At 71.5% G+C, this 52,875-nt stretch carries 58 protein-coding genes (2 of these 58 cut by a window edge); 27 read left to right on the top strand and 31 right to left on the bottom strand.

Translation table 11 applies throughout. The features are described from left to right. Both JMJ56_RS01450 and cysG read left to right on the top strand, forming a co-directional pair. On the top strand, nucleotides 1-2,522 hold the 3' portion of the coding sequence (locus JMJ56_RS01450) for a nitrate reductase (protein WP_202829826.1). The gene continues 46 nt to the left of window position 1, outside the view; the window shows 2,522 of its 2,568 coding nt (coding positions 47-2,568); the start codon falls outside the window, past its left edge; the stop codon is at nucleotides 2,520-2,522. After that, nucleotides 2,522-3,835, top strand: coding sequence for a siroheme synthase CysG (gene cysG / locus JMJ56_RS01445; RefSeq protein ID WP_202829825.1), 1,314 nt, complete (start codon nucleotides 2,522-2,524; stop codon nucleotides 3,833-3,835). Before JMJ56_RS01450 ends, cysG begins: the two co-directional genes overlap by 1 nt. Here the strand turns inward: cysG and JMJ56_RS01440 are convergent. Beyond that, a complete protein-coding gene (locus tag JMJ56_RS01440; protein ID WP_202829824.1) occupies nucleotides 3,823-4,203 on the bottom strand; it encodes a winged helix-turn-helix transcriptional regulator in 381 nt (126 codons plus the stop codon). The genes cysG and JMJ56_RS01440 overlap by 13 nt on opposite strands. 103 nt (nucleotides 4,204-4,306) lie before the next feature. On the opposite strand from JMJ56_RS01440, the gene JMJ56_RS01435 reads away from it, so the two are divergent. Continuing rightward, nucleotides 4,307-4,918, top strand: coding sequence for an NAD(P)-dependent oxidoreductase (locus JMJ56_RS01435; RefSeq protein ID WP_202829823.1), 612 nt, complete (start codon nucleotides 4,307-4,309; stop codon nucleotides 4,916-4,918). A 154-nt stretch (nucleotides 4,919-5,072) separates the two neighbouring features. On the opposite strand, the gene cnbZ is transcribed toward JMJ56_RS01435, so the two are convergent. After that, nucleotides 5,073-5,822 (bottom strand): 2-amino-5-chloromuconate deaminase CnbZ, encoded by a 750-nt coding sequence (gene cnbZ / locus JMJ56_RS01430; RefSeq protein ID WP_202829822.1) that lies wholly within the window; start codon nucleotides 5,820-5,822, stop codon nucleotides 5,073-5,075. A gap of 61 nt (nucleotides 5,823-5,883) precedes the next feature. On the opposite strand from cnbZ, the gene atzD reads away from it, so the two are divergent. Beyond that, the gene (gene atzD / locus JMJ56_RS01425; protein ID WP_202829821.1) at nucleotides 5,884-6,975 is read left to right on the top strand and encodes a cyanuric acid amidohydrolase; all 1,092 of its coding nucleotides are present in this window, start codon (nucleotides 5,884-5,886) and stop codon (nucleotides 6,973-6,975) included. Here the strand turns inward: atzD and JMJ56_RS01420 are convergent. The 5 genes from JMJ56_RS01420 to JMJ56_RS01400 all read right to left on the bottom strand — a co-directional run bounded on the left by JMJ56_RS01420 (nucleotide 6,972) and on the right by JMJ56_RS01400 (nucleotide 11,630). Beyond that, nucleotides 6,972-7,982 carry a hypothetical protein gene (locus tag JMJ56_RS01420; protein WP_202829820.1) on the bottom strand — a complete coding sequence of 337 codons (1,011 nt, stop codon included), beginning with the start codon at nucleotides 7,980-7,982 and terminating at the stop codon, nucleotides 6,972-6,974. The two genes, atzD and JMJ56_RS01420, sit on opposite strands and share 4 nt — an antisense overlap. Nucleotides 7,983-8,010: 28 nt before the next feature. Next, nucleotides 8,011-8,397, bottom strand: coding sequence for a hypothetical protein (locus JMJ56_RS01415; protein WP_202829819.1), 387 nt, complete (start codon nucleotides 8,395-8,397; stop codon nucleotides 8,011-8,013). Between the two features lie 108 nt (nucleotides 8,398-8,505). Then, entirely contained in the window at nucleotides 8,506-9,378 is an 873-nt protein-coding gene (gene ypfJ, locus JMJ56_RS01410) for a KPN_02809 family neutral zinc metallopeptidase (RefSeq protein ID WP_202829818.1), read from the bottom strand. A gap of 63 nt (nucleotides 9,379-9,441) precedes the next feature. Next, nucleotides 9,442-10,665 (bottom strand): CaiB/BaiF CoA transferase family protein, encoded by a 1,224-nt coding sequence (locus JMJ56_RS01405; RefSeq protein ID WP_202829817.1) that lies wholly within the window; start codon nucleotides 10,663-10,665, stop codon nucleotides 9,442-9,444. Beyond that, on the bottom strand, nucleotides 10,662-11,630 hold the full coding sequence (locus tag JMJ56_RS01400; RefSeq protein ID WP_202829816.1) for a Bug family tripartite tricarboxylate transporter substrate binding protein: 969 nt from the start codon (nucleotides 11,628-11,630) through the stop codon (nucleotides 10,662-10,664). The genes JMJ56_RS01405 and JMJ56_RS01400 overlap by 4 nt, the downstream gene beginning before the upstream one ends. A 105-nt stretch (nucleotides 11,631-11,735) precedes the next feature. Here JMJ56_RS01400 and JMJ56_RS01395 point away from each other — a divergent pair, with 105 nt between their 5' ends. Genes JMJ56_RS01395 through JMJ56_RS01385 form a run of 3 tightly spaced genes read left to right on the top strand, consistent with a single transcriptional unit; the run spans nucleotide 11,736 to nucleotide 16,418 of the window. Next, nucleotides 11,736-13,376, top strand: coding sequence for a hydantoinase B/oxoprolinase family protein (locus tag JMJ56_RS01395; RefSeq protein WP_202829815.1), 1,641 nt, complete (start codon nucleotides 11,736-11,738; stop codon nucleotides 13,374-13,376). Nucleotide 13,377: 1 nt separating this feature from the next. Further along, nucleotides 13,378-15,462, top strand: coding sequence for a hydantoinase/oxoprolinase family protein (locus JMJ56_RS01390; RefSeq protein WP_202829814.1), 2,085 nt, complete (start codon nucleotides 13,378-13,380; stop codon nucleotides 15,460-15,462). Further along, the gene (locus tag JMJ56_RS01385; RefSeq protein ID WP_202829813.1) at nucleotides 15,462-16,418 is read left to right on the top strand and encodes a Bug family tripartite tricarboxylate transporter substrate binding protein; all 957 of its coding nucleotides are present in this window, start codon (nucleotides 15,462-15,464) and stop codon (nucleotides 16,416-16,418) included. The genes JMJ56_RS01390 and JMJ56_RS01385 overlap by 1 nt, the downstream gene beginning before the upstream one ends. Before the next feature lie 24 nt (nucleotides 16,419-16,442). Here the strand turns inward: JMJ56_RS01385 and dksA are convergent, their stop codons facing one another. Beyond that, on the bottom strand, nucleotides 16,443-16,859 hold the full coding sequence (dksA, locus tag JMJ56_RS01380) for an RNA polymerase-binding protein DksA (protein ID WP_043362853.1): 417 nt from the start codon (nucleotides 16,857-16,859) through the stop codon (nucleotides 16,443-16,445). Nucleotides 16,860-16,993: 134 nt separating this feature from the next. Then, nucleotides 16,994-17,416, bottom strand: coding sequence for a flagellar assembly protein FliX (locus tag JMJ56_RS01375; RefSeq protein WP_202829812.1), 423 nt, complete (start codon nucleotides 17,414-17,416; stop codon nucleotides 16,994-16,996). Between the two features lie 159 nt (nucleotides 17,417-17,575). On the opposite strand from JMJ56_RS01375, the gene JMJ56_RS01370 reads away from it, so the two are divergent. The 3 genes from JMJ56_RS01370 to JMJ56_RS01360 are packed head-to-tail and all read left to right on the top strand — an operon-like array spanning nucleotide 17,576 to nucleotide 19,352. Beyond that, nucleotides 17,576-18,670 (top strand): flagellar basal body P-ring protein FlgI, encoded by a 1,095-nt coding sequence (locus JMJ56_RS01370; RefSeq protein ID WP_456318778.1) that lies wholly within the window; start codon nucleotides 17,576-17,578, stop codon nucleotides 18,668-18,670. After that, nucleotides 18,670-18,954, top strand: coding sequence for a rod-binding protein (locus JMJ56_RS01365; protein WP_202829810.1), 285 nt, complete (start codon nucleotides 18,670-18,672; stop codon nucleotides 18,952-18,954). The genes JMJ56_RS01370 and JMJ56_RS01365 overlap by 1 nt, the downstream gene beginning before the upstream one ends. Further along, nucleotides 18,951-19,352 carry a hypothetical protein gene (locus JMJ56_RS01360; protein ID WP_202829809.1) on the top strand — a complete coding sequence of 134 codons (402 nt, stop codon included), beginning with the start codon at nucleotides 18,951-18,953 and terminating at the stop codon, nucleotides 19,350-19,352. The genes JMJ56_RS01365 and JMJ56_RS01360 overlap by 4 nt, the downstream gene beginning before the upstream one ends. Here JMJ56_RS01360 and JMJ56_RS01355 read toward each other — a convergent pair whose 3' ends face one another. From JMJ56_RS01355 to JMJ56_RS01335, 5 genes are all read right to left on the bottom strand, one after another. Continuing rightward, a complete protein-coding gene (locus JMJ56_RS01355; RefSeq protein ID WP_043362847.1) occupies nucleotides 19,353-19,784 on the bottom strand; it encodes a phasin family protein in 432 nt (143 codons plus the stop codon). Between the two features lie 55 nt (nucleotides 19,785-19,839). Beyond that, the gene (locus tag JMJ56_RS01350) at nucleotides 19,840-20,448 is read right to left on the bottom strand and encodes a TetR family transcriptional regulator (protein WP_236037374.1); all 609 of its coding nucleotides are present in this window, start codon (nucleotides 20,446-20,448) and stop codon (nucleotides 19,840-19,842) included. 49 nt (nucleotides 20,449-20,497) lie between these two features. Continuing rightward, complete coding sequence (proC, locus tag JMJ56_RS01345) at nucleotides 20,498-21,313, bottom strand: pyrroline-5-carboxylate reductase (protein WP_202829807.1); 816 nt, start codon at nucleotides 21,311-21,313, stop codon at nucleotides 20,498-20,500. 37 nt (nucleotides 21,314-21,350) lie between these two features. Beyond that, nucleotides 21,351-21,854: a type III secretion system chaperone family protein gene (locus JMJ56_RS01340; RefSeq protein WP_202829806.1), complete on the bottom strand. Its 504-nt coding sequence runs from the start codon at nucleotides 21,852-21,854 to the stop codon at nucleotides 21,351-21,353. Between the two features lie 154 nt (nucleotides 21,855-22,008). Then, nucleotides 22,009-22,407, bottom strand: coding sequence for an accessory factor UbiK family protein (locus tag JMJ56_RS01335; RefSeq protein ID WP_202829805.1), 399 nt, complete (start codon nucleotides 22,405-22,407; stop codon nucleotides 22,009-22,011). 95 nt (nucleotides 22,408-22,502) lie between these two features. Here JMJ56_RS01335 and rfaD point away from each other — a divergent pair, with 95 nt between their 5' ends. The 5 genes from rfaD to JMJ56_RS01310 are packed head-to-tail and all read left to right on the top strand — an operon-like array spanning nucleotide 22,503 to nucleotide 27,039. Next, nucleotides 22,503-23,483, top strand: coding sequence for an ADP-glyceromanno-heptose 6-epimerase (gene rfaD, locus JMJ56_RS01330; RefSeq protein ID WP_202829804.1), 981 nt, complete (start codon nucleotides 22,503-22,505; stop codon nucleotides 23,481-23,483). After that, nucleotides 23,483-24,289 (top strand): prolipoprotein diacylglyceryl transferase, encoded by an 807-nt coding sequence (gene lgt, locus JMJ56_RS01325; RefSeq protein WP_202830832.1) that lies wholly within the window; start codon nucleotides 23,483-23,485, stop codon nucleotides 24,287-24,289. The genes rfaD and lgt overlap by 1 nt, the downstream gene beginning before the upstream one ends. Before the next feature lie 26 nt (nucleotides 24,290-24,315). Further along, the gene (locus JMJ56_RS01320; protein ID WP_202829803.1) at nucleotides 24,316-25,284 is read left to right on the top strand and encodes a class I SAM-dependent methyltransferase; all 969 of its coding nucleotides are present in this window, start codon (nucleotides 24,316-24,318) and stop codon (nucleotides 25,282-25,284) included. Beyond that, a complete protein-coding gene (gene pgeF, locus JMJ56_RS01315) occupies nucleotides 25,281-26,066 on the top strand; it encodes a peptidoglycan editing factor PgeF (protein WP_202829802.1) in 786 nt (261 codons plus the stop codon). Before JMJ56_RS01320 ends, pgeF begins: the two co-directional genes overlap by 4 nt. 58 nt (nucleotides 26,067-26,124) lie before the next feature. After that, the gene (locus JMJ56_RS01310) at nucleotides 26,125-27,039 is read left to right on the top strand and encodes a hypothetical protein (RefSeq protein WP_202829801.1); all 915 of its coding nucleotides are present in this window, start codon (nucleotides 26,125-26,127) and stop codon (nucleotides 27,037-27,039) included. A gap of 3 nt (nucleotides 27,040-27,042) precedes the next feature. Here the strand turns inward: JMJ56_RS01310 and JMJ56_RS01305 are convergent, their stop codons facing one another. Then, entirely contained in the window at nucleotides 27,043-27,714 is a 672-nt protein-coding gene (locus JMJ56_RS01305) for a flagellar hook assembly protein FlgD (RefSeq protein ID WP_202829800.1), read from the bottom strand. Nucleotides 27,715-27,727: 13 nt separating this feature from the next. Further along, nucleotides 27,728-29,260: a flagellar hook-length control protein FliK gene (locus JMJ56_RS01300; RefSeq protein WP_202829799.1), complete on the bottom strand. Its 1,533-nt coding sequence runs from the start codon at nucleotides 29,258-29,260 to the stop codon at nucleotides 27,728-27,730. Between the two features lie 226 nt (nucleotides 29,261-29,486). On the opposite strand from JMJ56_RS01300, the gene flgE reads away from it, so the two are divergent. The 4 genes from flgE to JMJ56_RS01280 all read left to right on the top strand — a co-directional run bounded on the left by flgE (nucleotide 29,487) and on the right by JMJ56_RS01280 (nucleotide 33,968). Next, a complete protein-coding gene (gene flgE, locus JMJ56_RS01295) occupies nucleotides 29,487-30,788 on the top strand; it encodes a flagellar hook protein FlgE (protein WP_202829798.1) in 1,302 nt (433 codons plus the stop codon). Between the two features lie 16 nt (nucleotides 30,789-30,804). Beyond that, complete coding sequence (locus tag JMJ56_RS01290; RefSeq protein WP_202829797.1) at nucleotides 30,805-32,331, top strand: flagellar hook-associated protein FlgK; 1,527 nt, start codon at nucleotides 30,805-30,807, stop codon at nucleotides 32,329-32,331. Between the two features lie 13 nt (nucleotides 32,332-32,344). Next, nucleotides 32,345-33,412, top strand: coding sequence for a flagellin (locus tag JMJ56_RS01285; RefSeq protein WP_202829796.1), 1,068 nt, complete (start codon nucleotides 32,345-32,347; stop codon nucleotides 33,410-33,412). 85 nt (nucleotides 33,413-33,497) lie between these two features. Further along, on the top strand, nucleotides 33,498-33,968 hold the full coding sequence (locus JMJ56_RS01280) for a flagellar biosynthesis repressor FlbT (protein WP_202829795.1): 471 nt from the start codon (nucleotides 33,498-33,500) through the stop codon (nucleotides 33,966-33,968). Here JMJ56_RS01280 and JMJ56_RS01275 read toward each other — a convergent pair. Then, nucleotides 33,965-34,282, bottom strand: a complete 318-nt coding sequence (locus tag JMJ56_RS01275; protein ID WP_202829794.1) for a hypothetical protein — start codon at nucleotides 34,280-34,282, stop codon at nucleotides 33,965-33,967. The genes JMJ56_RS01280 and JMJ56_RS01275 overlap by 4 nt on opposite strands. Nucleotides 34,283-34,398: 116 nt before the next feature. Here JMJ56_RS01275 and JMJ56_RS01270 point away from each other — a divergent pair, with 116 nt between their 5' ends. Then, complete coding sequence (locus JMJ56_RS01270) at nucleotides 34,399-35,448, top strand: AbrB family transcriptional regulator (protein WP_202829793.1); 1,050 nt, start codon at nucleotides 34,399-34,401, stop codon at nucleotides 35,446-35,448. Nucleotide 35,449: 1 nt separating this feature from the next. Here JMJ56_RS01270 and JMJ56_RS01265 read toward each other — a convergent pair whose 3' ends face one another. After that, nucleotides 35,450-36,100: a tyrosine-protein phosphatase gene (locus tag JMJ56_RS01265; RefSeq protein ID WP_202829792.1), complete on the bottom strand. Its 651-nt coding sequence runs from the start codon at nucleotides 36,098-36,100 to the stop codon at nucleotides 35,450-35,452. Between JMJ56_RS01265 and JMJ56_RS01260 the strand changes: the two genes are divergently transcribed. Beyond that, nucleotides 36,099-36,410, top strand: a complete 312-nt coding sequence (locus JMJ56_RS01260; protein ID WP_236037373.1) for a hypothetical protein — start codon at nucleotides 36,099-36,101, stop codon at nucleotides 36,408-36,410. The genes JMJ56_RS01265 and JMJ56_RS01260 overlap by 2 nt on opposite strands. 34 nt (nucleotides 36,411-36,444) lie before the next feature. Here JMJ56_RS01260 and JMJ56_RS01255 read toward each other — a convergent pair whose 3' ends face one another. Next, nucleotides 36,445-37,422, bottom strand: a complete 978-nt coding sequence (locus JMJ56_RS01255) for a Bug family tripartite tricarboxylate transporter substrate binding protein (protein WP_202829791.1) — start codon at nucleotides 37,420-37,422, stop codon at nucleotides 36,445-36,447. Nucleotides 37,423-37,493: 71 nt separating this feature from the next. Here JMJ56_RS01255 and JMJ56_RS01250 point away from each other — a divergent pair, with 71 nt between their 5' ends. Beyond that, on the top strand, nucleotides 37,494-39,023 hold the full coding sequence (locus tag JMJ56_RS01250) for a cation:proton antiporter (protein ID WP_202829790.1): 1,530 nt from the start codon (nucleotides 37,494-37,496) through the stop codon (nucleotides 39,021-39,023). Nucleotides 39,024-39,028: 5 nt separating this feature from the next. Here JMJ56_RS01250 and JMJ56_RS01245 read toward each other — a convergent pair whose 3' ends face one another. Then, nucleotides 39,029-40,009 carry an NADPH:quinone reductase gene (locus JMJ56_RS01245; RefSeq protein ID WP_202829789.1) on the bottom strand — a complete coding sequence of 327 codons (981 nt, stop codon included), beginning with the start codon at nucleotides 40,007-40,009 and terminating at the stop codon, nucleotides 39,029-39,031. Between the two features lie 64 nt (nucleotides 40,010-40,073). Further along, nucleotides 40,074-40,964, bottom strand: a complete 891-nt coding sequence (gene hemF / locus JMJ56_RS01240) for an oxygen-dependent coproporphyrinogen oxidase (protein WP_202830830.1) — start codon at nucleotides 40,962-40,964, stop codon at nucleotides 40,074-40,076. Nucleotides 40,965-41,196: 232 nt separating this feature from the next. Here hemF and petA point away from each other — a divergent pair, with 232 nt between their 5' ends. From petA to JMJ56_RS01225, 3 genes are read left to right on the top strand one after another with little or no spacing between them, the layout of a single operon-like run. Beyond that, nucleotides 41,197-41,745: a ubiquinol-cytochrome c reductase iron-sulfur subunit gene (gene petA, locus JMJ56_RS01235; RefSeq protein WP_202829788.1), complete on the top strand. Its 549-nt coding sequence runs from the start codon at nucleotides 41,197-41,199 to the stop codon at nucleotides 41,743-41,745. Between the two features lie 11 nt (nucleotides 41,746-41,756). Next, nucleotides 41,757-43,028, top strand: a complete 1,272-nt coding sequence (locus tag JMJ56_RS01230) for a cytochrome b (protein ID WP_202829787.1) — start codon at nucleotides 41,757-41,759, stop codon at nucleotides 43,026-43,028. 1 nt (nucleotide 43,029) lies between these two features. Further along, a complete protein-coding gene (locus JMJ56_RS01225) occupies nucleotides 43,030-43,803 on the top strand; it encodes a cytochrome c1 (protein ID WP_202829786.1) in 774 nt (257 codons plus the stop codon). Between the two features lie 117 nt (nucleotides 43,804-43,920). Here the strand turns inward: JMJ56_RS01225 and JMJ56_RS34715 are convergent, their stop codons facing one another. After that, complete coding sequence (locus JMJ56_RS34715) at nucleotides 43,921-44,055, bottom strand: hypothetical protein (protein WP_268884923.1); 135 nt, start codon at nucleotides 44,053-44,055, stop codon at nucleotides 43,921-43,923. Between the two features lie 123 nt (nucleotides 44,056-44,178). On the opposite strand from JMJ56_RS34715, the gene JMJ56_RS01220 reads away from it, so the two are divergent. Next, a complete protein-coding gene (locus JMJ56_RS01220) occupies nucleotides 44,179-45,066 on the top strand; it encodes an S-methyl-5'-thioadenosine phosphorylase (protein ID WP_202829785.1) in 888 nt (295 codons plus the stop codon). Between the two features lie 208 nt (nucleotides 45,067-45,274). Then, nucleotides 45,275-46,009, top strand: coding sequence for a Crp/Fnr family transcriptional regulator (locus tag JMJ56_RS01215; RefSeq protein WP_202829784.1), 735 nt, complete (start codon nucleotides 45,275-45,277; stop codon nucleotides 46,007-46,009). Between the two features lie 4 nt (nucleotides 46,010-46,013). On the opposite strand, the gene JMJ56_RS01210 is transcribed toward JMJ56_RS01215, so the two are convergent. The 9 genes in view from JMJ56_RS01210 to ccoN are tightly spaced (at most 14 nt apart) and all read right to left on the bottom strand, a layout consistent with a single transcriptional unit that may run on beyond the window. Beyond that, nucleotides 46,014-46,196 (bottom strand): hypothetical protein, encoded by a 183-nt coding sequence (locus JMJ56_RS01210; RefSeq protein WP_202829783.1) that lies wholly within the window; start codon nucleotides 46,194-46,196, stop codon nucleotides 46,014-46,016. Beyond that, on the bottom strand, nucleotides 46,193-46,357 hold the full coding sequence (gene ccoS, locus JMJ56_RS01205) for a cbb3-type cytochrome oxidase assembly protein CcoS (RefSeq protein WP_202829782.1): 165 nt from the start codon (nucleotides 46,355-46,357) through the stop codon (nucleotides 46,193-46,195). The genes JMJ56_RS01210 and ccoS overlap by 4 nt, the downstream gene beginning before the upstream one ends. Next, nucleotides 46,345-48,681 carry a heavy metal translocating P-type ATPase gene (locus JMJ56_RS01200; protein WP_202829781.1) on the bottom strand — a complete coding sequence of 779 codons (2,337 nt, stop codon included), beginning with the start codon at nucleotides 48,679-48,681 and terminating at the stop codon, nucleotides 46,345-46,347. The genes ccoS and JMJ56_RS01200 overlap by 13 nt, the downstream gene beginning before the upstream one ends. Then, nucleotides 48,678-49,151, bottom strand: a complete 474-nt coding sequence (locus JMJ56_RS01195) for a FixH family protein (protein ID WP_202829780.1) — start codon at nucleotides 49,149-49,151, stop codon at nucleotides 48,678-48,680. The genes JMJ56_RS01200 and JMJ56_RS01195 overlap by 4 nt, the downstream gene beginning before the upstream one ends. Further along, nucleotides 49,148-50,599, bottom strand: coding sequence for a cytochrome c oxidase accessory protein CcoG (gene ccoG / locus JMJ56_RS01190; RefSeq protein WP_202829779.1), 1,452 nt, complete (start codon nucleotides 50,597-50,599; stop codon nucleotides 49,148-49,150). The genes JMJ56_RS01195 and ccoG overlap by 4 nt, the downstream gene beginning before the upstream one ends. A 10-nt stretch (nucleotides 50,600-50,609) precedes the next feature. Then, entirely contained in the window at nucleotides 50,610-51,464 is an 855-nt protein-coding gene (gene ccoP / locus JMJ56_RS01185; protein ID WP_202829778.1) for a cytochrome-c oxidase, cbb3-type subunit III, read from the bottom strand. A gap of 11 nt (nucleotides 51,465-51,475) precedes the next feature. Next, nucleotides 51,476-51,631, bottom strand: coding sequence for a cbb3-type cytochrome oxidase subunit 3 (locus tag JMJ56_RS01180; RefSeq protein WP_202829777.1), 156 nt, complete (start codon nucleotides 51,629-51,631; stop codon nucleotides 51,476-51,478). Between the two features lie 10 nt (nucleotides 51,632-51,641). After that, nucleotides 51,642-52,370, bottom strand: coding sequence for a cytochrome-c oxidase, cbb3-type subunit II (gene ccoO / locus JMJ56_RS01175; protein WP_202829776.1), 729 nt, complete (start codon nucleotides 52,368-52,370; stop codon nucleotides 51,642-51,644). 14 nt (nucleotides 52,371-52,384) lie between these two features. Next, nucleotides 52,385-52,875, bottom strand: the 3' portion of a protein-coding gene (gene ccoN / locus JMJ56_RS01170) for a cytochrome-c oxidase, cbb3-type subunit I (protein WP_202829775.1). The gene runs 967 nt beyond the window's last position; only the last 491 of its 1,458 coding nucleotides appear in the window; its start codon lies off the right edge, out of view — the gene reads right to left on this strand; its stop codon occupies nucleotides 52,385-52,387.

The following is a 52,875-nucleotide window of genomic DNA, read 5'->3' as shown; positions in this document are numbered from 1 at the left end:
GCGTCCTCGCCAGCGCGGATGGAACCGTGCGCGGTGACCCCGAGCACCCCGCCAATCGTGGCCGTCTCTGCAGCAAGGGCACCGCCCTCGGCGAGACGCTCGACCAGCCCGGCCGCCTCCTCCATCCCGAGGTGGACGGCAAGCGAGCGAGCTGGGACACCGCCCTCGACGCCGTGGCAGAAGGCTTTCGAAAGGCGCTCGCCGACCACGGCCCGCAAGGCACCGCCCTCTACGTCAGCGGCCAGCTCCTGACCGAGGACTACTACGCCGCCAACAAGCTGGCGAAAGGCTTCCTCGGCACCGGCAACATCGACAGCAACTCCCGTCTCTGCATGGCCAGCGCCGTCGCCGGCCACCGCCGCGCCTTCGGCGAGGACCTCGTCCCCGGCCTCTACGAGGACCTCGAACTCGCCGACCTCGTGGTGCTCGTCGGCAGCAACCTCGCCTGGTGCCATCCGATCCTGTTCCAGCGCCTCCAGGCCGCCCGCGCCGCACGCCCGGCCATGCGCCTCGTCGTCATCGATCCGCGCCGCACCGCCTCCTGCGAGGGCGCCGACCTCCACCTTCCCATCGCCCCCGGCCGCGACGTCGCCCTCTTCAACACCCTGCTCCGCCACCTCCACGCGCAAGGCTTCCGCAGCGACGCCCCCGGCCTCGACGCCACGCTCGCCGCCGCCGATGGCGAAACCGGCCTCGACCCGGCACTCCTCGCCACCTTCCTCGATTGGTTCGCCGCGACGCCCCGTGCCGTCACCCTCTTCAGCCAGGGCGCCAACCAGTCCTCGGCCGGGACGGACAAGGCCAATGCCATCATCAACTGCCATCTTCTCGCGGGCCGCATCGGCCAGCCCGGCGCCGGCCCCTTCAGCATCACCGGCCAGCCGAATGCCATGGGCGGCCGCGAGGTGGGCGCGCTGGCCACCACGCTTGCCGGCCATCTCGACTGGGACAGGCCTGGCGAGGCCACGGCGCTGCGTGACTACTGGGACGCACCCAACCTCGCCGCCGGCCCCGGCCTCAAGGCCGTCGACCTGTTCCGCGCCGCGGGCGAGGGCCGCATCGGCGCCCTCTGGGTGATGGCGACCAACCCCGCGATCTCCCTCCCCGATGCCGGCCGGGTGCGCGAGGCGCTGCGCCGCACCCCCTGCCTCGTCGCCTCCGACTGCACGCGGGAGAGCGACACACTGGACCTCGCCCGCATCCGCCTCCCCGCGCTCGGCTGGGGCGAGAAGGACGGCACGGTGACCAACAGCGAGCGCGTCATCAGCCGCCAGCGCGCCTTCCGCCCCGCCCCCGGCGAGGCCCGCCCGGACTGGTGGGCCATCGCCCAGGTCGCAGCCCGCCTCGGCTGGTCCGGGCCCTTCGCCTGGACCGGGCCCGCCGCCATCTTCCGCGAGCATGCGGCGCTGACCGGCCTCGCCCGCCCCGCCCCCCGCGCCTTCGACCTCTCCGGCCTCTCGGACCTCACCGACGCCGAATACGCCGCCCTCCCCCCCGTCCGCTGGCCCGTCCCCCGTCGCGGCACGGAGGGCGGCCGCCTCACCCCCACCGCCCGCTTCACCCCCACCCCCTACCGCCCCCCGGCGAACCCCACCGGCGCCGCCTATCCCCTCGCCCTGCTGACCGGCCGCCTTCGCGACCAGTGGCACACCATGACCCGCACCGGCCCGGTCCCCCGCCTCATGGCCCATAGCCCCGAGCCGACTGCCGCCATTCACCCGGCAGACGCCCCCGACCTGGCGGATGGCAGCCTCGCCCGCATCGAGAGCCCCTGGGGCGAGGCCACCCTCCGCCTCCGCCACGAGCCGGGGATGGCCCGCGGTACCGTCTTCGTGCCGATGCACTGGACCGCCCGCTTCGCCCCCGCCGCCCGCATCAATGCCTCGGTCAACCCGGCGGTGGACCCGGTCAGCGGCCAGCCCGAGCTGAAGCACACCCCCATCCGCCTCGCCCCCGCGCCGATGGAATGGCACGGCTTCCTCCTGGCCCGCCGCAGCCTCGGCACCGGTCTCGCCGACTGGACCGCCCTCATCCCGGCTGGCCCCGATCTCTGGCACCACGAAATGGCCGGCACCGAGCCTCCCGCCGAGGCCTTCGCCCGCCTCCGCGCCCTGGTCGAGGAACCCGCTGCGGCCTGGGTTCTGCTGGAGGATCCCGCCACCAGCCTCCACCGCGCCGCCCTGCTCCGCGAAGGGCGACTGCTCGCCTGCCTCTTCCTCGCCCCAGACCCCGCCGCCCTGCCGCCGCGCGGATGGCTCCTCTCCCTCTTTCCCGAACCCGCCATCGGCAGCGCCGCCCGCCGCGCCCTGCTCGCCGGTGCCCCGGCTGATGGCTCCGCCCCCTCGCCAACCATCTGCATCTGCCACGGCGTCGCCGCATCCGTGATCTGCGCAAGCATCGCCCGCGGTGCTAACACGCTCGCCTTGGTCGGCGAGGCAACGCGGGCCGGCACGGGCTGCGGCTCCTGCCGGCCGGAGATCGCCGCCCTGCTTGCGAAGACCCCGGTGCCGGAACCCGCCTGATGCAGCATTTTCCCGTCTTCCTCGACCTCCAGGCCCGGCCGGTGCTGGTCCTCGGCAGCGGCGAGGTGGCGGAGCGCAAGGCGGAGCCGCTCCGCGCCGCCGGCGCCGAGATCCGCTTCGCCACGCAGTTCGAGGAGCACCTGCTGGATGGCTGCCCCCTCGCCATCGGCGCCGACGCGCCGGAGGCCGAGCTGCAGGCGCTGGCCGCCGCCTGCCGCGCACGGGGGATCCCGGTGAACGTGGTCGACCGCCCCGCGCTCTGCACCGCACTGATGCCGGCGATCATCGACCGCGCGCCTGTCACCATCGCCGTCTCGACCGGCGGCGCCGCGCCCGTCCTCGCCCGCATGGTCCGCCAGCGGATCGAGGCCATTCTCCCCCCCACCCTCGGCCGCATCGCCGCCATGGCCGACCGTTTCAAATCCGCAGTCCGCGCCCGCCTGCCCGACCTTTCCGCCCGCCGCCGCTTCCTCGAGACGGCGCTCGCCGGCCCTCCCGCCGAGCTGGCGCTGGCCGGCCGCGAGGCCGAGGCCGATGCCGCCTTCACCGCCGCCCTCGAACAGGCCGAGGCCCGCCCCCGCGGCATCGTCCATCTGGTCGGCGCCGGCCCCGGCGCGGCGGATCTGCTGACATTGCGGGCGCTGCGTCTGCTCGGCGAGGCCGATGTCATCGTCCATGACCGCCTCGGCACCGAGGCCGTGCTGGAGATGGCCCGCCGCGATGCCGAGCGCATCTTCGTCGGCAAGGCGCGGGCCAACCACTGCATGAAGCAGGAGGACATCAACGCCCTGCTGGTGCGCCTCGCCCGCGAGGGCCGCCGCGTGGTCCGCCTCAAGGGCGGCGACCCGCTGATCTTCGGCCGCGGCGGCGAGGAGGCGGAAGCGCTCGCCGAGGCCGGCATTCCATGCGAGGTCGTGCCCGGCGTGACCGCCGCACTCGCCTGCGCCGCCGGTGCCGGCATTCCGCTGACCCATCGCGACGCAGCCCGCGCCGTCACCTTCGTCACCGGCCACCGGCGCGACGGCGGGGTCGATGTGCGGGGACTGGTGCAGCCGGGCCAGACCCTGGCGATCTACATGGGCATCAGCACCCTCGCGCCGTTGCGCGATGCCCTCGTCGCCGAGGGCATGGCGCCCACGATGCCCGCCGCTGTGATCGAGCGCGGCGGCACGCCGCAGCAGCGCGTCCTCCGCGGCACGCTGGAGAGCATCGCCGCCGATGCGCCGGGATGGGTCACGGGTGGCCCCGCCCTGCTGCTGGTCGGCGAGGCCGTTGCCCGCGGCGCGGCCGGGGGCTGGCTTCAGGCCGCCTGATCGCGCCCCGGGTCCCGGGCGTCATAGGCGCGCTGCGCTGCCGCCACCTCGCCGAACCGCGCCTCTGCCCAGTCGATCAACGGCCGCAGCGCTGCCGCCAGCGTCCGCCCGAGCGGCGTCAGCGCATATTCCACCGTCACCGGCACGGTGGCGAAGGCGGTGCGCGTCACCAGCCCGTCCCGCTCCAGGCCGCGGAGCGTCTGGGCCAGCATCTTCTGCGACAGCCCCTCCACCTCCCGCCGCAGCCTGTTGAAGCGCCGGGGCCCGGCCTCCAGCAGCCCGAGCACCAGCACGGTCCATTTGTCGGCAATCCGGTCGAGCACCTGCCGGGTCGGGCAGTCCGCCGAATAGGGGTTGGGCAGCAGCATCGGGGTTTCTCCCTGGTAACCAGCGCACCGCAAGGTGCCTTCTTGCGACCAGAATTACTCTAGGCCACCTGGTTCCCATCCGAGACCTACGGAGAAAATCAGGATGAAGATCGCCCTCCTCGGCGCCACCGGCCGCGCCGGCTCCCGCCTCCTTGCCGAGTTGCTGCGGCGCGGCCATGCCGTCGCCGGCATTGCCCGCCACCCGGAGGGGCTGGCCGCCGCCCCAGGCCTTACCCCCGCGCGCGGCGATGCGGCTGACGAAGCGGGCCTCGCCGCCCTCCTGGCCGGCCATGACGCAGTGATCAACGCCCTGCCCTTCGCCGGCACCGACCCGCACCGGCTGATCCGCGCGGTGAAGGGGGCAGGCATGCCGCGCTACCTCGTCGTGGGCGGCGCCGGCAGTCTGGAGGTCGCCCCCGGCCAGCTGCTGATCGACGCGCCCGGCTTCCCCGCCGAATACCGGCCCGAGGCCAGCGCCGGACGTGCCTTCCTCGACATCCTGCGTGGCGAACAGGCGCTCGACTGGACCTTCCTCTCACCCGCCGCGATCTTCGAGCCGGGCGAGCGCACCGGCTGCTTCCGCCTCGGCGCCGACCAGCTGCTGACGGATACCGAGGGCAACAGCCGCATCTCCATGGAGGACTACGCCATCGCCCTGGTGGACGAGCTGGAACGCCCGGCCCATTCCCGCCGCCGCTTCACCGTTGCCAACTGAGCTTGCATGACGGATACGGCCCGGGTATAGGATTTAAAGCCCAATCCCAGGCCGCATCCGCTGCTCACCAGATCTCCTTAAACCCATAAAATCCTCAAATCCCAGCGGTCATTCCCGCGAAGTGGGGGCCTTGCCCGCACGCTGGTTGAAGATCTCAAACCACACGCTCCAACGGCAGCCCGCGGCAATCCATCTCGTATTCAAGGTCGACCACCGGCGGCCGGCAGTGCTGCCAGGTGACGCCATGCCGCGCCGCCCCCCGCCGCACCAAGGCGTCGCCAAGGAAGGGGTGGATGTCATGCACCGTATAGACCTGCACCCCCGTGGTGCCCCGCCACCCCGCATCGAGCGCCGCCATCCGCCGCTCCATCTCGCCCAGCACATAGTCGGCCTTGGCGCGGAGGCCCGCCGGCGATAGGTCCCGGTAGGCGATGGTGCTTTCCGCATAGGTCGCCTTGCCCTCCACGCTCTCCCCGCTGCCTGCGACGACGAAGCTTGGCCCCGCCGCCGCATCCGGCAGCGCAAAGGTGAAGGCATGGAAGGCCGGCTCCGTGGGCGGTGCGATCTCCGGGCAGACATTGCTCCGCGCGACGGGATTGTGCCCCTCGGTCAGCACGCCCCATTCGCCGAGCACCGTCGCATAGCCCTCGTTGAAGCTGCGGAAGCCGGCATCCGTGAAGGGCGCGGGCGAGCGCAACTCGCAGGCGCAGAAGGCCGTGAGCGGCAGCCCGGCCTGACCAAGATAGTCCGCGATCCGCGCGAAGCCTGCCGTCAGCGGCACCGGCTCGGCGAAGCGCACCCGCTCCAGCCGCCAGCCTAGCAGCGCCGCGACGCCGCCCGAATACTGGAACACCGCGGGGATGAAGCGGTAGCCGCGCCCGGCGAGCGTGATGGTGCTGTACATGCGGGAATCTCCTTCGCACCGCTATGGTGCCACTGAAACCATCTTCCGGAAGCCCCCGCCGATGCCGACACCCCGCCGCGCTGCCCTCCACCGCGTTCCCATGCGCCACCCGGGCGACACCGCGGCGATCGAGCACCTCATCACCACGGGCAGGCTCGACCCCTCGGGCATCGTGGCGATCCTCGGCAAGACCGAGGGGAACGGCTGCGTCAACGACTTCACCCGCGCATACGCCGTGCAGTCGCTGACGCTGATGCTCGCGCGCCATATGGGCGTCGAAGCCGCCGCCCGGGTCGCACTCGTCATGTCCGGCGGTACCGAGGGCGGGCTCTCCCCTCATTTCCTCGTCTTCACGGTGGAGGCGGGCGATGCGCCCAACCCGGCCGGCGCGCTCGCCATCGGCACCGGCTTCACCCGCGACTTCGCCCCCGAGGAGATCGGCCGCCCCGCCCAGGCCGAGGCCGTCGCCACCGCCGTCCACCAAGCCATGGAGGCGGCTGCCATCACGGAGGTGCACTACGTCCAGGTGAAGTGCCCGTTGCTGACGACGGAGCGCATCGCCACCGCCGGCGCGTCCGTGGCGACGGAGGACACCTATGCCTCGATGGGACTCTCGCGCGGCGCCTCCGCCCTCGGCGTGGCGCTGGCCCTCGGCGAGGTGGACGCCGTCCTGCCGGAGGATATCGGCCGGAACTGGAAGCGATTTTCCGCCGTCGCCAGCGCCTCGGCCGGCGTCGAGCTGGAGCGCTGCGAGGTAATTGTCCTCGGCAACAGCACGGCGTGGTCGGGCGATCTCGCCATCGCCCATGCGGTCATGCAGGATGCGATCGACCTGCCCGCCGTGCACCGCGCCATGCGCCTGGCCGGCCTGCCGGCCGAAGACGGCCAGCTCGCCCCCGCCGCCGCGGAGCGCCTCGTCGCGGTGCTGGCAAAGGCGGAGCCCTCATCCACCGGCCGCATCCGCGGCCAGCGCCATATCATGTGGGACGACAGCGACATCAACGCCACGCGTCATGCGCGGGCGCTGGTCGGCGGCGTCATCGCCGGGGCCGTTGGCCGCACCGACATCTTTGTCAGCGGCGGCGCTGAACATCAGGGCCCGGATGGTGGCGGGCCCGTCGCGGTCATCGCGCGACGGGCCCTGCCGGTTTAAATGGCCCGATCGGGATTCCGGTTCGGGTTGGTCTCGTTCTCGGGGTGGGCGCCGCTCACATTGGTACCCGCCACCTTGTCGATGCCGCGCGACACCTGGGTGCCGGGCGGGTTGCCCGGCGTGCCGTCCGGCGCGCTGCTGCCCAGGCCCGTCCCACGCCCGGTCTCATTCTCGGGGTGCGCACCGCTGACATTGGTGCCCGCCACCTGGTCGAGGCCGCGCGAGGCCTGCGTGCCCGGCGGGTTGCCTGGCGTGCCGTCCGGGGCGCCGACCGCGGCATCCGTCCGCGTGCCCAGCCCGGTGCGGGTGCCCATCTGCCCCGCAGCCGTGGTGGTGCCGATGCCGGCTGCGGTGCCAAGGCCGCCCGCGGGGCTTGCCATGCCCGGCGTCGCCGCGGCACGGGAAGGCACCGCAGTGTCCGCCGCGCCCGTCGCCGCGTCGCCACGCACCCAGCCGCCCTCGTCCCAGCGGCCGGTGCCCACGTCAAGCTCCTGCGCATTGTGACGCGAGAGGATGGCGTCGACCTCATGCGCACGGCTTTCCTCGGCACGCACGGTGACGAGGTTGCTGCCGCGCCGCACGCCTTCGGCATAGGCCTCAGCATGCTCTTCGCCGAGCCCCGCCTGGGTCAGCGCGCCGAGCAAGCCGCCCGCCGCGGCACCCACGCCGGCGCCGGTCAGCGCCGCCACGAGCCAGCCGGCCGCGACGATAGGCCCGAGCCCCGGGATCGCCAGCGCGCCGATTCCGGCGAGCAGACCGGCGCCGCCGCCGACCAGCGTGCCGAGCGTCGCGCCCGTGCCCGCGCCGGTCCCGGTGCCGGTGTTGCCCACACCGTTGTCGGCGACGTCGGTGGTGCTGGTGGTCGGCGTCGTGGTCGCGCTGTCCTCGGCGCCGCGCGCGACGAGGCTGATGTCGTCATGCTGGAAGCCGGCCGCCTCCAGGTCGCGGACAGCCGCGGCCGCGTCGGAATAATTGTCGAAAAGACGCGCGATGGTGCGTGTTGCCATGGTGGAATCTCCTACCGTGTCGGGTGGTTCAGCGGGTCGTCACATTGCCCTGGAAGTCGAGCGAGACGGAAACCTGCTGGCCGTTCCGCGTCGCCCGGCCGCGCCAAATGCCCTGGTCGTCCTTCTGCAGGTTGTCCACGCCGCTGAAGCCGGCGGCCTCGATGCGGCTGCGCGCCTGGCCTTCGGTGAAGCTGTTGGCGCCCGCGGCCGGGTTGGTCGCGGTGCGCGTGCCGTTGTCCGTGGTGACGGCGGGCGGCGTGCTCTCGGTACGCGCGCTCGGCGCATTGGCGCCAGTTGCACTCGGCGCAGTGGCGCCAGGGGCAGTGGCGCCAGTGCGGTCGGGCGCGGTCTGGGCGAGGGCCGGCAGGGCGGCGATGGCGCCCAGCAATGCCAGGCTAAGGCTCGTCTTGCGCATGTCTTGTTTTCCCGTGTCGTGGCCATGGCCCGCTTGTAGCGAGCCATTGCGGTGCTAACGGGAAGCGGGGCATTGCGTTCGTTGCGATTGCCGTTCGAGCGGCCAGGATCAGGGCTGTCCCGCAAACGTGTCGCAGGCCTGCGGGTCGCCCGCCTCCAGCCCGCGGCGGAACCACTGCACGCGCTGCGCGGAACTGCCATGGGTGAAGCTCTCCGGCACCACCACGCCGCGCGAGCGCCGTTGCAGCCTGTCGTCGCCAACCGCCGCCGCGGCATTCAACCCTTCCTCGATATCGCCCTGCTCAAGGACACGGCGCGTCTGCTGCGTGCGGTTGGCCCAGACGCCGGAGAAGCAATCCGCCTGCAACTCCACGCGCACCTGCAACGCATTCGACTCCGCCTCACCCATCCCGCGCCGCTCCGCCTCGACGCGGCGCAGCACGCCGATCTGGTTCTGCACGTGGTGCCCGACTTCATGCGCGATGACATAGGCGCGGGCGAAGTCGCCCGGCGCGCCGAGCCGCCGCTCCATCTCGCGGAAGAAGGCAGTGTCGAGATAAACTTTCTGGTCGAGCGGGCAGTAGAAGGGGCCCGTCGCCGTCTGCGCCGTGCCACAGCCGCTCTGCGTCGTGCCGCTGAACAGCACGAGGTTCGGCGGCTGATAGGTGTTGCCGCCGCGGCGGAAGGCCTCCGTCCAGACATCCTCCGTCGTCGCCAGCACCTGCGCGACGAAGCGGCGCTGCCCGTCATCCGCTGCATCCGGCGAGCCGCCGCCCTCCTGCCGCGCGACTGGCGCATCCGGCTGCCCACCGCCGCCACCCGAGAGGATCACCGAGGGGTCGACGCCGAAGAACAGCGCCACCAGCACCAGCGCGATGGTGCCGAGCCCGCCGCCGGCCACGCCGATCGGAAGGCCTCCGCGGCCGCCGCTCCCGCGCCGGTCCTCGATATTCCCGCTTTCCCTCTCGTCGCCGAGCCGCATGACCAGGGCCTCCCGCTTCGCCGGCACAACAGCCAGGGAGGCGGATGGTTCCGGATGCGGGTGTTACCCCTCGCGCAACACGCCCGCGTCCCGCAGCCGGGCGACCTCATCCTCGCCGAGCACCGGGCCGAGCACGGCGTGGTTATGCTCGCCGAGGCGCGGCGCCGGCCGGGCGAGGATGCCGGGCGTCGCCGAGAGCCGCGGCACCATGCCATGCATCGGCAGCCAGCCCTCCGGCATCTCCTCGTCGGGCACGGCGATCACCGCCTCGCGCTCGATCACGTAAGGGTCTCCAACCAGCATCTCCGCATCCATGATCGGGCCGATCGTGACGCCCGCCGCGTCGAAATGCGCGAGCGCCTCGGCGAGGCTCCGCTCCGCGATATAGGCCCCGATGATGGCATCCAGCGCCTCGCCGTGCCGCACCCGGTCGGCATTGGTGCGGAAGCGCGGATCCTCGATCAAATCCGGTCGGCCGATGTTGCGGAACAGCTTCTCCGTCATCCCCTGGGTCGAGGCGGAGAGGCAGACCCAGCCGCCATCGCGCGTCTGGTAGGCATTGCGCGGCACGGCATTGGTGCTGCGGCTGCCGGTGCGCGGCTTCAACTGCTGCGTGAGCTGCCAGTTGGCGTGCTGCGGCTCCATCATCACATGGATCGGGTCGAAGAGCGTCAGGTCGATCACCTGCCCCTGCCCGGTCGCCTCCGCATGGCGCAGCGCGATCATCGCCGTTGCCGCGCCATAGAGCCCTGCATAGCCGTCGGCCATGTACATCGGCGGCAGCACCGGCTCCCGATCGGCGAAGCCGTTGACCGCGGCGAAGCCGGCATAGCCCTCGACCAGCGTGCCGAAGCCCGGCTTGTGCCGGTATGGCCCATCCTGCCCCCAGCCACTGATGCGCACGATGACGAGGCGCGGGTTGATCGCCAGCAGCACCTCCGGCGCGAGGCCCATCGCTTCCAGCACTCCGGGGCGGAAGCTCTCCACCAGCATCGCCGCCTCCGCTGCCATGCGCTTCACCACCTCAATGGCACGCGGATCGCGCAGCGCCAGGCAGACCGAGAGCTTGTTGCGGCTCAGCGTCTTCCAGGTGGTGGAAACGCCGCGGATGCGCCAGGCGCGCAGCGTGTCGCCCTCCGGCGGCTCGAGCTTCACCACCTCGGCACCGTGGTCGGCCAGCACCTTGGTCAGCACATTCCCGGCGACGAGGCGCGACAGGTCGAGCACCCGCAGCCCGTGCAGCGCACCCGTCGCGTTGGGATCGAATTCGTGGCGATGCGGCGTCATTCGGCGCGGATCTCCGCGATGCGTGCCACCTCGCGCCAGCGGGCGAGATCGGCATGCAGGATGGCAGGGAATTCCTCCGGCCCGACCGGCGAGGGCGTCGCCCCCTCCGCGGCATAGATGCGGGCGAGGTTAGCATCGCCGAGCGCCGCATTCACCGCCGCATGGATTGCGGCGCGCGTATCGGCCGGCAGGCCGCGCGGCGCCAGCAGCCCCCACCAAATGGCGGCCTCGTAGTCGATGCCGGCCTCGCGCACGGTCGGCACCGGCGGCGCTTCCGGCGGCAACCCGCCGCCCGGTGCCGTCGCGGCGATGACGCGGACGCGCCCATCGCGGATGGCGGCATTCGCGCTGGCGACCGTCGTGATCATCACCGGAATCGTCCCCGCCACGAGGTCCGTCACCGCCGGCGCGGTGCCGCGATAGGGGACATGGTTCATGCGGATGCCGGCGCGCTGGCAGAAATACTCGGAGATGAAGTGGTTGATCCCGCCGGCGCCGGAGGTGGCGTAGTCGAGGCCGCCGGGTTTAGCCTTCGCCAGCGCGACCAGCTCCTTCACGTCGCGCACCGGAACCTCCGGGTTGACCATGATGAAGAAGGGCGCGCGCGCCAGCAGCGCCACCGCGTCGAAGCTCGCCTCCGCATCCCAGCCGGGTTTCTGCAGGATGGCGCTGGTCGGGAAGGAGGAGGAGGTGACCATCAGCGTATAGCCATCGGCCGGCGCCTGCGCGACCTGGCCGGCGCCGATCGCCCCGCCCGCGCCGCCGCGGTTCTCGACGACGAAGGGCTGGCCGAGCCGCGCCTGCAACCGATCCGCCAGGGGTCGCGCGACGACATCGTTGGAGCCGCCTGGCGGGAAAGGCACCACCACCCGCACCGGCCGGCTTGGCCAAGTCGGCTGCGCCCGCGCGAACGATGGGGCCGCGAGCAGGCCGGCCAGCAGGGGACGCCGGGCAATGGGGCGCATGAATTTCCTCCGGGCCGCAAGCCTCTCCGGCATGGCGGGCGCTGTCAATCTTGCGGGGTGCTGCCCGCGCCGCATAGGCTCCCCAGAACCGCAGGGGATGCAGGCATGGCCGAGGACGAAGGCTTCGATCCGATCACCCTCGAGATCCTCTGGAGCCGGCTGATCTCCATCGCCGACGAGGCCGCGGCGGCGCTGCTGCGCACCGCCTTCTCCACCATCGTCCGCGAATCCAATGACTTCGCCTGCGTGCTGATGGACCGCAACGGCGACAGCATCAGCGAGAATACCGGCGGCATCGCCAGCTTCTCCTGCATCCTGCCGAAGACGGTGAAGCATTTCCTGCAACGCTTCCCGGCCGAGGACTGGCGGCCGGGCGATTGCGTCGTCACCAATGATCCCTGGCTGGCGACCGGCCACCTGCCGGACATCACCGCCGTCACGCCGATCTTCCACCGCGGCGCGCTGGTCGGCTTCGCCGGTTCCATCGCCCATAGCCCGGATGTCGGCGGCAGCCTCTGGTCGGCCGATTGCCGCGAGGTCTTCGAGGAAGGCGTCCGCATCCCGCCGATGCGCCTGCTGCGCGAGGGGGTGCGGAACGAGGCGCTGCTGGAGCTCTTCCTCGCCAATGTCCGCGTGCCGAAGCAGGTGCTCGGCGACCTCGAGGCGCAGATCACCGCGAACGAGGTCTGCGCCGCCCGCCTCGCCGAGTTCCTCGAGGATGCGAAGCTCGACGACCTGCAATCCCTCGGCCGCGCGCTGCATGCCCGCGCCGACCGCGCCATGCGGCAGGCCATCGCCACGCTGCCCGACGGCAGCTGGTCCGCCAGCATCGAGGCCGACGGCTTCGACGAGCATGTGACGACCATCGCCTGCACCGTGACGGTCGAGGGCGAGCGCATGGTGATCGACTTCGCCGGCAGCAGCCCGCAGGTCGATCGCGGCATCAATTGCGTGATGAACTACACCCATGCCTATGCCGTCTATCCCGTGAAATGCGCGCTCGACCCCTTCACCCCGCGCAACGAGGGCAGCTACCGCGCCATCGAGGTGCGGGCGCCGGAGGGCAGCATCCTCAACCCGCGCTTCCCGGCGCCGGTCAGCGCGCGGCAGCTCACCGGCCACCTGCTGGCGGGCGCCATCTACAAGGCGATGAGCGACGTCATCCCGCGCCAGGTCATCGCCGAATGCGGCGGGGCGCCGACCATGCGGGCGCTGTTCTCCGGCCTCGACCGGGCGGGGGACCGGTTCAGCCAGGTGCTCTTCGCCTCGGGCGGCATGGGCGCCTGCCCGCACCGCGACGGGCTGCCGACCACCGCCTTCCCCACCAATGCCGGTGCCGGCAGCATCGAGGCCTTCGAGAGCGTCGCCCCGCTCGTCGTCTGGGCCAAGCAGCTCCGCCCCGACAGCGGCGGGCCCGGCCAGTTCCGCGGCGGGCTCGGGCAGGAGGCGGTGATCGAGGTGCGCTCGCCCGGGCCGCTCCGCCTCTCGCTGCTCTCCGACCGGCGCGACCATCCGGCCGGCGGGTTGCTCGGCGGCGCGCCCGGCGCGGCGGCTGAGATCGTGATGAGCGACGGCACGCGGCCGCATCCAAAATCCCGCACCACCATCGTCCCCGGCACGCGCCTCGTCATGCGCTACGCCGGCGGCGGCGGCTACGGCCCGCCCGCCGAGCGCGATCCGGCCGCGCTCGCCGCCGACCTGCGCGACGGCTACGTCACCGACCCCAAACCCTATAGGGGGCGCTGAGATGGCCCGGCTCGGCGTCGATGTCGGCGGCACCTTCACCGATCTCGTCCTGCATGACCCGCAGCGCGACGCGGTCCATACCGGCAAGCTGCTGACCACGCCGGACGACCCGTCGCGCGCCATCGTCGAGGGCACGCAGCGCATCCTGCGCGAAGCCGGGCTCGCCCCGCGCGACCTCACCAGCATCGTCCACGGCACGACGCTGGTGACGAACACCGTCATCGAGCGCACCGGCGCCCGGGTCGGGCTGCTGGCCACGGCGGGCTTCCGCGATGCCATCGAGATCGGGCGGGAGATCCGCTATGACCTCTACGATCTCTTCCTTGAGGCGCCGCCGACGCTGGTCCCGCGCCACCTCCGCCGCGAGATCCCCGGCCGGCTCGATGCCGAGGGGACGGAGCTGCTGCCGCTCGACGAGATCGCCGTGGCCCGCGAGGTCACCGACCTGGTCGAGGGCGGGCGGATCGAGGCGCTGGCCATCGGCTTCCTGCACAGCTACCGCGACGCCCGGCACGAGCGCCGCGCCGGCGAGATCGTCCGCAAGCTCTATCCGCGCCTGGCGCTCACCCTCTCCGCCGAGGTCGCGCCCGAAATCCGCGAGTACGAGCGGACGTCCACCGCCTGCGCCAATGCCTATGTCCAGCCGCGCATGCGCCGCTACCTCGACAAGCTGGAAGCGGACCTCACGGGCATCGGCTTCGGCGGGCGCCTCTATGTGATGCTCTCCGGCGGCGGCATCGCGGCGGTGCGCGAGGCGAAGGAATTCCCCATCCGCCTGATCGAGAGCGGCCCCGCCGCCGGCGCCATGGCCGCCGCCTTCCTCGCACGCCTCGCGGGGCTGGACCGCGTCGTCAGCTACGACATGGGCGGCACCACGGCGAAGATGTGCCTCGTCGAGGATGGCGCGCCGGACCATAAATTCGACTTCGAGGCAGGCCGCGTGCGCCGCTTCGTCAAGGGCAGCGGCCTGCCGCTGAAGGTCTCGGTCGTCGACATGATTGAGATCGGCGCCGGCGGCGGCTCCATCGCCCGGATCGAGCAGGGCTCCGGGCTGATGAAGGTCGGCCCGCGCAGCGCCGGCGCCGTGCCGGGGCCCGTCTGCTACGGCCGTGGCGGCACCGAGCCCTGCGTGACCGATGCCGACCTGCTGCTCGGACGGCTCGACCCAGGCTATTTCCTCGGCGGCGAGATGGCGCTCGACCCGGACCGCGTGCGTCGCGCCTTCGCCGAGGGCGTGGCCGAGGCGCTTCGCCTGCCGCCGGTCGAGGCGGCGCTCGGCGTGCAGCGCATCGTCGACGAGACCATGGCGGCGGCGACGCGCATGCACCTCGCCGAGAAGGGGCGTGATCCGCGCGGCTATACGCTGATCGCCTTCGGCGGCGCGGGGCCGGTGCATGCCTGGAACCTGGCGCGGCTGCTGAAAATTGGGCGGGTGCTGGTGCCGCTTGGCGCCGGCGTCGCCTCGGCGCTCGGCTTCCTCGTCGCCCCGCCCGCGACCGACATGGTGCGCAGCCATGTCGGCCGGCTGGAGCGGCTCGACTGGTCCGTGGTGAACGGGCTCATCGCGGAGATGGCCGAGGAGGGCCGCGCCCTTCTCGCCGAGGCGGGGGCGGACCCGGCCGCCATCGCCCTCACTCCGACCGCCGATATGCGCCATGTCGGCCAGGGCTTCGAGATTGCCGTGCCGCTGCCGGTGATCTCGCTCGGCGAGGCTGACCTGCCCGCCATCCGCCGCGCCTTCTTCGACAGCTACCGCACCCGCTTCGGCCGGGTGGTGGAGGACCAGCCGATCGAGGCGCTGTCCTGGCGCCTGGCCTGCGCCGCGCCTGGACAGGACATCCGCATCCGCGCCCCGGAAGGTGCTGCGCAGGCAGACGACCGGCCGGTGCCGCGCGGCGAGCGGCCCGTCACCTTCGAGGGCCACGGCGCCCTGCCCTGCCCGGTCTATGACCGCTACGCCCTCCGCCCCGGCATGGGTTTCGCCGGGCCGGCCTTGGTGGAGGAGCGGGAATCCACCTGCGTCATCGGCCCGGGGACGCGCGTCTCGGTCGATGCGCAGCTCAACCTGCTGCTGGAGCTCGGCTGATGCGCCGCCGGACGCTGCTCGCGGGCCTCGCGCTGCCGGCTGTTGCCCGGGCGCAGGGCGCCTATCCCGACCGGCTGGTGACCATCGTCAATCCCTGGCCGGCAGGCGGCTCCTCCGACGGCGTGGCGCGCATCCTGGCGCAGCGGATGGCGATGGATCTCGGCCAGCCCTTCGTCGTCGAGAACCGGCCGGGCGCGACGGGGACGCTCGGCCACAACTACGTCGCCCGCGCCCGGCCGGACGGGGCGACGCTTCTGGTCGGCACCAACAGCACCTATGCCATCGCGCCGCATCTGTCGGCGCTGCCCTACGACAATGCGGCAGCCTTCACCGGCATCTCGCTGCTCGCCAGCAGCCCGCAGATCCTCTGCCTGCACCCTGCCGTCCCGGCGCGAAACCTTGGGGAGTTCCTCGCTCTGGCGCGGGCGAGGCCGGGCGGGTTCAGCTTCGGCACCTCCGGCATCGGCGGCACCAGCCATCTGGCGACCGAGATGCTGATGGCGATGGCCGACATCTCCATGCTGCACGTCCCCTATCGCGGCGGCGGGCCGGCAGCGCAGGCGCTGCTGGCGGGGGAGACGCAGGTGACCTTCATCGACCTCATCACTGCCCTGCCCTTCCTGGCGAGCGGGCAGGCACGGCCGATCGGCACCTCGACGGCTCGGCGTGCGGCGCTGGCGCCGGAGGTGCCGACGATCGCCGAAGCGGGCCTGCCGGGTTTCGAGAGTTCGACGGATTTCGCCATGCTTGCCCCAGCCGGAACGCCGGAGCCCATCATCCGGGTGCTCGCCTCGGCCAGCGCGGCGGCACTGCGGGCGCCGGAGGTGGCGGCGAGGCTGGAAGCCGCGGGCATCGCCATTCTCGCCGAAGGGCCAGCGGAATGGCCGGGCTATTTCAGCCGGGAGGTCGCCAAATGGGGTGGCATCATCCAGGCACGCAACATCCGCGCGCCATGAATTCCGGCCCCTTGGGCGCCCGCCTCAATCGTCGCGGTGGACCCGCTCCATGCGCTCGTGGCGCTCCTGCGCCTCGATGGAGAGCGTCGCGATCGGCCGGGCCTCAAGGCGGCGGAGGCCGATCGGCTCCCCGGTCTCCTCGCAATAGCCGTAGGTGCCGTTCTCTATCCGCTCCAGCGCCTGGTCGATCTTGGAGATCAGCTTGCGGGCGCGATCACGCGTGCGGAGTTCAAGGGCACGATCGGTCTCGACGCTGGCCCGGTCGGTGAGGTCGGCCTCCGAGATGCCGCCAGCTGAGAGGCTCGCCAGCGTATCCCCCGCCTCTCGCAACAGGTCGAGCCGCCAGCGCCGCAGCTTCTGGCGGAAATACTCCTGTTGCCGTGAACTCATGAACTCTTCGTCGTCCGTGGGACGGTAATCGGGCGGGAGGGTGATCAGCATTGTCTGGACGGCCCCATTCCGCTTGGGGACCCAGGCACGCCGCCCCGGCCCCTTGACGCGGCCGGACCATACAGGCGGGTCCAGGCGAAAGCCAAGGGGTTGCGATACCGCAAATTGCTGGCAGAACGCGGTTTTCACGCAAAGGCCATAGCGTCATCCAGGCTGCGGCGCAGCAATTCCACCTGGGCGCGCAGAACGACACCTTGCACCACCTCCCGCAACGCTGGGTCGGCGCCCTCCTCACCCGACTCCACCAACCGCCGCAGCCGAGCGGGGTCGGCCCGGCTACCGCCGAGCATATCGCATTGCAGCGCAGTCAGTTCCGCAAGGATGTCGCTGGCCCGGCGCTGTGCCGCCTCGTCGCGCTCCGCCGCGCCGCCGTATTCCTGCAAGGTGAGCAGGCCAAGCCCGGCCGGTGCGATGCCGCCCGTCGCCGCTGCCTCCCGCGCCGCCTCGCTTTCCCCCGCTTCGATACGGAAGCCGCCCGCCCCGCTGCGGGCCCTGCCGCGTGCCGGTGTGGCCTGGCCGATGCCGCCGAGCCTGCCGATCCCGTGCATTCCGAACCTCCTTTTGCCCATTGCCCGGCAAGGCCGAGCCCCTGCCCGGCAAGCCTTGCCGGCCTCACCCCCGCAGCGCCTGGCATGGCTGTTGCGATGCCGGGGGCGGTGTGACCGACAAGGTGCAGCGTGGCCAAAAAAGCTTTCGCAACGGCGAAGATCGTGTGTGCCGCACTGGCGCTGGCCTTTCTCCTGGCCGGGCCGGCCGCGGCGCAATCCGTCCGCATCAAGGACATCGCCGATGTCGAGGGGGTGCGGGACAACCAGCTCGTCGGCTACGGCCTCGTCGTCGGCCTCCCGGGCACGGGCGACCGGCTGCGGACGGCCATCTTCACCCGGCAATCCCTGATCGGCATGCTGGAGCGGCTCGGCGTCAACACGCGGGACAACGAGGCACGGCTCGACACCCGCAACGTCGCCGCGGTGATGGTGACGGCCAACCTGCCGGCCTTCGCCCGGCCGGGCAGCCGGATCGACATCTCCGTCTCGGCGCTCGGCGACGCAACCAACCTCCAGGGCGGCACGCTGGTGGTGACGCCGCTGCTCGGTGCCGATGGCGAGGTCTATGCGGTGGCGCAGGGCGCCGTCGCCACCGGCGCGGTCGCGGCGCGCGGGGCGGCCAGCAGCATCCAGCGCGGCGTCCCGACCAGTGCGCGCATCGCTTCCGGCGCCATCGTGGAGCGGGAGATTCCTTACAGCCTCGCAGGGCGGCCGAACATCCGCCTCTCGCTGCGCAACCCAGACATGACGACGGCCCGGCGCATCGCCGCCGCCATCAACCAGTCCACCGGCAGCACCTCGGCGGTCGCGACAGACCCGCGCACCGTGGCGCTGGCCATGGTCGGGCGGGACCCGGTCGGCTTCCTCGCCCAGATCGAGCAGCTTCGCGTCGAGCCGGACCAGGTCGCGCGGGTCGTCATCGAGGAAGCTTCGGGCACCATCGTCATGGGGGCGAATGTGCGGGTCTCGACGGTCGCCATCGCCCAGGGGAACCTCACCATACGCATCACCGAGACGCCGCAGGTGGCGCAGCCCAACCCCCTCGCCGGGGGCGAGACGGTGGTGGTGCCGCGCACGAATATCGAGGTGGACGACCAGGCGCAGCGCCGCGTCGGGCTGCTGTCGGGCGGTGTCTCGCTGCAGGAGCTGGTGCGGGGGCTGAACGCGCTCGGCGTCGGGCCGCGCGACCTGATCTCCATCCTGCAGTCGGTGAAGGCGGCCGGCGCCCTCCAGGCCGAGATGGAGCTGCGCTGATGAACCCCGTCTCGTTGCAGTTGGCGCCACCGGCGCTCCGCCGCGCTGCCCAGGCCTTCGAGGCGCAGGCGCTCGGGCAAATGCTGCAGTCGATCTTCGCCACCTTGCCAAAGGGCCGCTTCGGCGGCGGCGCGGCGGAGGCGCAATGGCAGCCCATGCTCGTCGACGAGATGGCCAAGGCCTGCAGCCGCTCTGGCCATGGGCTCGGCCTCGGCGATGCGGTGCTGAGGGAAATGCTGCGCTGGCAGGCCGCCGGCGCCCGGACGGAGGATCAATCCCAATGATGGATGCCCTGCTCACCGCCGGCCAGCGCCTGGCCGAGGCGCTGCGCGCCGAGAACGAGGCATTGGCGGCACTCGACCTGCCACGCGCAGCCGGCCTCGCCACCGCCAAGATGCAGGCGGCTGATGCCTTCGCTGCCGCCTTCGCCACCACCCGCAAGCTCGGCGTGCGGGCAGAGGGCGTGCAACGCATCAGCGCCTCCGACCTCACCGCCCGGCTGCAACAGCTCGGCGACGAGAACCGGCGGCTGCTGGAACGCGCCATCGCCATCCAGTCCCGGGTGATCGAGACCATCGCCGGGGCGGCGCTGCCGCGCAGCGGCTCCGGCGCCTATGGGGCGGCAGGGCGGCTGGCGACGGCGCGGCAGGCGCCCGCCATCGCCATGGCCACCAGAGCCTGATCAGCCCTTCTTGGCGACCAGCGTCTTCACCTCGTCCATCGCCTCGGTGAAGCGCGTGTTGAGCAGGGCCAGTGCCTCGGTGTTCGACTTCTGGATGAGGTCGGCCACCTCGCGCATGTTGCCGACGGCCTTCTCATAGGCGCTCTTCAGCAACTCGGTCTGGCGGGCGGCCTTGGCCTGGGGGCTCTCCTGGCTGGAGATGGCCTTCACAGCCTCGGTCATCTCCGACATGGCGGACTGAAGGATCTCCATATGCCGCCGGGCCACCGCCTGGGCACCCTCGAGCGCGATGCGGTTTGCGGCGGAGAGCGCCTCGAGGTTGCGGCGCTGCGCGGCGGCGAGCGCTTCCATGTCCGGCATGCCGGGCAGACGGAACTCCGTCAGCATGCGCATGATATCGGTTTCCGGCTTGAAGCCCATCGGGTCTGCCATGCGGTCCTCCTCCATCTTTTTGTGCCTGGAAGCCTAGGCCCGGCCCCAAGGCCGGTCAAAGCATCGAGGCATCCGGCCCGGCCGTCGTGTCACCGGGCTCCAGCCGCAACGCGCGAGCGACCTGTTCGGCTCGATCGAGCGCGCGGTCGAGCGCCGCCATGGTGGCGCCGAGATCGGCCGTGTCGTCCCGCACCCAGGCGCGGAGCGTCGCCAGCCAGACCGCGGTCAGCCCCTGCGCCCGGGCAAGGCCGGCGATCCCGCCCGAGCCGAGCCCCGCCGCCTCCAGCATCCAGGCCATTGAGCCCGGCAGGGCGGCAAGCAGGGCGAGCGCCAGCAGCGGGTCCGTTTTCAGATCCTCGATGAAGCGGAGGATGCCGGCGCGATGCGGCTGAAGCGTGTCAATCCGCCGCATGATGACGTCGAAGACCCGGTCGCGTGCGGTGTTGTCGTCCGGCGCCTCCGGCACGACGCCTTCCAGCACCGCCTGATCTACCAGCCTTCCATGCAGCAGCAGGAGGTGGTGCGGCGTCGGGCAGCGGCGCCTGATCTCGGCCGGGGCGACGCCGGAGGCGGCGGCGACCCGCCGCATCGACAGCCCCGCCCAGCCATGCGCGGCGACCACCTGCCAGAGGCCGGCGACCAGCCGGGCCTCGATGTCCTGCATCTCGCTCATGAGGCTGAGTGTGGGGATGGAGCGCTGCTTCGGATAGGGGTCAACCGGCCAGCTCCCGTGAACGCTCCGTGGCGGCGGCGATGGCGCGGGACATCAGCGCTGGCCAGGCCTCGTCCGCCATAAGCACGGCGAGCGCCCGCTCGGTGGTGCCCTTGGGGCTGGTGACGTTGCGGCGGAGCTGCGCGCTGTCCTCGGCGCTTGCCGCCAGCAGGGCGCCGGAGCCGGCGACGGTGGCGCGCGCCATCCGTCGGGCCAGATCGGGCGGCAGGCCCTGCTCAATAGCAGCGGCCTCCATCAGCTCGGCCAGGAGGAAGACATAGGCCGGGCCGCCGCCCGAGACGGCGGTGACCGGATCGATCAGCCCCTCCTCCTCCACCCAGGCGGTCTCGCCGATGGCGGAAAGCAGCCGGTCGGCCAGCGCCCGCTGCCTCGCATCGACGCCGGGGCTGGGGAAGGCGACGGTGAAGCCACGACGCACCGCCGCCGGGGTGTTCGGCATGGCGCGGACGATGCACACCGCCTCGCCGAGCAGGCCCCGCATGCCGGCGGTGCTGCGCCCGGCCATGATGGAGATGAACAGCGTCTCCGGCCCGGCGAGCGGAGCAAAGGCCGGCAGGGTCGCCGCCGCCTCCTGCGGCTTGATCGCCAGCACAACGGCACCGGGGCGGAAGCCGGCAGGGATGGCGGCAGGGCTGTCCACCACCTGCACCCGCCCGGCGAAGGGCGCGGCGGCGGGTGCGTGCGGCTCCACCACCACGGCGTCGGTGAGGCCACGCTCCAGCCAGCCGGCCAGCATGGCCCCACCCATCTTCCCGCAGCCGACCAGCAGCAGCGGGGGCAGCGCTTCGGCGCTCATGGCATCCCTCCCCCAGGCGAATCCGGGGGAGAGGCTGTCAGGCCTCGCCGACGCAGTCCAGCATGGCGGCCTGGAGCGCCTCGGCCGGGCTCTTGCCGCCCCAGAGGACGAACTGGAAGGCCGGGAAGAAGCGCTCGCACTCCGTCAGTGCGATGTCGACCATGTCCTCCAGGCTCTCGGCGCTCGCGCCCGGGGCGCCACGCAGCAGGACGGAATGGCGGAAGACCGGCACCCCCTCCTCGGACTCGATGCCGAAATGCCCGATCCAGAGTTTCTCATTGGCCAGCGCCAGCAGCTCGAAGAGCTTGCCGCGGGCTTCCGGCGGCACCTTCATGTCGAAGGCGCAGGAGAAGCCCATGGCGCTGATCTCGGACGACCAGGAGAAATAGAGGCCGTAATCACACCACTTGCCCGGCGCCTCGGCCGCCATCTCGCCATCCGAACGGCGCTCGAAGGCCCATTCGTTGGCGGCGACGATCTGTTCGAGGACATCGAGGGGGTTGGTCGCATGCTCGCGCTCGAGGGCCAGCAAGCCTGACATCGCGCACCTCCTCACTGGTCTGCGGCATTCCCGCCCACCCGACATCTTGGGTGAATCGGCTGGGCGGGACCACCAGGGCTAGGATACCCAGGCGCCAAACGCGGCTGCAAGCCCGACGGTTGCGCAGGCGTTGCGAGACCAGTTCGAAATGGCGTCAGCCGCCGCCGATAGGGGGCGGATTCTTCATCGTACCGCTGATCGGCGGCGGCTCGCCCGGCGCGCTGGGCGGGGTTTCGGTATTGGGCATCGCCTCGGGCGAGGCGGTGCCGCCGGCAGGCGCCGCGGCCTCGCCGAGCCGAGCCTCGAGGGCGGCTACGCGGGCCTCCAGCGCCTCCTGCGCCTCGCGGGCGCGGCGGGCGAGTTCCATCGCCGCATCCAGTTCCTCGCGCTTCACGAGCTCCAGCCGCTGGACCATCTGGTCCACCTGGCTGCGCACCGCAGCCTCCACCTCGCCCCGCACGCCGGCCAGCGCCGAGAAGGCGCCGCCCGCCACCCCGGCGAGGTCGTCGAACAAGCCGCCGCGTTTCCGGCCGCCGCTACCCGTATCGTCCATGGATCTGTTCCCCTTCACAGCCCGCGTCGCCGCGGCCTATACCCCCCGCCGCCCGGTGCCGCCATGCGGTGCGCCGGCCATTGGGGATCGCGGAGATGTATCTCGTCACCGGCGGGGCCGGTTTCATCGGCTCCAACCTCGTCGCCGCGCTCTGTGACCGCGGCGCGGAGGTAATGGTGGTTGACCGGCTGCGGTCCGGCGAGAAATGGCGGAACCTGGCGAAGCACCCGATCGCCGGAATCCTGCCGCCGGAGGAGCTGGAGCGCTTCCTGGCCTCGGCGCTGCCGCTCAAGGCCGTGCTGCATCTCGGCGCCATCAGCGCGACGACGGCCACCGATGGCGACCTCGTGGCGGCGACCAACCTCACCCTCTCCCTCCGGCTCTGGGAGCTTTGCGCCGAGCGGGGCATTCCCTTCATCTACGCTTCCTCCGCCGCGACCTATGGCGATGGCTCGCTCGGCTTCGAGGACGATGCCTCACCCGAGGCCCTGGCGCGGCTTCGCCCACTCAACCTCTATGGCTGGTCGAAGCTGGCCTTCGACCGGCGCGTGGCCGACCTGCTGCGCCGCAGCCGTCCGGCGCCGCCGCAATGGGCGGGGCTGCGCTTCTTCAACGTCTATGGGCCGAACGAGGCGCATAAGGGGCGGATGGCGAGCGTCCTCTTCCACAAGTTCCAGCAAGTGATCGGGGGCGAGGCGGCGACGCTGTTCCGCTCCGACCGCGAGGGCATCGCCGATGGCGAGCAGCAACGGGACTTCGTCCATGTCGATGACTGCGTCGCGGTGATGCTCTGGCTGCTGGACAATCCGGGTGTCTCGGGCCTCTTCAACCTCGGCTCCGGCCGGGCGCGGAGCTTCCGCGCGCTGATCGAAGCGATGTTCGCGGCCCTCGGGCGCGCGCCGGATATCCGCTACATCGACATGCCGGCGGACCTGCGCGGCAAGTACCAGTATTTCACCGAGGCGCCGCTGGACCGGCTGCGCGCCGCGGGCTTCAACGCGCAGATGACGCCGCTCGAGGAAGGGGTTCGCCGCACCGTGCAGGATTTCCTCACCCAGCCGGACCCGTATCGGTGATGCTCTTCGCCATCCCCTTCCCGATCATCGACCCGGTCCTGGTGCAGGTCGGGCCGCTCGCCATCCGTTGGTACGCGCTGGCCTATATCGCCGGCATCCTCGGCGGCTGGTGGCTGGCGCGGCGGCTGGTGGCGCTGAAGCCCGAGGTGGCGACGCGGCAGCAGATCGACGACTTCGTCACTTGGACGACGCTTGGCATCATCATCGGCGGGCGGCTCGGCTACGTGCTGTTCTACCGGCCGGGACATTACCTTTCGAACCCGCTCGACATCCTCAAGGTCTGGGAAGGAGGGATGAGCTTCCATGGCGGGGCGCTCGGGGTGATCGTCGCCATCGTCCTGTTCTGCCGGCAGGAGCGGCTCGACATGCTGGGCTTCGCCGACCGGGTGACGGCGGTGGTGCCGATCGGGATCTGCCTTGGCCGGTTGGCGAATTTCATCAATGCCGAGCTCTGGGGGCGGGTGACGGACGTGCCCTGGGCCATGGTCTTCCCGACCGGCGGGCCGGAGCCGCGGCATCCCAGCCAGCTCTACCAGGCGGGGATGGAGGGCGTGCTGCTCTTCATCCTGCTGCAGGTGCTGGTGCACCAACCGGCGATCCGGGCGCGGCGCGGCTTCGTCGCCGGGGCCTTCCTCGCCGGCTATGGCGTGGCGCGCTTCATCGGCGAGTTCTTCCGCCAGCCGGATGCCTTCCTCGGCTTCCTCTTCGCCGGGGCGACGATGGGGCAGTTGCTGTCGGTGCCGATGATCCTGGTCGGCGCCTGGCTGATGCTGCGGGCGAAGCCGCGGCAGGAGGCGGTGGCCTGAGCGCGCCGGAGCGCCTCGACCGGTTCATGGGGCGGGCCGCTTCGGCCTATTACGCCGGGCGCGACCCCTTCGGCCGCGCCGGCGACTTCACCACGGCGCCGGAGATCTCGCAGGCCTTCGGCGAATGCCTCGGCCTCTGGGCGGCCGTTACCTGGCAGATGATGGGCGCGCCCGCACCGGTCCGGCTGGTGGAACTCGGCCCCGGGCGCGGGACGCTGATGGCGGATGCGCTGCGGGCGGTGGCGGAGGTGATGCCCGCCTTCCGGTCGGCGGCAGAGGTCCACCTCGTCGAGACATCGCCGGCGCTGCGGGCGGCCCAGGCGGCGCGGCTGCCGGGCGCGGCCTGGCACGAGCGGGCGGAGGCGGTGCCGGCGGGGCCGGCCATCCTCATCGCCAACGAGTTCTTCGATGCCCTGCCGATCCGGCAATTTGTCCGGCGCGAGGGGACCTGGCACGAGCGCTTCGTCGCCGATGGCGGCTTCGTCGAGCAGCCGGCCGAGGCGGCCCCTGCCCTGCCCGAGGCGGCGCCGGACGGCGCCATCCATGAGGTTTCCGAGGCCGGCCTCGCCATCGCCCGCCACCTCGCCGTGCGGCTGCAGGCCCAGGGGGGCGCGGCCCTGATCCTCGATTACGGCCCGGCCGGGCCGGGCTTCGGCGACAGCCTCCAGGCCATGGCGGCGCACGGCCGGGCCGATCCGCTGGCCGAGCCGGGCAGCGTCGACATCACCGCCCATGTCCGCTTTCCCGCCCTTGGCGCAGCGGCACGGGAGGCAGGCGCCGCCACGCATGGGCCGCTGCCGATGGGGCTCTTCCTCCAGCGGCTCGGGCTGATGAGCCGGGCGGCGATCCTGGCGCGGTCCAACCCGCACCAAGCCGGGCTGATCCTCTCCGGGGCAGAGCGGCTGGTGGCGCCGGAGGGGATGGGGCGGCTGTTCAAGGCGCTCTGCCTGTGTCATCCGGGGCTCGCCATTCCTCCGGGCTTCGAGCCAGCATGAGTTCCGCCGAATTCCTCACCACCCCCGCGCTCGCCGCGGCGACCGGGCTGCGCCACGGCTTCTTCACCCGCCGCGGCGGCGTGTCGGAGGGGCCCTGGGCGGCGCTCAACTGCTCGCTCTCGGGCCAGGACGACCCGGCGCGGGTGCGGGAGAACCGTCGCCTCGCCGCCGACGCGCTGGGCCTGCCGGCCAGCGCCCTGCACGGGCTGACGCAGGTCCATGGCATCGCCGTCGCCGAGGTCGATGGGCGGGGCTGGCGCGAGGGCGAGGGGCCGCGCGCCGATGCCGTGGTGACGCGGCGGCCGGGCGTCCTGCTCGGCGTCGTTACCGCGGATTGCGCGCCGGTGCTCTTCGCCGAGCCGGCAGCGGGCGTCATAGGCGCCGCCCATGCCGGCTGGCGCGGGGCGGTGGGTGGGGTGATCGAGGCGACGATCGGCGCCATGGAAGGGCTCGGCGCCACGCGGTCCCGGATGCTGGCCGCGGTCGGCCCCTGCATCGGCCAGGCGAGCTACGAGGTCGGACCCGACCTTCGGGAGGCCGTGCTGGCCCGAGACCCGGAGGATGCGCGGCACTTCGCCCCCGGCCGGCGGGAGGATCGCTGGCAATTCGACCTCGCTGGCTACTGCGCCGCCCGGCTCAGGTCGGCGGGCGTCGCGGTGGTGGAGACGGCCGGCACCGACACGCTGGCGAACGAACAAGCATTCTTCAGCCATCGCCGGCGCACCCTGGCGGGGGGCGGGCCGATCGGGCACCAGCTCTCGGCCATCGGCACCGCGGTCTGAGCCATGCCGTACATGGTCCAGTTCTTCGTCCTCACGCTGCTTACCATCATGGTGGCCTGTGCGCTTCTCTAGGCTGCTGCTCATCCTCCCGGTGCTGCTGGGCGCCTGCGGCGACCTGCCGCAGCCCTTCCGCGGCCGGCCTGGGGCGGAGGCGCAGCGGCTGGCCGTGCCGCTCGCCATCCGCCTCGCCGTGCCGCCGCCGACCGATGCGTTGCTGAACGACGCTGGGGCGAAGGGCCTGGCCAACAAGATGGCCGAAGCGCTGCAGGCGCAGGACATCCCGGCCGTCGCCACGCCGGCGCCGCTGCCGCTCGACTGGCGCGTCGACATCACCGCCGAGCGCCAGGGCCAGGCGGTGCTGCCGAGCTTCCGATTGATCGATGCCGATGGGAAGGTCCAGGCGGCGAGCCGGGGTACGGTCGTGCCGCTCACCCGCTGGGCCGAACCGACGCCGGAGCTTTTCAGCGAGGTTTCGGCGCAGGCGGTGCCCGAACTGGCCCGGCTGCTGCTGCAGGTGGAGGCGGCGCGGAAATCGACCGACCCGCAATCCATCGCCGCCGGGCCGCCGCGCATCCGCTTTGCGGGCGTGAAGGGCGCGACGGGCGACGGCAACCAGGCGCTCACCGGCCGGATGCGCGAATTCCTCGGCAATGAGGGTTTCGTCGTGCAGGACGTGGCGGATGGGGCAGCCTATGCGCTGGAGGGCGATGTCGTCATCGTCCAAGGTGCCTCGCCGGCACAGCAGCGCGTCGAGATCCAGTGGATCGTCAGCCGGCGTGACGGTGAGGAGCTCGGCCGCGTCGTGCAGCTCAATGAGGTGCCAACCGGGCGGCTGCGCGGCCTCTGGGGCGACATCGCCTATGCCGCGGCGGAGCAGGCGGCGCCGGGCGTCCGCACCGTCGTCGCCAATGCGATGAGCACGCCGCCGAGCACCGCGGTAGAGCCGGTTGCGGCGGCGCCACCGCCCCGCTGAGGGCTACGGGTTGGCGATGCCGCGCATCGCGTCGAAGCCGACCGAAACCGCGCCGAGCTGGAGCTGGACGTCGCCGCCCGAAGGGCGACGCGCCGCCGTCGCGGTGCCGACCACCGTCGCCGCGACGGTCTGCGCGGCGCCCTGCGCATCGAGCCCGGCGACGGCGAAGCCATAGGCGCCGTCCGGCAGGCGCTGGCCGGCCTTGGTCCTGCCGTCCCATCGCCAGTCCTGCGCCGCGCTGCCGAGCTTCACCGTGTCCTCGCGCAGGATGCGGCCGGCGGAATCCAGCACGCGGATCACCGCCTGCTGCACCGGGCCGGCGGTCGGCAGGCGGAGGGTCGCGCTGCCGTCTTGTAGGCTGAGCCGGTCGCTCTCTACCTCCACCCGCTCGCCGATCAGCGGCGCCGCGGCGGTGAGCTGAGCGCCCTGTTGCAAGCCGATGAGCCTGGTCAGGTTGGCGTTCATGGCGATCTGCTGCTCGACGCCGGCGAAGGAGACGAGCTGGTTCGTCATCTCGTTGGTGTCCATCGCCTTGGTCGGGTCCTGATTCTGCAGTTGCGTCGTCAGCAGGGTGAGGAAGGTGTTGAAGTCGCCGGCAAGGCCGGTCTTCGCCTTGCCGCCGGCAGCGGCGGCGCTTCCGCCCGCGCCGGTGGTGCCCTGGATGGTGCCGCTCATCGGTTCTGCTCCGTCAGACTGCGATATCGAGAAGGGAGAGGGTGTTGAGCGTGGTCTGGACCGGGCCGGCCGCTGCGAGCGACGCATGCCCTCCCCCCTTGGTGGCTCCCTGGCCATGTCCTTGCCCGCCGCCCTGCTGCTGCGGGCGCTGTTCCTGCGGCGCGCCGCCCTGCCCGCTGGACAGGCCGAACTGCATCCCTCCGCTGGCCACGACGACGCCCGCCTGGGCGAGGGTGCGGTCGAGTTCCCGCGCGTCGCGTTGCAGCAGGGCCAGGGTTTCCGGCCGTTCGGCGAGAACCCGGACCGAGGCGGCTTCGCCATCTGCCCCACGCTCGATGCGAATCTCGACCCGGCCGAGGCTCTCCGGCTCCAGCGCCACGGTGAGCCGCGGCGCCCGGTCCTGGCCGAGGGCAAGGGCGATCGTCACTTGCGCGACCTGGTGCGCCGGCGGCGGCGGAGGGGCAGCAGGCGCGGTGCCGGCCGACGCGACCGAGGCGGTGCCGTCGGCGGATGCGAAGGCCGTGGATGCTGGATTCAGCCCGGATGGCACCGCCTGGAGCGGGTCTGGCGGAGCGGGTTGCGTCCTCGCCGGCTCGACGACCCGATGCGGCGTGGCGAGGATGGCGGCCGGCTCCAGCCCGATCCGCTCGGGCTGCGGCGCGGGCTGGTCCGGGGCGGCGGGGACCTGCTCCTGGGCCGCGGCCTGGCCGATGGCGGCGGCGACGGCCATCGGTCGGTCGCGCGGGGGCGACGGCTTCGCCCGGTCCGGCGAAGCGGCCTGGAGTGGTTGCAGGAGTGGCGGCTGCGCGGGCTGCGAATCGGCTGGCAAGGCAGGGTTCGCCTGCGCGGCAACTCCGGCGAATGGCGCCGCAGCCGGTTGAGCGGCGGCGAGCCGGGGGCCGGGCGCGGGGCCGGACTGCGGCACCGGGCGCGACAGCGCCCCGGGCTCCGGCTGGGGGGCGCCAGGCATCCCGCCACTGAAGCGTTCGGCCGCCTCGAGCTGCCCCGGATGGTCCCCGTCTGGGGCAGCCGGCGGTGGAGCCTCGCGCATGGTGCCGGTGGCGATGACGGGCCGCCCCGCGCTAGCCATCGCGGTGACGCCGGCCGTGGCTGCGCTTGCCCCAGGTAAGGAAGCCGAGGCCGTAGGCCCGGTCATCGCCGGCACGGGCGGCGGGACGGGCAGCGGCATGGCGCCTGCGATCAGCGCCGGCGGCATGTACGCCAGGTCGGGCACCCTCGCATCCTCCGCGTCGCCGGACTCTTCCCATTTCTCGGGATTGGTGCCGGCCGCGGTACCTGATTGTGCGGCGTCCGGCAGGCCGGGTGCCGCGGGCGGCGCCAGAGAAGGCGTGACGACCGGGACCACCACTGGCGGGAGACCGGCCGGCGCCAGCGCCGCAGGCATGATGGGCTCAGCGACGTCCTGGCCTGCGCGCAGCAGCAGTGCGGCGAAATCGCCGCTACCCGGTGCCGGCGGCTTGCCGGCAGCGTCAGCGGGAGGGGCAGGCGTCGCCGTCGGTGACGGCGGGAGGGCAGTGAGATCCATGGCGGTCCGGTCCAGCGGCGCCTCCTCGGTGCGAAGGCCGGGCCAATCCCCAGGCCCGCCGCGGCGGCAAGCTCCGCCGCCTGCCCGGCAAAGACTGCCCAGTGGGCGGCAGGACCGGCTGCTTCGCTCCTCCCCAGCGCTGGCACGCCACCTGCGAAGCCCGACGCGACGAAGGCCGGGCCGCGCTCACCGCGCGGAGCGGCCCCTGGATGACGGAGGCCCGACCATGTCCCTCTTCGGCTCGCTTACCGCCGCCATCAGCGGCCTCACCTCGCAGAGCCGTTCGCTCGGCAACATCTCGGACAACATCGCGAACAGCCAGACCGTCGGCTACAAGCGCGTCGATACCAACTTCGTCTCCTACATCACCTCCTCGAGCCAGACGAACAACCTGCCCGGGGCGACGATCGCCATGCCCTCCTACACCAACACGGTGCAGGGCACGATCGAGCAGTCCGAGAATCCGCTCGCCATGGCAATCGGCGGCCAGGGCTTATTCAGCGTGGCGCAGGCCAAGGGTACGGTGAACGGCCAGCCGGTCTTCGACGAGCGGCAATTCTTCAGCCGCGCCGGCGACTTCGCCCGGGATTCAGATGGCTATCTGACGAACGGCTCAGGCTACTACCTGAAGGGCTGGCCGGTGGATGCCGGTGGCAACCCGGACCGCACGACGATCGAGCCGATACGGGTGAACCAGCAGGTCTTCAATCCCATCGCCACCAAGCAGATCGACCTCGCGGCGAATCTGCCCGCCACCATGCCCGGCTCGGCCGTCACCACCCAGGCGCAGCTCTACGACACGCTCGGCAGGCTCCATACGGTGAACTTGATGTTCAGCCCGGGGACCAGCACCAACCATTGGACGCTCGAGGTCGTCGTGCCGGACGACACCGTCCCGACGACACGCACCGTGGAGTTGAATTTCGGTGCAGGCGCCTCGCCGGCCGTGGCGGATGGCACCATCGGCACCTTCGGCGCCGCCAGCGCCATGAGCGTGCCGCTGACCAATGCCGTGGGCGATCCCGCCGCTGTGAGCTTCAGCGTCGACTTCGGCCAGGGGCCGCAGGACGTCTCCCTTTCGCTCGGGCAGTTCGGCAAGGCCGTGGGGCTGACCCAGTATGCCGGCTCGGAATTCGCGCTGCGCAACCTGACGCAGGACGGCGTGCCGCTCGGCGCCTTCTCCTCCCTTAGCATGCGCACCAACGGCGACGTGGCGGTGAACTACGACAACGGGCAGAGCCGCGTCATCGCCCGCGTCCCCCTCGTCGCCTTCAACGACCCGGACAGACTGCAACGCCTCGACGGCCAGGCCTTCATGCGCACGCCGGAATCGGGCGAGGCGCGGGTGACGGATGCCGCCTCCAACGGCGTCGGCAAGCTCGTGATCGGATCGATCGAACGCTCGAATGTCGACATCGCCAGCGAGTTCAGCAAGCTGATCGTCGCGCAGCGCGCCTACACGGCCAACACCAAGGTCGTCAGCGCGGCGGACGAGCTTCTGCAGGACACCATCAACATGCGGCGCTGAGGCAGGGGGCTGAGCGATGAGTCTCGACCTCGCCCTCGGCATTGCCCGCAGCGGTCTCGCCGCTGTCCAGCGCAGCCTGGCGCAGGCCTCGCAGAACGTCGCCAATGCCGAAACGCCGGGCTATGTGCGGAAGAAGGTCGAGCAGCGCTCGCTCGTCGTCGCCGAGATGCCGGCCGGGCTGCGCAGCGGCGATACGCAGCGTGCGGTCGACCTCGCCCTGCTCGGCCGGCTCGACCGGAGCCGCGGCGCCACCGCCGCCGCCACGTTGCGTGAGGAGCTGCTGACCGGCATCGAGCAGGCGCATGGCGCGACCGCCGACCGGGCGACGCTCGGCGATGCGGTGGCGGTGCTGTCCACCGCCTTCACCGCCCTGCAGGCGGCGCCCGCCGATGCCGGGCAGCAGCGGGCGGCGCTGGCCGCGGCGGGCGCCGTCGCCCGCCGGCTCAACGACGTCTCGGCGGCGATCGGCGCGGCACGGCAGCAGGCGCAGGACGGCATCGTCACCGAGGTCGCCACGGCCAATGCGGCGCTGAAGCAGATCGCCACCCTCACCGTGCTGATCAAATCCGGCACCGGCGGCGATCAGGCCGGGCTCGAGGACCAGCGAGACCAGGCGATCGCCGCCCTCTCGGAGAGCATGGAGATTCAGGCGGTCCGCAAGCCGGATGGCGACCTGCTGCTCATCGCCCGCGGCGGGCTGGTGCTGCCGCTCGACCCGGCGCGGGACCTGCTGGCGACGGCGCCGGCCTCGGTCGCGCCGGACGCCTTCCATGGCGCCGGCGGCACCTTGCCAGGGATCACGCTGAACGGCGTCGACGTCACCGGGCAGATCGCCGGCGGCCGGCTCGGCGAATACGTGGCGATGCGCGACCGCACCCTGCCGCGCTACCAAGCGGAGACGGACCTTGTCGCCGCCAACCTCGCCAGCCGCTTCGACCGGCAGGGGCTGACGCTCTTCACCGATGCGGATGGCAGCACGGTCCCCGATCCGGCCCTGCCCTATGCCGGCAGCGCGCAGGCGGGCTTCGCCGGGCGCATCCAGCTCGGCAGCGCGGTCTCGGCCGACCCGAGCCTGCTGCGCGACGGCACCCATGCGGTGACGCCGAGCGCCGGCGGGCCGGACGGCTTCATCCCCAACCTGCCGGGCGGGCCGGCCGGCTTCGCCACCATGATCGAGCGGGTGCTGAGCTACAGCCTCGGCGCCGAGGCCTCGAAGGGCAATCCCTGGCCGCCGATCGCCAGCGCCGGACTCGGGCCGGACGGCACGCTGGCCTCGCCCTTCATGCCCGCGGCGCGGATCGCCGATTATGCCAGCGCCGTCACCGCCGCGCAGCTCGGCGACCGTGCCGCGGCGACCGAGGCGAAGGCCCAGGCGGCCGGACTGCAGAATGCGCTCAACGACCGCTTCACCGCCACCTCCGGCGTCGATGTCGATGCCGAGATGGCGGGGATGGTGACCCTGCAGAACGCCTACGCGGCCAATGCCAAGGTGATCAGCACCTTGCAGGCCATGTGGGATTCGCTGCTCGGCGCCATGCGCTGAAAGAGAGGGACTGATGCCGGGGATCGACATCATCGGGCGGCTCGACACCGACACGGCGGTGCTGCGCGCCCGGCTGCTGACGCTGACGCGGCAGCAGGCGACCGGGCTGAAGAGCGAGCGGCCCGCCGATCTCGGGGCGCAGCTGCCGCGGGCGCTCTCGCTGCGGGCGGAGATCGCGCGGCGCGACACCTATGGCACGCTGATCGGCCAGGCGCTCTCGCGCACCGAGGCGACTCAGCAGGCGCTTGGCCGGCTCGCCGACATTGCCCGGAAATTCGGCTCCGTCATCGCGGTGAAGCTGGATGCGAACAATCCCGACGTGCTGCCGCTCTATGCCAGCCAGGCACGGCAGGCGCTGGTGGAGGTGGGCCAGCTGCTGAATGCGCAGCAGGGCGGCGAATACCTCTTCGGCGGCAGCGACTTCGCCAATCCGCCGGTGCCGGACCCGGACGGGTTGCCGACCGGCGGCATGGCGGCAGGGATCGCCACGGCCATCGGCATGCTCGGCGGCGGCAATGCGGCGGCGGTGGCGGCGGCGACCAGGGCGGCGGCGCTTGACGACACCGCCGGCGTCACCCCCTTCTCCGCCTTCATCGCCGACCCATCGCGCGGCGGCGGCGAGCCGCGACGGAGCGTGGTCTCGGCCGACGGCACGACGACGCCAGTCGGCCTCTTCGCCAACCGCAACGCGGCCGCGACTTCGGCAGGGGAGACCACCGGATCCTGGGCGCGGGACCTGCTGCGAGGGCTGGCAAGCATCGCCGCCCTCACCCCGGCACAGGTCGCCTCGCAGGATGATTTCAAGGCGCTGGCGGATACCATCCGCCACGGCCTGCAGAGCGCCTCCAACGCGCTTGCCGACGAGCAGGGCGCGCTCGGCCAGACCGAGGAGCAGCTCGCCGACATGCAGACCCGCCATGGCCAGATGCACGACCAGCTGAAGGCGCAGCTCGCCAACATCGAGGAGGTGGACATGGGCGATGTCCTCAGCCGGATGCAGGCGACCAAGACCGCGCTCGAGGCCAGCTACAACGCGATCGGCACGATCGCCTCCCTCAGCCTCGTGAGCTATCTGCGGTGAAGGGCGTGCCGGGTTTCAGTCCGCGTTAAGCGACGCATGCGACGATCCGCCAACTCTCCGCAACGCGGAGCCGAAAGGAACAAGAATGTCCACGCTGGTGCTCGAACTGCGGCAGGGCGACATGATGGTCGTCAATGGCGCCCCGATCCGCTTCCGCAACCGCACGCGGATCGAGCTGGCGGCCAAGGCGCGCTTCCTCTTCGGCAAGCAGATCATGCCGCCGGAAGCCGCGACGACGCCGGCCCGCCGCATCTACTTCGCCCTGCAGACGGCCTATATCGGCACCGATGAGGAGCGTGCGGGCGGCCTGCAGGCGGCGCGCACGCTGATCGGCGATTTCCAGCAGGCGACGACCTCGGCCCTGGCGCGGGAGATGCTGCGCCAGGCGCTGGGCTTCGCCGAAGCGGACGATTGCTACCAGGCGCTGAAGCTGGCGCGACGAGTGATGCGGCACGAGGAGGAGGTTCTCGGCATCGCACCGCTCGCCACCACGCGGCCGCCCGCCCAACCCGGCCAGTCCGAAGGGCGGACGACGCTGACGCTGAACGCCGGCTAGACCGGTTCCGCCGGGGGCGGCGTGGGCCGCGGTGACGGCTGGGCGGCGCCGTGCTGTTCCGTGCCGCCGCGGCGCTGGGCGGAGCGGTAGGCATCCAGCTCCCGCTGCGTCGGCAGGGTGGCGGCGATGGCGCCGGAGCGGTCGCGGAATTCCATCACCACGATGCCGAGCGAGGGGTCGATCCGCATGCTCGGATTGGGCTGCGCGGTCGGCCGCGGGTCAGGCGACGTGGCCGCTGCGGCCGCCGCCGGGCGGACATGGGAGGAGTCCGGGCCTCGGCTGGCGATCGGGGGAATGGCGCTCGGCGGGATCATGGCGGCTGACAGGCGAGATAATGCGACGGCGGTGAATCCCGGGTTAAGATTGTCTCAAAAAGACGACGCCCCCCTGCGGTTTGACCTCCGCCTGGGCGTGGGTGAACCTCACTGCCTTGGCATATCCCCCCTCCCCGCTCCGCACCCAGCTCGTCACCGCCGCCGGTGCGGCGCTCGGGGGTGGGGCGATGGACCTGCTGCATGTGCCGCTTGCCTGGATGATTGGGGCGATGACGGCGACCGCGGCGCTGGCCTGGAGCCGGCCGGTCGCGATGCCGGGCTGGGCACGGCCCGCGGGTCTCGTCTTTCTCGGCCTCGGGCTCGGCATCACCTTCTCCGGCCCGGTGCTGGCGGCGGTGATGGGCGCCTTGCCGGTGATGCTGCTTGGCGGGGTGCTCGCCATCCTCTCCGGCCTCGTCGTCGCGCAACTTTTTACTCGCCTGGCAGGGACGGACCGGCAGACCGGCTTCTTCTGCGCGGTGCCGGGCGGCGTCATCGTCATGGCGGTGCTGGCGCAGGAGGCGAAGGCCTCCGTCCCGACCGTGACGCTGGCGCAAACCATGCGCGTGCTGGTCGTCGTGCTGACCTTCCCGCCGCTGCTCGGCTGGCTGGCGCCGCATGGCGACTTCAGCGACTTCACCGCCAGCCATGCCGAGACCTGGTGGCCGGGCCTGCTGGGGATGGCGGCGGCGGGGCTGGTGCTGGCCTGGCCGCTGCAGCGGATCGGCATGGCCAATCCGTGGATGCTCGGGCCCTGCGCGCTCGGCATCGGCCTTGCGGCAAGCGGGCATCTGCCCTCCGGCGTGCCGGTGCCGCTGATCGACGCGGCACAGGTGGCGATGGGCGCCTCGCTCGGGACGCGGCTGACGCGGAGTTTCCTCATGGCCTCGCGCCGGCTGGCAATCGCGTCGGTGATCTCGGCCGCTGTCCTGTCGCTGCTGCTGACCCTGCTCGCGGTCGGGATCGGGGCGGCGGCCGGCCTGCCATTCGCGGCGATGATCCTCGGCATGGCGCCGGGCGGCATGCCGGAGATGGCGCTGACGGCCAAGGCGCTGGAGCTCGGCGTGCCGCTGGTGCTCGGCTTCCACCTGACGCGGACAGTGCTCTGCAACCTGCTCGTCGGGCGCATCCATCGGCTGGCGATGCGGTTCGGGTTGCTGGGCTGACCTACTCGCGTCGGAGGATGCCGTCCACCAGCCGGTCGGCCCAGGCGCGTGACTGGAAGGCTTCCCGCAGCGCTGCCTCGGAATAGTCGTCGCGCAGCCAGTCGAGGAAGGGCTTGCCCTCCCGCGCATGGGCCGCGGCATAGGCCAGGAAAAAGGCGTCGAGAATGCCGGTGCGGCTCTGCCGGACATGGCCATGCCGGAGGGAGAGCTGCGCCAGCGCCTCCGCCGGCGTTCGCCCCTGCAGCAGCAGCCAGAGCCCGGCAGCGAGGCCGGTGCGGTCGGCGCCCGACTTGCAGTGCATCAGAGCCGGCTCCTCCATAGCGTGGAAGATCTCGGCCAGGCGGAGGATGCGGTCCTTGTGCGGGGCCCCGCGGCTCTCGAAGGGCGCGTCGATATGGGTGAGGCCGAATTCCGCCGCTGCCGCCCGGCCGAGGCGGTCGGAGCCGCAGCCGGTCCGCTCGCCGCGCAGGTTGATCACCGTGCGCAGGCCGAAGCGGCGCTTGGCGGCGCCGAGTTGCCAGGGCAGCGGGTGGTTGGAGCGGTAGAGCCGCCCGGCCTCCACCACCCCCCAATTCCGCCAACCCAGGCGCAGCAAGGCATGGTCCACGAACAGGCTGTTGAGCCAGAGCGGGGCGGTGCTGGAAGCAGGCATGGCGGGGGTATGCGGCGCAGCGCGACGGATTACCAGGGGCGGGCAGCGGAACGCGGCGCGCCAGGGCGGCGTTGAAGGCCACCACACGCTGAAAATGGGGGACGCCATGTCATCCAAGGCCCATTTGCCGCCGGTTCCGCCGGCCAATCGCAGCCCGCATGGCCCGGGGGCCCAGAGCCCCGAGGGCGATATGGGCGCCCAGCAAGCCGAGGCCACGAAGTCCAGCCGCGACCGCAACCTCGGCGAACAGGGTCGCCAGGGCGACATCAAGCAGAACACGACGAACCAGGGCTACCAGCAGGACCGGTAGCCCCGGCGGGCGTCCGCCTGGCGGGCGCCGCGCCTCAGTCCATCCGGGCGCCGGAGATGCGGACCATCTCCTTGAGCATCGGCCGCTGGCTGGCGGCGTGCTTCACCGCATCCTCAGGCGTGCTCCAGACGCAGCGGGCGCCCGTCTGTTCGAAGCGCCTCTGCATGGCGGGGTCTTCTGCCACCTCCTTCATCGCCGCGTTCACCCGGTCGATGATCGGCCGCGGCATCCCCGCTGGGCCGACCCAGGCGCACCAGGAGGTGACGGTGAAGTCGGGGATGCCGGCCTCAGCCATGGTCGGGATGTCGGGCAGGGAGGGCCAGCGCTGCGGGCTGGTCACGGCGAAGGCCTTCATCCGGCCTTCCTGGATCACCGGGATATAGCTGGCCAGATTATCGATGGCGAAGGTCAGGTCACCCGCCAGCATGGCAGGGATGATCTGCGCCGCGCCGCGGAAGGGGACATGCTGGCCGTCGATCTTCTGCCGGTCGCAGAACATGCTGCCGCAGAGATGCGCCGTGGTCCCGACGCCCGGGCTGCCGAAGGAGACGCCGTTCGGCCGTGCGCGGGCCCATTCGACGAATTCACGGGCATTGTTCGCTGGGCAGAATTGCGCAGGGGCCACCAGCACGTTCGGCAGCTCCCAATGCATGGAGATGACGGAGAAATCCCGCTCCGGGTCGAAGGGCAGCCGGGCATAGAGGAACTGCGCGATGGACAGGTTGGCGATGGTCGCCGGGCCCTGCGTGTAGCCATCCGGGGCTGATTTCGCGATCGCGTCCATGCCGATATTCCCGCCCGCCCCGGGGCGGTTCTCCAGCACGTAATTCTGGCCGAGCTTCTGGCCGAGCTGCTCGCAGACTAGGCGGGCCAGCACATCGGTCGAGCCGCCAGGCGGCCAGGGGATGACGGCGCGGATCGGCCGGTTCGGCCAGTCACCGAGGGACTGGGCCAGGGCGGGGGCGGCGAGAAGGCCCGGTGCGCCCGCGAGCAGGGCGCGGCGGCGGATCATGGTGGTTCTCTCCCGGATTCGGTTTCGCCGGGGCAAGATGACCGCAGAGCCCTCGCCGGGAAAGGTGCCGCATGCTGATCTTCGAGACGGTCATCCTCCTGTTGCTGGCCGGCGCGTTGCTGGCGACGCTGGCGAAGCGGCTCCGCGCCCCCTATCCGGCGCTGCTGGCGCTGGCCGGCACTGGCGGCGCGCTGGTGCCGGGGCTGCCGCAGGTCACCCTCGATCCGGAGCTGGCGCTGGCCCTCTTCGTCGCGCCGACGTTGCTCGATGCCGCCTACGATGCCTCGCCACGCGACCTGAAGGCGAATTGGCGACCGGTCGGCGGGCTGGTGCTGGTCTGCGTGCTCTGCACCGCCTTCGCCGTCGCCTGGGTAGCGCGGTTGATCGAGCCGGGTCTGCCCTGGGCCGCGGCGATCGCGCTCGGGGCCATCGTGGCGCCGCCGGATGCCTCGGCTGCGGCGGCGGTGCTGCGGCAGCTGCGGCCGCCGCACCGGGTGCTGGTTATCCTCGAGGGTGAGAGCCTGCTGAACGACGCGACGGCGCTGCTGCTGTTCCGCGTCGCGGTCGGCGCCGCCATGGGCGGGGCGGTGAGCGGCTGGCAGGTGGTGCCGCTGCTGCTGCTGACCTGCGGCGGCGGAGCCCTGTTCGGCATCGCCGCCGCCTGGGTCTGGATCAGGCTGTCGACGAACCGGGAGGATCTGGCAGTCGCCGTGCTGGTGCAGTTCCTCGGCACCTTCGCGGTCTGGCTTCTGGCAGAGCGGCTCGGCCTCTCGGCCATCATCACCATGGTGGCCTATGCGATGACGATCGCCCGGCTGGTGCCATCACGGATAGGGGGCAAAGAGCGCATCGCCAGCTATGCGGTCTGGGAGGTGGCGGTCTTCGTCCTCAACCTGCTGGCCTTCATCCTGATCGGATTGCAGCTGCGTGGCATCCTCGACCGGTTGGGCGGGTGGCAGTGGCGCGATGTCGGCTTCGCCGCGGCGGCCTGCGCCGTCGTCATCCTCATGCGTTTCGCCTGGGTGATGGGCTATGTCGTCGTCGCCCGCCTGGGCAGGCGAACCGAGCGATCGCCGACCATAGCGGGCGGCATCGTCATATCCTGGTGCGGCATGCGCGGGATCGTCACCCTGGCCGCGGCGCTGGCCCTGCCGGAGGACTTCCCCTACCGCGACCTGATCCTGCTGACCGCCTTCACGGTGACGCTGGTGACCCTCGTCCTGCAGGGCATGAGCCTCGGCTGGCTGCTGAAGCGGCTCGGCCTGCCGGATGACGGCGGGGTGGAGCGGGAGGTGGCGCTGGCCCGGCAGGCGACGGCGCGGGCGGCGCTCGAGGTGCTGCACGCCGCCCCGCCGGGCCGGGCGGCGGAGGTGCTGCAGCGGGAATATCTCGCCCGGCTAAGCCCGGCTGAAGGCGGCGGCGAGGATCTCGCCGGGTTGCAGCGCCAGGCGGTGGCGGCGCAGCGGCGGGTGCTGGCCGCGCTCCGCTCCTACGGGACGATCGGCGACGACGCCTTCCATGTGATCGAGGAGGAGATCGACCTCCTCGACCTCACCGCCGACCCGCGCATCCGCGACCTGAAGGCCCGGCCGGAGGGCTGACCGGCTCAGCAATCCAGTACGAGGTTGCCGATATAGGCGCCCTTCTCGACCGCATCCTGCGCCGCGGCGCAGTCGGCGAGCGGGGCATGGGCGGCGACCGCGTGCCGGATCAGGCCGCGCTCCAGCCAGGGCGCCAAAGCGCCGAGGGCGGTGGCCCGCTGGGCAGGGGTCAGCTCGTAGACGATGAAGAACCGCAGCGCGATGCCCTTCATGATGGCGGCGCCGAAATTGACCGCGGCCTCGGCGCCGTTCGCGCCGTAGACGGCACAGACCCCGCCTGGGGCCATGAGGCGCGGCAGCAACGGGGCATTGCCGGTCGCGTCGACCTCCACCACCCGGTCCACCCCCTGGCCGCCGGTCAGCGCCAGGACTCGGTCGGCGACATCCTCGCTGCGGTAATTCACCGCATGGTCGGCGCCGGCGGCCATGGCATGGGCCGCCTTCGCCTCGCCGCTGACGGTGGCGATGACCTGGGCGGCGCCAAGGAGCCGGGCGAACTGGATGGCGTAATGCCCGACCGAGCCGGCCCCGCCGCTGACCAGCACCCGCTGGCCGGTGACCCCGCCATCGGTCAGGACGGCGTGAAGGGCGGTCAGCGCCGGGATGCCGAGACAGGCGCCCTCGGCGAAGCCGGTGTGCTCGGGCAGGGGCACCGCCTGTTCCGAAGGCAGGGCGATGTACTCCGCCGCGGTGCCGAAGGGCCGCCTCCACTGGCCGTTCCAGACCCAGACCCGCTGGCCGATGCGCTGGCGCGGCACCCCCTCCCCCACCGCCTCGACATGGCCGGCGCCGTCGCTGTGGGGGATGACGCGGGGGAAAGCCATCGGCCGGCCGCGGCCGCTGCGGCTTTTCCAGTCGGAGGGGTTGACGCCGGAGGTGGCGAGGCGGACCAGCACCTCGCCCGGCCCCGGGCTCGGCGTCGGCAACTCGCCATAGGTCAGGACTTCGCCGGCCGGACCTTGCCGGTCGTACCAGACTGCGCGCATCGGGCGTCTCCTCGGAATTCCGCCCCAGCCTGGACCAGGGCGGCGGGAGGCGGCAATGCGCCTGTCAGGGCCATTTCGCTTCCGGCGGCAGGGACATGAGGATCGCCTCCACATTCCCGCCGGTCTTCAGACCGAATAGCGTGCCGCGGTCGTGGAGCAGGTTGAATTCCACGTAGCGGCCGCGGCGGATGAGCTGGTGCTCGCGCTCGGCCGGCGTCCAGGGCTCGCGCATCCGGTGGCGGATGATGGCCGGGTAGCTCTCGAGGAAGGCGAGGCCGACATCCTTGACGAACTCGAAGTCCCGGTCCGCCCCGTGGCCAGGAGTCCGGTCGCCAAGCCAGTCGAAGAAGATGCCGCCGAGCCCGCGCGCCTCGCCCCGGTGGGGAAGCCAGAAATACTCGTCGCACCAAGCCTTGAAGCGCGGGTAGTAACCGGGATCGTGGCGGTCGCAGGCGGATCTGTAGGCGGCGTGGAAGCGGGCTGCGTCCTCCCCCGATTCGGGGGCGTCGAGCGCCATCGGGGTGAGGTCGCCCCCGCCGCCGAACCAGGCGCGGGAGGTCGAGAGGAAGCGGGTGTTCATATGCGCCGCCGGCACGCGCGGGCTGCGCATGTGGGCGACGAGGGAGATGCCGGTGGCAAAGAAGCGCGGATCCTCCTCCGCGCCCGGGATCTGCTTGCGGAATTCCGGGGAGAATTCGCCATGGACGCTCGAGCAGTTGACCCCGACCTTCTCGAAGACCCGGCCTTTCATCACCGCCATGACCCCGCCGCCGCCGCCCTCCCGCGTCCAGGCGGTGTGCTCGAAGCGGCCGGGGGGCAGGCCGGCATGGGGGCCGGTGTCGCATTCCCGCTCGATCGATTCGAAGTTGGCGCAGATCCGGTCGCGCAGGCTCTCGAACCAAAGGCGGGCTGGCTCGGCTAGGCGGTGCGCGGCGGGGTCCTGGCCGGGGGGCATGGTCTCGGTCACCGATTTCCTCTCCTTGGCGCCGGCGGGGCGAAACAATAGCCGGATGATTGCCCGCCCGGCGGATTGCCACCCTGCATAGCGTACCTTTATATGCGGCGCAGCGCGTCAGGAGGCACGATCCATGCTTGGCAGATCCTGTCCGACCCGGCCGCAGCAATCGCATTCGGCCCTCCCCTCCCGCCCCGGGAGCAGGCGAGGGCCGCGACAGGGACGATGAGGCATGGCCGATAGCATGGCGCAACCGGCGCCGCAGGATGGCGAAACCCGCCGGGATTTCCTGCAACTCGTGGCGGGTTCCTTCGCGGCGGTCGGCGTCGGCGCGATCGCTTGGCCATTCATCAGCTCGATGAACCCAGCACGCGACACGCTGGCGGTCTCCACCACCGACATCGACCTGAAGCCGATCGCCGCAGGCTCCGCCATCACGGTGGTCTGGCGCGGCAAGCCTGTCTTCGTGCGCAACCGCACGGAGGAGGAGGTCAAGGCGGCCCGCAACGTGCCGCTCTCCGAGTTGCAAGATCCGCAGCCGGACCAGACGCGGGTCAAAAAGGACCAGTGGCTGGTCGTGATCGGCATCTGCACCCATCTGGGGTGCATCCCGCTCGGCCAGAAACCCACCGACCAGCGCGGTCCCTTCGGTGGCTGGTTCTGCCCGTGCCACGGCAGCGCCTACGACACCTCGGGCCGCATCCGGCAGGGGCCGGCGCCGAGCAACCTGGCTGTCCCGAATTACGCCTTCACCTCCGATACGCAGATCCGGATCGGCTGAGGAGCCCACCCATGGCCACTGGCCTTCACAAGAGCGATTTCCAGAACCCGGTCATCCGCTGGGTCGATGCCCGCCTGCCCGTCTTCACCATGATGCAGAAGGAGTATGGGACGTTCCCCACGCCCCGTAACTTCAACTACTTCTGGAATTTCGGCGCGCTGGCCATGGTCAACCTCGTGATCATGATCGCCACCGGCATCTTCCTGGCGATGAACTACACGGCGCATACCGGCATGGCCTTCGACAGCGTCGAACGCATCATGCGGGACGTGAACTATGGCTGGCTGCTGCGCTACGCGCATGCCAACGGCGCGTCGATGTTCTTCATCGTCGTCTATATCCACATCTTCCGCGGACTCTACTACGGTTCCTACAAGGCGCCGCGCGAGCTGCTGTGGATGATCGGCGTGGTCATCTTCCTGCTGATGATGGCGACAGCCTTCATGGGCTACGTGCTGCCCTGGGGCCAGATGTCCTTCTGGGGCGCGACCGTCATCACCAACCTGTTCAGCGCCTTCCCGCTGGTCGGCGAGAGCATCGTGACCTGGCTCTGGGGCGGCTTCAGCGTCGACAACCCGACGCTCAACCGCTTCTTCAGCCTGCACTACCTGATGCCCTTCGTGATCTTCGGCGTCGTCTTCCTGCACGTCGCTGCGCTGCACATCACCGGCTCGAACAACCCGCTCGGGATCGACCCGAAGGGGCCGCAGGACACGGTGCCTTTCCACCCGTACTACACGGCGAAGGACAGCGTCGGCTTGGTCGTCTACTTCATCGTCTTCGCGGCGCTGGTGTTCTTCTTTCCGAACCTGCTGGGCCATGCGGACAATTACATCCCGGCGAACCCGCTGGTGACGCCGCCGCATATCGTGCCGGAATGGTACTTCCTGCCCTTCTACGCGATCCTGCGCGCGGTGCCGGACAAGCTCGGCGGCGTGTTGCTGATGTTCGGCTCCATCGCCATCCTCTTCGTGCTGCCCTGGCTCGACACCTCGCCGGTGCGCTCCATGCGGTTCCGTCCGCTGGCGCGGCCCTTTTTCGCGGTGTGGTGCCTCTGCTTCATCGTGCTGCTCTATGTCGGTGGCAAGCCGCCGGAGGAGCCCTTCGTCACCATCGCCCGGGTCGCCACAGCCTACTACTTCCTGTACTTCCTGGTGATCCTGCCGCTGCTCGGGCGGCTGGAGCGGCCGTTGCCGCTGCCGGAAAGCATCGCCCGCCCGGTGCTGCGCGGCGGTGGGCCATTGCCCGCCGGCGCCATGAGCAAGCCGATGGAGAAGGCCTGACATGCCCGCTTTCCGTAGCCTCCGGGCGCTGTTCCTCGGCCTTGGGTTGATGGCGGGGGCAACGCCTGCCCTCGCCGCCAGCGAAGCCATCAGCTTGCCGGATACCCGTTTCTCCTTCGACGGGCTGTTCGGGCATTTCGACCGCGCTTCGGCGCAGCGTGGCTTCCAGGTCTACAAGGAAGTCTGCTCGGGCTGCCACTCGATGCACCTGCTCGCCTACCGCAACCTGCGGCAGCTCGGTCTTTCCGAGGCCGAGGTGGCGGGCATCGCGGCGACGGTGCAGATGATGGACGGGCCGAACGACGAGGGCCAGATGGTGGAGCGGCCCGGCCGCGCCTCCGACCGGTTCAAGAGCCCCTTCCCTAACGAGCAGGCGGCACGGGCTGCCAATAACGGCGCCTATCCGCCCGACCTCTCGGTCATCACCAAGGCCCGCGAAGGCGGGGCGGACTACATCCATGCCCTGCTAATGGGCTATGGCGACCCACCGGCCGGCATGCAGATCGCCGATGGCATGCATTACAACAAGTATTTCGCCGGCCATCAGATCGCCATGCCGGCGCCGATCAGCTCGGATGGGCAGGTCGAGTATCATGACGGCACGCGGGCGACGGTCGACCAGATGGTGACCGACGTGACGCAGTTCCTGACCTGGGCAGCCGAGCCGGAGCTCGAGGAACGGAAGGCGATGGGGGTGAAGATCATCCTCTTCCTCACCATCCTCGGCGGCCTCGCCTACGCGGTGAAGCGCAAGGTCTGGGCCGACGTGCATTGACCCCCACGGCGCCGCTCGGCGGTGCCGCAGGAGCCCGGCTGCCGCCCGAGGATCGGGACTTCGGCAGGCACGGGTTGTAAACAAGGACAGGGCCGCCCTCGGGCGGCCCTTCGCAATTCATCGGACCGGCGTGGCGGGCAGGTCGGGTGGCGGCAGGGCGGTGCCGCGCTCGACGCGGTTGTTTTCCATCGGCGGCCTTGTGGGGCCGCAGGCGCCGAGCAGCAGGAGCAGGCAGGCAAGGCGGATGGGCATCGGGCGACTCCGGTCGGCGTTTTGCGGCACAGCATGGCCCGCCGCATACGGCCCGGCCACCGCCCGTGGTTGATCCCGCGGCGAGGCTGGCCCAAAAGCCGCTCATCTTACGGAGATTCACCCATGCCCGACATGATCGAACCCGTCATCGGCCTCATCGGCGGCTCCGGCCTCTACGACATCGACGGGCTGGAGGAGCGCGAGTGGCGCCGGGTGGAGACGCCTTGGGGCGACCCTTCGGACGAGCTGCTCTTCGGGCGGCTGGCCGGCGTGCGCTGCGTCTTCCTCCCCCGGCACGGGCGTGGCCACCCGACGCCGCCCTCGGCGCTGAACTACCGGGCCAATATCGATGCGCTGAAACGCTCCGGCGTCACCGAGATCTTGTCCCTCTCGGCCGTTGGCTCGCTGCGCGAGGATCTTCCGCCCGGGCATTTCGTCATCGTCGACCAGTTCATCGACCGTACCTTCGCCCGCGAGAAGAGCTTCTTCGGCCCCGGCTGCGTGGCGCATGTCTCGGTGGCGCATCCGGTCTGCCCGCGCCTCGGCGATGCGCTGGAGGGAGCGGCACGCGGCCTTGGCCTGCCGGTGACGCGGGGCGGGACCTATCTCGTCATGGAGGGCCCGCAGTTCAGCACCAAGGCGGAGAGCGAGCTCTACCGGTCCTGGGGATGCAGCGTCATCGGCATGACCAACATGCCGGAGGCGAAACTCGCCCGCGAGGCGGAGCTCTGCTACGCGACCGTTGCCATGGTCACGGATTTCGACTGCTGGCACCCGGACCATGACCATGTGACGGTCGATCAGGTCGTGAAGGTACTGTTCGCCAATGCCGATAAGGCGCGGGCGCTGGTCAAGGCGGTGGTGCCGGAGCTCGGCGCGCCACGGGGCCCCTGCCCCGCCGGCTGCGACCGGGCGCTCGATCACGCGCTGATCACCGCGCCCGAGCGGCGGGATCCTGCCATGTTGGCGAAGCTGGATGCGGTGGCCGGCCGGGTGCTGCGCGCGGCCTGAGGCGGATCGGGAGGCTGGTGCGCCACCGGTCGCGCGGTGGACCGTCCATCTTTTTGATGAACGGCGACGCAGGGCATTAGGCGCGGCCGGGGGCGATCCGGTGGGTGGTATGAGGACAATCCACCTCTCACCGGACCACTCACGAAACCGTGCTTGCATACTGGAAGACGAATCCTCAGAGTCCTGTCTCGAACCCGGGAGAACTCCATTGGGCACTCCGGCCCCCCTTGCCGTGCGGCAGAGCCTTGCCTCCCTCTGCGGGAGTTGCGCCGGCTCCTCCCGCGGCCTGTGCCATGGGTTGGACGGGGCGGATCAGTTCGCCCTGTCCGAAGCCTCCTCGCTCGTGCGGCTACCGGCGCGGGGGGCGGTCTTCCGCGAGGGCGACCGGGCCAATGCCGTCTTTACCCTGGTCGATGGCGCGGCGAAGCTGCTGCGCACCCTGCCTGACGGGCGGCAGCAGATCATCGGCTTCCGCTTCCCGGGCGACCTGATCGGCTTCACCGCGCGCGAGCGCTATCCCTGCGATGCCGAGTTGGTCTGCGATGCGACCGTCTGCCGCGTCGACCGTGGCAAGCTGGAGGCGATGAGCCGCGGCTGCTCCGGCATCAGCCATCGCCTGCTGGAGCTTTGTGCCGAGGACCTGGCGGCCGCGCAGGAGCAGCTCGCCGCCATGGCGCAGCGCAGCTCCGAGGGCCGTGTGGCCGCCTTCCTGCTGATGCTGCGCGACGCCGCCCGCCGCAACGGCGCCTCCGGCCTCGACCTCGGCCTGCCGATGACCCGGGCGGATATCGGCGACTATCTCGGCCTGACCATCGAGAGCGTCAGCCGCGTCTTCGCCGCGTTCCGCCGCGGCGGGTTGCTGCGCGAGCCCTCGCGCGGCGAGGTCCGGCTGCTGGACATGCCGGGCCTTGAGGCCCTCGCCACTGGCGAGGGCGCACACTGAAGGCTCAGTGAGCCGCTTCGCGCTCGTCGAAATGCCGCTTGATGCAGCCGAGCGCGAAGAAGGTGCCGAAGCCGAAGAGCCCGAGGCCGAAGGCCTGCAGGTAGTTATGCGCTGCTGCGGCGGCGAAGAGGCCGGTCACGGCGATCAGCACGGAGAGGACAAGGAAGAACACGCGGCTCGGGATCACTGGGGCTGCCTTTCGGTGGGTTTGGTGTCGTCGAAGAGGATGCGGGCGCCGGCACCGTCGAGGTCCTCGTACTGGCCGCTGCGCAGCGCCCAGAGAAAGCCGAGGAGGCCGAGCAACCCGAGCGCCAGGGCGACGGGAACGAGGGCGATCAGGGCATCCATCGGCCGGGCCTTTCCGCGCGCAATGCATTGAGGATCACGGCAAGGGAGGAGCTGGCCATCACCGCCGCCGCGCCGAGCGGCGTCACCAGCCCGGCGACCGCCGCCGGCACCGCCACCAAGTTGTAAGCGAGGCTGAAGGCGATGTTCTGCTGTGCCAGTGCCTGGGCCCGGCGGGCGGCGCGGACTGCCTCCGGCAGGGCGAGCAGTGCCTCGCCGCGAAGGGCGAGATCGGCCGCGACCTGGGCCAGGTCCTGCGCCTCGGGTGCGGCGACGGCGGCATGGGCCAGGGCGAGCGCCCCGGCATCGTTGATGCCGTCGCCGACCATCAGCGGGTGTCGGCCGGCGACGCGCAGCTCGGCGATACGGGCCCGCTTGGCCTCAGGGATGGCCCCGCCCTCCCAGGCCTCGATGCCGATCTCCGCGGCGACGCGGGCGACCGCGGCGGGCGCATCGCCCGACAGAATCTCCACCGTCAGGCCGAGGCTGCGCAGCGCCTCGACCGCGGCCCGCGCATCCGGCCGCAGCGCATCGGCGAAGTGGAAGGCAACAGGCTCCGAGCCGCCCTCGGTGAACCAGAGGACCGGCGTGTCGCCCTGCGCCGCCACGCCGCAGAAGCGGGCGCTGCCAAGGCGGGCGGCACCGGCGGCCATGCCCTGGCCGGGATGCTCCACCACATCGCGGCGCAGCGGCGCCTCGGGGCAGGCGGCGAGCAGGGCGCGGGCCAGCGGATGCCGGCTGCCGCGGGCGAGGCCGGCGGCGGCGCGCAGATCCTGCGGCGTCCAGTCGCCGGGCAGCAGGGACGGCGTGCCGCAGGTCAGGGTGCCTGTCTTGTCGAGCACCACATGGTCAATCCCGGCCAGCCGCTCGAGCGCCGTCGGCGAGGTGACCAGCACGCCGCGGCGGAACAGCGCCCCTACCGTCACCACCTGCACCGCCGGCACGGCGATGGCGAGGCCGCAGGGGCAGGTGACGATCAACGCCGCGACCGCCGGCACCAGCGCCGCCTGCCAACCAAGCCCGGCGCCAAACCACCAACCGAGGAAGGTGCCAGCCGCGACGACGAGCACCGTCGGCACGTAGAGCCGCGCCGCCTTGTCGGCGAGGGTGACGAAGCGCCCGCGCGCCGCCGCCGCCTGCTCCAGCAATCGCGCCGTGGCGGCGAGCGAGCCTTCCGCCGCCGCCGCCGTCACCCGCAGCACCGCCGGCGCGCCCATATTGACGGCACCGGCCATTACCGCCGCGCCCAAGGCAACCGGCCGCGGCAGGCTCTCGCCTGTCGTCGCGGCGAGGTCGAAGAGGCCCGGCGCATCCTCAAGCACCGCATCCAGTCGCAACCGCTCGCCGGCGGCGAGCAGGATGCGCTCGCCGGGCCGCACGGCGCCGGTGGGGACGTCCTCGGCGCGGCCATCCGGCGCCAGGCGGCGCACCATGCCGTCCTGCAAGGCAAGCAGTTCGGCGACGGCCCGGCCGGCGCGGCCGCGGGCGGTGCGGTCGAGCAGCCGCCCGGCCAGCAACAGCGCAAGCAGCGTCGTGGCCCCGTCGAACCAGGTGAAGGGTCCGTTGCGCCAGGCCTCGGAGAGCGACATCGCAGCCGTCGCCAGCACGCCGAGGCTGATCGCCACATCCATGTTGGTCCGCCGCGCCCGCAGCGCGGCCAGCGCGGAGCGATAGAAGGGCAAGCCGGCAATGGCGATGGTCGGCAGGCCGATCAGCGCGGCCAGCCAATGCATGAAACCGCGCGTCTCGGCGCCCATGTCGTCGCCTACCCAGACGGCGACGGAGACGAGCATGACGTTCATCGCCCCGAAGGCGGCGATGCCGAGGGCGCGGGTGAGGCTGCGCGTCTCGGCATCGTCGGCGGCGCGGAGGCAGGCCGGGGTGAAGGGCACGGCGCGGAAGCCAAGGCGGCCGAGCAGGACGGCGAAATCCTCCGCCCTCCCCTGCGCGCCCTGCCAGCGGAGGGTAAGGCGGCGCGTCGTCAGCGCGGCGCGGACGGCGAGCATGTCCGGCTCGGCGGCCAGGGCCTGCTCGACCAGCCAGACGCAGGCGCCGCAGCGCAGGCCGGAAACCATCAGGTCGAGCCGCCAGAGCCCCGGCGCCTCCGCAACGGCGGCGGCGGCGAGCGGGACGGGCGGGGCGGCATCCGGCCGCAACGCGCCATCGGCCGCGCTGCGCCGGCGGTAGAAGGCGTCGAGGCCGAGCCCTTCCACCAGCCCATGCGCCGCCTCGCAGCCAGCGCAGCAGTACCGGGCGACGGGCGCCACCGTCGCGCCGCAATGGGCGCAGGCGGCAGCGGGGATGGCGATGCGGCCGATAACGCTCATGGCGCGATCACCCTCTGGCGGATGTCGAGACGCTGGCCGGCAGCGTCGAGCAGGGTGAGTCGCGCTTCCCACTGGCCGGCGGCGGGCGGCAAGGCGAGGGCGGACCAGCGGCCTGGCGCCACCTCGGTGAAGTCGAGCGGCACCGTCCGGCCATCGAGCGGGCGGAGCAGCAGGCCTGTGAGCCAGCCCTCGACCGGCGCGCCCGCGCGGTCCGCCACGGCGACGGAGAGGGTGCCCTCGGCCAGCGTGACACGCGCGCCCCAGCCGAGCGCCGCCTGGCGGTCCGCTTCCGCGATGATGTGGTTGTAGGCGCGGCCCCGGTCATAGGCATGGCCGGTGGTGGTGCCGGTGAAGCTGCGCACGGCCGAGGTGATCAGCACGGCGTTCACGCCGATCACCAGCAGCATCATGCCGACGAAGACCCACGGGATCCAGCGGCCACGGGCGGGATCGAAGCTGCGGGCGGTCATGGCTGTGGTCCCAGGAAAATGCTCTCCGCCGCGGCAAGGGGACGGCCGGCGACATCGAGCAGGCGGAAGCGGATAGGTTGGCGCTCGATTGCCCTTGGGGCGGTGACAAGGGCGCGGAAGGAGGCGACGCCGTCGCCCTGCACCGGCAGCAGCGGGCGACCGGCGGCATCCGTCGCCACATCCTGCACCAGCAGCCGCAGGCCCGGCGCTTCCTCCAGCACCAGCGTGTAGCGGCCGCCCTCGCGGCTCTTGTCTGCCAGCTTGAGCAGGTAGGCGTTACGGATGCCGCCATCGGAAAGGCGGACGAAAGGCGGGGCCCGCTCCGGCAGCACGGTGAGGGAGAGCGTCTCCCGCAGCATCAGCGCGCCGAGCATGGTGATGGCGACGACCGAAAGCACGCCGGCATACATCAGCGTGCGCGGACGCAGCAGACGGAGCGGGCGCCGCGCTGCCATGCCGGCCGCGTGGCGCGCGGGGCCCGGCTCCAGCTCCGCCGCCGCGGCTGTGCTGGCGGCGAGGTTGGCCAGGGTTTCGAAGCCAATCAGCCCCTGCGGCCGATGCAGCTTCCGCATGACGTCGTCGCAGGCATCGATGCAGAGGCCGCAGCCGATGCAGCCAAGCTGCTGGCCCTCGCGGATGTCGACGCCGGTCGGGCAGACCTGCACGCAGGCGCTGCAATCGACGCAGTCGCCGGAACCGGCATCCTTCGGCTTGCCGCGCGGCTCGCCGCGCCAGTCGCGGTAGGTGACGACCAGGCTGTCCTGGTCCAGCATCGCGCCCTGGAAGCGCGGCCAGGGGCACATATACGTGCAGACCTGCTCGCGGGCGAAGCCGGCCAGCACATAGGTCGTCGCGGTGAAGAGGGCGAAGAAGAACCAGGTCTCCATCGAGGCGCCAAGCGGGTCGCGCACCAGCGTCGGCGCGTCCTGGAAATACATCACCCAGGCGCCGCCGGTCACCGCGGCGATGCCGAGCCAGGCGGCGTGCTTGGCCAGGCGCCGCAACGTTCGGTCGCGCGAGGGCGGGCCGGCATCGCGCTTCATCCGCGCATTGCGGTCGCCCTCGATGCGGCGCTCCACCCACATGAAGAGGTCGGTCCAGACCGTCTGCGGACAGGCGAAGCCGCACCAGACGCGGCCGAAGAGCGAGGTTGCGGCGAAGAGGCCGATGGCGGCGAGGATGAGCAGGCCGGTCAGGAAGTAGACCTCCTGCGGCCAGAGCTCGATCCAGAAGAAGAACAGGCGGGCATGCTGCATGTCCACCAGCACCGCCTGGTCCGGCACGCCCGGGCCACGGTCCCAGCGCAGCCAAGGCACCAGGTAGTAGAGACCAAGCAGGATGCCGAGCACCGCCCATTTGGCGCGGCGCACCCGGCCCTGCACCGCGCGCGGATAGATCTTCCGATGCGCGGCGTAGAGCGAGGCCGGGGGCGGTCCGATATCGGGCATGACGGGTCCCCTACTGCTCCCCGCCGCCGAGCGCGTGGACGTAGACGGTCAGCATGTTGATCGTCGCCGCGTCGAGCCGGCCTTCCCATGCCGGCATCACGCCGGCGCGGGAATAGGCGATGCTGCGCGTCACCGAGGCCTTGTCGCCGCCATAGAGCCAGATGCGATCGTTCAGCCGGGGCGCGCCGACCTGCCGGTTGCCCTCGCCGCGCTCGCCATGGCAGGCAGCGCAGTTATCGGCGAAGAGCGCGGCGCCCGCCGGATTGGCCGGGCCGGCGTCGGAGAGCAAGAGGACGTGCTCGGCGAGATCGCCGATCTGCGGCATGGTCAGCCCGGCTTGCAGGAAGGCTGGCATGGCGGTGCCGCGCGCCTCGGCAGCCTCGCCGTTGCGGACGCCGTGGCGGATGGTGGTGCGGATCTCCTCAAGGCTGCCGCCATAGATCCAGTCGTCATCGGCGAGGCTCGGGAAGCCGCCCGGCGCGCCCTGCCCGCCCGCGCCATGGCAGCCGGCGCAGCTATTGGCGAAGGCGATGCGGCCGCCGGCCAGCGCGAAGGTGCGCAGTTCGGGCTCGGCAGCAATCGCCTCCGGCGTCGCGGCGCGGAGGCGGGCCAGCATCGGCGCCGCCTTGGCCTGCTCGGTCGCCATCACCGCGGCCAGGTCGCCGCGCGCGGTGTTGCCGAGCAAGCCGCGCACGAAGGGCAGCGCCGGGTAAAACATCACCCAGACCAGGGCGAATGCGATGGTGGCGTAGAAGGTGTAGAGCCACCAGGAGGGCATCGGGTTGTCGAGTTCCCGGATGCCGTCCCATTCATGGCCGGTGGTGGCGACGCCGGTGGCGGCGTCGGTCTCGGTCTGCTTTGCCATGGTCCTGGCTTTCAGAGCTGACTGTCGCGGAGCGGGATGGCGGCGTGCCGATTGGCAGCCTCGCGGCTGCCAGGGCGCAGCACCCAGGCCAGGATCCCGGTGAAGAGGAGCACGAACCAGACCACCCAGATGGTGGAGAGGATCTCATGCAGGCGCTGGAAGTCCATCAGGCGCTCCTCAGGGCTGGCGCAGCTGATCGGGCGTCACGTCCGAAAAGCGGACGAGGGTGCCGAGCATCTGCAGGTAGGCGACCAGCGCATCCATCTCCGTCACCACCTTGGGGTCGGCGTCGAAGGCCGCCTGGCGGGCATTCGGGTAGCGGCGGCTGAAGCCGGAGGCGTCGGCCTCGGGCGTCGCCTGGGTAGCGAGGTCGTTCGCCGCCTCGGCGACCATCTCGTCGCTGTAGGGCACGCCGACGCCGCGCTGGGCACGGAGATGGGCGCGGATCGCCTCGGCATCGAGCGGCCGGTCGAGGAAGGCATAGGGCGGCATCACCGAGGCCGGCACGAGGTCGCGCGGGCTGCGCAGATGCGCCGCATGCCAGTCATCCGAGTAGCGGCCGCCGACGCGGGCGAGGTCGGGCCCGGTACGCTTGCTGCCCCACTGGAAGGGATGGTCGTACATGCTCTCGGCCGCCAGGCTGTAATGGCCGTAGCGCTCCGCCTCGTCGCGGAAGGGGCGAACCATCTGGCTGTGGCAGAGGTAGCAGCCCTCGCGCACATAGATGTTGCGGCCCATCAGCTCAAGTGGGGTGTAGGGGCGGATGCCCTGCACGCGCTCGATCGTGGTCTCGACGAGGAAGAGCGGGACGATCTGCACCAGGCCGCCGATGGCGACCGTCAGCAGGGTGAGCACGCCGAGAAGGATGAGATTCTTCTCGATGAGCGCATGGGTGAAGCGTTTCATGGCGCGGCCCCTCCTTACTCGGCGGCCATCGGCAGGGCGGCGGGAAGCGCGGCCGGTGCGGCCTCCTCCTTTGCCGTCACGGTGCGGTAGATGTTCCAGGCCATGATGAGTGCGCCGCTCAGATAGAGCAGGCCGCCCAACATGCGGATGACGTAGTAGGGGTGCATCGCGGCGACGGTCTCGACGAAAGCGTATTGCAGGAAGCCGTGCTCGTCATAGGCGCGCCACATCAGTCCCTGCATGATGCCGCTGACCCACATGGCGGTGATGTAGAGGACGATGCCGAGGGTCGCGACCCAGAAGTGCCAGGAGACCAAGCGTTCGGAATAGAGCCGCTTCTTCCACAGCACGGGGATCAGCCAGTAAAGTGCGCCGAAGATGATGAAGCCGTTCCAGCCCAGGGCGCCGCTGTGGACGTGGCCGATGGTCCAGTCGGTGTAGTGCGAGAGGCTGTTGACCGCGCGGATCGACATCACCGGCCCCTCGAAGGTGGCCATGGCGTAGA

It is taken from the genome of Belnapia arida (assembly GCF_016773205.1).
Taxonomy (GTDB): Bacteria; Pseudomonadota; Alphaproteobacteria; order Acetobacterales; family Acetobacteraceae; genus Belnapia; species Belnapia arida.
The sequence above is the reverse complement of the archived record's forward strand: the minus strand, read 5'-3'. Positions and strand labels throughout refer to the sequence as shown.

Excerpts from the sequence above, each read along its gene's own strand:
- cysG (WP_202829825.1), top strand. The coding sequence starts at position 2,522 with ATGCAGCATTTTCCCGTCTTCCTCGACCTCCAGGCCCGGCCGGTGCTG.
- JMJ56_RS01440 (WP_202829824.1), bottom strand. The coding sequence starts at position 4,203 with ATGCTGCTGCCCAACCCCTATTCGGCGGACTGCCCGACCCGGCAGGTG.
- JMJ56_RS01435 (WP_202829823.1), top strand. The coding sequence starts at position 4,307 with ATGAAGATCGCCCTCCTCGGCGCCACCGGCCGCGCCGGCTCCCGCCTC.
- cnbZ (WP_202829822.1), bottom strand. The coding sequence starts at position 5,822 with ATGTACAGCACCATCACGCTCGCCGGGCGCGGCTACCGCTTCATCCCC.
- atzD (WP_202829821.1), top strand. The coding sequence starts at position 5,884 with ATGCCGACACCCCGCCGCGCTGCCCTCCACCGCGTTCCCATGCGCCAC.
- JMJ56_RS01420 (WP_202829820.1), bottom strand. The coding sequence starts at position 7,982 with ATGGCAACACGCACCATCGCGCGTCTTTTCGACAATTATTCCGACGCG.
- JMJ56_RS01415 (WP_202829819.1), bottom strand. The coding sequence starts at position 8,397 with ATGCGCAAGACGAGCCTTAGCCTGGCATTGCTGGGCGCCATCGCCGCC.
- ypfJ (WP_202829818.1), bottom strand. The coding sequence starts at position 9,378 with ATGCGGCTCGGCGACGAGAGGGAAAGCGGGAATATCGAGGACCGGCGC.
- JMJ56_RS01405 (WP_202829817.1), bottom strand. The coding sequence starts at position 10,665 with ATGACGCCGCATCGCCACGAATTCGATCCCAACGCGACGGGTGCGCTG.
- JMJ56_RS01400 (WP_202829816.1), bottom strand. The coding sequence starts at position 11,630 with ATGCGCCCCATTGCCCGGCGTCCCCTGCTGGCCGGCCTGCTCGCGGCC.
- JMJ56_RS01395 (WP_202829815.1), top strand. The coding sequence starts at position 11,736 with ATGGCCGAGGACGAAGGCTTCGATCCGATCACCCTCGAGATCCTCTGG.
- JMJ56_RS01390 (WP_202829814.1), top strand. The coding sequence starts at position 13,378 with ATGGCCCGGCTCGGCGTCGATGTCGGCGGCACCTTCACCGATCTCGTC.
- JMJ56_RS01385 (WP_202829813.1), top strand. The coding sequence starts at position 15,462 with ATGCGCCGCCGGACGCTGCTCGCGGGCCTCGCGCTGCCGGCTGTTGCC.
- dksA (WP_043362853.1), bottom strand. The coding sequence starts at position 16,859 with ATGCTGATCACCCTCCCGCCCGATTACCGTCCCACGGACGACGAAGAG.
- JMJ56_RS01375 (WP_202829812.1), bottom strand. The coding sequence starts at position 17,416 with ATGCACGGGATCGGCAGGCTCGGCGGCATCGGCCAGGCCACACCGGCA.
- JMJ56_RS01365 (WP_202829810.1), top strand. The coding sequence starts at position 18,670 with ATGAACCCCGTCTCGTTGCAGTTGGCGCCACCGGCGCTCCGCCGCGCT.
- JMJ56_RS01360 (WP_202829809.1), top strand. The coding sequence starts at position 18,951 with ATGATGGATGCCCTGCTCACCGCCGGCCAGCGCCTGGCCGAGGCGCTG.
- JMJ56_RS01355 (WP_043362847.1), bottom strand. The coding sequence starts at position 19,784 with ATGGCAGACCCGATGGGCTTCAAGCCGGAAACCGATATCATGCGCATG.
- JMJ56_RS01350 (WP_236037374.1), bottom strand. The coding sequence starts at position 20,448 with ATGCAGGACATCGAGGCCCGGCTGGTCGCCGGCCTCTGGCAGGTGGTC.
- proC (WP_202829807.1), bottom strand. The coding sequence starts at position 21,313 with ATGAGCGCCGAAGCGCTGCCCCCGCTGCTGCTGGTCGGCTGCGGGAAG.
- JMJ56_RS01340 (WP_202829806.1), bottom strand. The coding sequence starts at position 21,854 with ATGTCAGGCTTGCTGGCCCTCGAGCGCGAGCATGCGACCAACCCCCTC.
- JMJ56_RS01335 (WP_202829805.1), bottom strand. The coding sequence starts at position 22,407 with ATGGACGATACGGGTAGCGGCGGCCGGAAACGCGGCGGCTTGTTCGAC.
- rfaD (WP_202829804.1), top strand. The coding sequence starts at position 22,503 with ATGTATCTCGTCACCGGCGGGGCCGGTTTCATCGGCTCCAACCTCGTC.
- lgt (WP_202830832.1), top strand. The coding sequence starts at position 23,483 with ATGCTCTTCGCCATCCCCTTCCCGATCATCGACCCGGTCCTGGTGCAG.
- JMJ56_RS01320 (WP_202829803.1), top strand. The coding sequence starts at position 24,316 with ATGGGGCGGGCCGCTTCGGCCTATTACGCCGGGCGCGACCCCTTCGGC.
- pgeF (WP_202829802.1), top strand. The coding sequence starts at position 25,281 with ATGAGTTCCGCCGAATTCCTCACCACCCCCGCGCTCGCCGCGGCGACC.
- JMJ56_RS01305 (WP_202829800.1), bottom strand. The coding sequence starts at position 27,714 with ATGAGCGGCACCATCCAGGGCACCACCGGCGCGGGCGGAAGCGCCGCC.
- JMJ56_RS01300 (WP_202829799.1), bottom strand. The coding sequence starts at position 29,260 with ATGGATCTCACTGCCCTCCCGCCGTCACCGACGGCGACGCCTGCCCCT.
- flgE (WP_202829798.1), top strand. The coding sequence starts at position 29,487 with ATGTCCCTCTTCGGCTCGCTTACCGCCGCCATCAGCGGCCTCACCTCG.
- JMJ56_RS01290 (WP_202829797.1), top strand. The coding sequence starts at position 30,805 with ATGAGTCTCGACCTCGCCCTCGGCATTGCCCGCAGCGGTCTCGCCGCT.
- JMJ56_RS01285 (WP_202829796.1), top strand. The coding sequence starts at position 32,345 with ATGCCGGGGATCGACATCATCGGGCGGCTCGACACCGACACGGCGGTG.
- JMJ56_RS01280 (WP_202829795.1), top strand. The coding sequence starts at position 33,498 with ATGTCCACGCTGGTGCTCGAACTGCGGCAGGGCGACATGATGGTCGTC.
- JMJ56_RS01275 (WP_202829794.1), bottom strand. The coding sequence starts at position 34,282 with ATGATCCCGCCGAGCGCCATTCCCCCGATCGCCAGCCGAGGCCCGGAC.
- JMJ56_RS01260 (WP_236037373.1), top strand. The coding sequence starts at position 36,099 with ATGGCGGGGGTATGCGGCGCAGCGCGACGGATTACCAGGGGCGGGCAG.
- JMJ56_RS01265 (WP_202829792.1), bottom strand. The coding sequence starts at position 36,100 with ATGCCTGCTTCCAGCACCGCCCCGCTCTGGCTCAACAGCCTGTTCGTG.
- JMJ56_RS01255 (WP_202829791.1), bottom strand. The coding sequence starts at position 37,422 with ATGATCCGCCGCCGCGCCCTGCTCGCGGGCGCACCGGGCCTTCTCGCC.
- JMJ56_RS01250 (WP_202829790.1), top strand. The coding sequence starts at position 37,494 with ATGCTGATCTTCGAGACGGTCATCCTCCTGTTGCTGGCCGGCGCGTTG.
- JMJ56_RS01245 (WP_202829789.1), bottom strand. The coding sequence starts at position 40,009 with ATGCGCGCAGTCTGGTACGACCGGCAAGGTCCGGCCGGCGAAGTCCTG.
- hemF (WP_202830830.1), bottom strand. The coding sequence starts at position 40,964 with ATGCCCCCCGGCCAGGACCCCGCCGCGCACCGCCTAGCCGAGCCAGCC.
- petA (WP_202829788.1), top strand. The coding sequence starts at position 41,197 with ATGGCCGATAGCATGGCGCAACCGGCGCCGCAGGATGGCGAAACCCGC.
- JMJ56_RS01230 (WP_202829787.1), top strand. The coding sequence starts at position 41,757 with ATGGCCACTGGCCTTCACAAGAGCGATTTCCAGAACCCGGTCATCCGC.
- JMJ56_RS01225 (WP_202829786.1), top strand. The coding sequence starts at position 43,030 with ATGCCCGCTTTCCGTAGCCTCCGGGCGCTGTTCCTCGGCCTTGGGTTG.
- JMJ56_RS34715 (WP_268884923.1), bottom strand. The coding sequence starts at position 44,055 with ATGCCCATCCGCCTTGCCTGCCTGCTCCTGCTGCTCGGCGCCTGCGGC.
- JMJ56_RS01220 (WP_202829785.1), top strand. The coding sequence starts at position 44,179 with ATGCCCGACATGATCGAACCCGTCATCGGCCTCATCGGCGGCTCCGGC.
- ccoS (WP_202829782.1), bottom strand. The coding sequence starts at position 46,357 with ATGGATGCCCTGATCGCCCTCGTTCCCGTCGCCCTGGCGCTCGGGTTG.
- JMJ56_RS01200 (WP_202829781.1), bottom strand. The coding sequence starts at position 48,681 with ATGAGCGTTATCGGCCGCATCGCCATCCCCGCTGCCGCCTGCGCCCAT.
- JMJ56_RS01195 (WP_202829780.1), bottom strand. The coding sequence starts at position 49,151 with ATGACCGCCCGCAGCTTCGATCCCGCCCGTGGCCGCTGGATCCCGTGG.
- ccoG (WP_202829779.1), bottom strand. The coding sequence starts at position 50,599 with ATGCCCGATATCGGACCGCCCCCGGCCTCGCTCTACGCCGCGCATCGG.
- ccoP (WP_202829778.1), bottom strand. The coding sequence starts at position 51,464 with ATGGCAAAGCAGACCGAGACCGACGCCGCCACCGGCGTCGCCACCACC.
- JMJ56_RS01180 (WP_202829777.1), bottom strand. The coding sequence starts at position 51,631 with ATGGACTTCCAGCGCCTGCATGAGATCCTCTCCACCATCTGGGTGGTC.
- ccoO (WP_202829776.1), bottom strand. The coding sequence starts at position 52,370 with ATGAAACGCTTCACCCATGCGCTCATCGAGAAGAATCTCATCCTTCTC.